The organism is Aeromonas sp. sif0611 (assembly GCF_019218845.1).
In the GTDB taxonomy this organism is placed as follows: Bacteria; Pseudomonadota; Gammaproteobacteria; order Enterobacterales; family Aeromonadaceae; genus Aeromonas; species Aeromonas media.
Genome location: NZ_JAHUWU010000003.1, coordinates 285,079 through 342,749, shown reverse-complemented (window position 1 = coordinate 342,749; position 57,671 = coordinate 285,079). Strand labels below are relative to the sequence as shown.

Below are 57,671 nucleotides of genomic sequence, written 5' to 3'. Positions count from 1 at the left end.
CGGCAAGGTGCGCCTCTTCCAGCTCGAGCTGCTGCTGGGCCGCGGCAAGCCGCTCGGCCTCCTCGGCCTGCTCCTTGTCCAGCCGGACCAACTCTTCCCCAAGCTGGCCGAGGCGCAGCAGCCGCTCCTGACGCTGACCCTGCTGCAGGCTCCAGGCTTCTCGCAGTTGTTGCCATCGCAGCTCCTGCTCGCGCAGGGTGCGCTGGTTCGCCTCAAGGGCGCTGTGCAAATGGGCGCGGTCGGCATCTGCGGCCTTCAACTGGGCATCCAGCTGAACCAGGGCCTGCTCCCCAGCGGCCAGTTCGGTGTGTAACCGCTCACGTTCACCGAGCAGCGCCAGGGTGCCGAGGGCGCCGCCCTGGCCGAGATCGGCCCAGTTCGGGCCAAACCAGTCCCCCGCCGGGGTCAGCACAGACTCACCGGCCAGGAGGGATGACTGGCGGGCCAGGGCCGCCTCCCTGTCATCGGCCAGCCAGATGACGTTGAGGAAGGCGGGGATGTGATCCCCCTCGATCCGGGCCGCCAGGGTGCCGGGCACCGCTGGGTGAGCCGGGCCTATCCAGAGCCCGCCCTGCTCGAGGTTGCACTGGTCCCCCGGCTCGGCGGTGAGCCAGCGCCCGAGCACCTTGTCCAGCCCCTGGGCCCACTCGGGGGCGACCTGCAGCCGATCCGCCAGGGTCGCGCCCTGCATCTGCTCCCCCAAAATCTGATCAAGGGTTGTGAGGCGGGCGCCGAGCTCACGCAGCAGGCCGCCCTGCCGATCCCGCCGTTCTTTGAGGGCCTCGTGGCTGGCCACCCCGGCCTGCCACGCCTGTTCCAATGCCTCGTGGCGGGCGCGAGAGAGTGCCAGCTCATCCGACAGGGCATCCAGCACGGGCTGCAGGCTCTCACCTTCCCCGCCAAGGGGGCCTGCCTGTTCATCCTCCAGCTTGAGTCGCGCCAGCCGGGTCTTGGCCTGCAGCTCCTGCAGGCCGCTTCGCTGGGCACGGGTCTGGTTGAGCCTGCCCTGTGCCTGACCGAGCTGCTGCTGCCACTGCTGCTGGTGTTGGCGGGCCAGCTCCAGCCGCTCGCCGGCCGCGAGGCGAACGGCCTGCTGATCGGCAAGTAACTGCTCACACTGCTCGAGGCGAGCCGACTCCACCTCCCCCTGGAGGACGCCCTCTGTCAGCTGCTCCTGCTGGCTCCCCAGCTCTCCCCTGATGGCCTCGATGCGCTCGCCGAGGGCCTGACGCCGTGCCTGCCAGTCGCGACCGAGCTCGGTCTGGTGAAGCTGCTGCTGTTCGAGGCGGGCGATGGCCTGGCCGCCAAGGAAGATCTGCTGCTGACGACTCGCCTGCTCGGCCTGGGCCTCCTGGCGGGCCACCGACAGGGTGACGTGGCGCCCTTCGCCCGCGGTGCGCTTGGCATCGAGCGCCGCCAGCGCCTGCTCTGCCTGGGCCAGCTCGCTCTTGGCTTCGCCGAGGCGGGTCTCCAGCGCCCACAGCTCGGAGCCGATGAGCTCGGCCCTTGCGGCGCGACTGCGGCTCTTGAGCTGCTTGTAACGCTCGGCGGTTTCGGCCTGGGATTTGAGATGCTCAAGGCGGGAACCCAGCTCGCCACGAATGTCGCCGAGGCGCTCCAGATTCTCCTGAGTGTGACGGATGCGCTGCTCTGTCTCCCGGCGCCGCTCCTTGTAGCGGGAGACCCCGGCGGCCTCTTCCATGAAGAGCTTGAGGTCCGCCGGGCGCGACTCCACCAGCCGGCTGACGGTGCCCTGCTCTATGATGGCGTAGCTGCGCGGGCCCAGGCCGGTGCCGAGGAAGAGATCGGTCACGTCCTTGCGACGGCACTTCTGGCCGTTGATCTGGTAGTGGTTGGAGCCGTCACGCAGCACCTCGCGGCGCACCGAGATCTCGTTATAACGGCCAAATTCACCGGGCACCCGGTTGTGAGGATTGTCGAACACCAGCTCCACCGAGGCACGGCCGTGGGGGCTGCGGTTGATGGAGCCGTTGAAGATGACATCCGTCATGTTCTCGCCGCGCAGGTGGCGGGCCGAGCTCTCCCCCAGCACCCAGCGCACGGCGTCGATGACGTTGGATTTACCACAGCCGTTGGGGCCCACCACGGCGGTCATGTCGGCCGACAGTTCGATGCGGGTCGGCTCGACGAACGACTTGAAGCCGGCGAGTTTGATCAGTTTCAGACGCATGGCGACCCGTGTCAGTGGCGAAATGAAGAGGCGGCGGGCGGGCTGTCAGCCCACAAATATCATCCGACGTCCGGCCTGACCGGACGGGATATCGGGAATAGTTCGCGACTTTACCAGATCCGGACCCGGCCTTGTTGGTCGTGCGCAGGCAGTCAGCCCACGAATATCATCCAGCATCCAGCCTGACCTGGCGGGATATCGGGAATAGTTCGCGACTTTACCAAATTGGAGGCTTGTTTGTAATATGCTGGCACCCTACCCATTCATTGATGGATCTCAGATGAGCCAATCCCCTCACATGGTCAAAGATTCGGTCAGCGGTGCAGACTACTTCCTGCGCGGCTTCTCCCTCATTCGCCAGCCGGGCATCCGCACCTTCGTGCTGATCCCCCTGCTGGTCAACTTCGTGCTGTTCGCCGGCGCCTTCTATGCCCTGCTGCTGCAACTGGACGGCCTGTTCGCCTGGCTGCATCAGCAGATCCCGAGCTGGCTCTCCTGGCTCGACTACCTGCTGTGGCCCATCGCCCTCATCACCATACTGGTGGTGTTCTCCTTCATCTTCAGCTCGGTGATCAACTGGATAGCGGCCCCCTTCAACGGCCTGCTGGCGGAGAAGGTGGAGCAGATCCTCACCGGCGAGGCGGTGAGCGACACCGGCATGCTGGATGTGGTCAAGGACGTGCCGCGCACCTTCAGCCGCGAGTGGACCAAGCTGAAGTACTACCTGCCCAAGGCCATCGGCTGCCTGATCCTGTTCCTCATTCCGGTAGTGGGCCAGACCCTGGCACCTGTGCTCTGGTTCCTGTTCAGCGCCTGGATGATGGCGATCCAGTATGTGGACTACCCGTTCGACAACCACAAGATCGACTTCATCACCATGCGCGATGCCTTGAAGCAGCGCCGCGGCAAGTGCCTGAGCTTCGGTGCCCTGGTCACCCTCTTCTCCGCCATTCCCGTGGTCAATCTGTTCGTGATGCCGGTCGCCATCTGTGGCGCCACCGCCATGTGGGTGGATCAGTATCGCAACGAGCAGCTTCGCCGCTGAGCCGCGCAGACATAACCAAAAACGGGGGCATGGGCCCCCTTTTCATTACTTAATCTAATGCAAACGTGAGAGTACTTGTCGTGCCAGACCAGGCTTGTTAGGATGCGGGCCTTTCTCGCACCCTGGGATAACTCATGTTACATGCACTCTTCTTGCTCGGCCTGGTGGCCGAAGGGATGACTGGCGCGCTGGCGGCGGGCCGGCGGCGGATGGATCTGTTTGGTGTCGTCATCATCGCCTCGGCGACGGCCATAGGGGGAGGTACCATCCGGGATGTGCTGCTGGGGCACTACCCCCTGCTCTGGGTGGAGCACCCCGAATATGTGCTGCTGGTGGCGGGGGCAGCCATGGCAGGCGTCATCTCGGCCCCGCTGATGCGTTATCTCGGCAAGCTGTTCCTGGCGCTCGATGCCCTGGGGCTGGTGGTCTTCTCCATCTTTGGCGCCGCCCGGGCGCTCGAGATGGGACACGGGGCCGGCATCGCCTGCATCATGGCGGTGGTGACCGGCGTCTTTGGCGGCGTGCTACGGGATCTCCTGTGCCAGCGCATCCCGCTGGTGTTCAAGCGCGAGCTCTACGCCGCTGTCTCCCTGGTGACGGCCGCTCTCTACTGCTTCGCGCTGGATCAAGGCCTGCCCAATGACTGGGCCGCCTTCGGGGCCATCGGCATCGGCTTCGTGCTGCGGCTGCTGGCGGTGCGCTTCAAGTGGGGACTCCCCACCTTCAATTACCAGTACGCCACCCACTGAGCGCGCCAGTTTCTGGCCAGATTGGCTGGATTGCACACAACAAAAAAGCGCCGGATGGCGCTTTTTTGTTGCTGATGGCAGTGAAAAAACTGACTCAGTTGATCCCTTCCGAACTGAAGAAGGTGGCCTTGTCGGCGATGAAACGGATCTTGATGTTCTTGCCGTCCCCGCCCCAGACGCAGCTGGTGGTGCCGAGCGCATCGTCGCAGCGCTCCGCCTTGCCAAGGATGGCGCTCGCCTCGGCATAGGTGATCCCCATCTTCAGCTTGTCGTAGTTTTCCCGGTTCAGCTTGCTGCACCCGGTCAGCAGCAGGGCGATCAGGCCCCCGATCAGAATCTGCTTCATCTGTCTCTCCTCTGGATAGTGCCCAGAGCCTAGCAGCTCGGAGCCCTCCTGTGCCAACCCGTTACCAGCTGCGCACCGGGCCGGTGTCGAGGTGGACGAAGTTGTCGGAGGGGTAGTAACCCACGCCGCCGACCTTGAGGTTCAGAGCCGCCTTACGCAAGTGCGCCAGCTGCACGCCGGGGATGCGCACATCCACCGCCTGCCCCAGGGTGTGGTAGCTGTGTTTGGCGACGCCACGGCTGCGCTGGCGCTTCTGGCGATTGGTGGCCGGGGAGCGATACCCCGAGATGAGCTGGATCTCCCCCTTGCGGCCCAGCTTGTGCTGCAGCAGGAAGAGCTGATCGAACAGCTTCCTGTCGATGTTGAACACCTCGTTGCGGCGATAGTCGCGGAAGATATGGTTGAGCTCCGCCAGACCATCGTTCAGATAACGGCCATTCTCCCAATAGCTGGCGTTGACCCGCTCGCCGGTATTGAGGTTGAAGAAGCTGAGTTCACGCCCTGTGGTACTGCGGCTCGCCACGGCCGGGAACGACAGCAGGCTGGCCCCCATCAGGCAACCGGCCCCCAGCAGCAGACGGCGTCGGCTTATCTCTTGTTCCAGCATCCGTTGTCCGTCCATTCCAGAGTGAAGTAACAGTGGTGAATGAATATGATACAGAGGCCGAAACTACCCGCCCGTAAAAGTCATGTCAAACCGCAAAGGCCCATGAAAAAGCCCGGCACTGGCCGGGCTCTTCACTCTGTGGCGGGGATCACAGCAAGCGGCTCTGAAAGCTCACTCGATCGAATCCGTAAATATCATTGCGCAGTTGCTGGCGCCCCTCTTCATCGATCCAGCTGCTCCAGTAGACGGTGAACACCGGGATAGGGGTAGTCAACGGCAACCACTTGGTCTGGGTCTCTTTCAGGATGCTGGCGACCTTGTCCGGCTGATAGCGGGAGTCCGCGAGCAGCAGCTCGGCCAGATCGTCCGCATGCTCGACCCGGATGCAACCGGAGCTGAAGGCACGTGCCCCCTGCTCGAACAGAGCCCTGCGCGGCGTCGAATGCAGGTAGATGGCATCGTTGTTCGGCAGGTAGAACTTGTAGCGCCCCAGGGCATTGTGATCCCCCGGCTTTTGCCGCAACCGGTAAGGGAAGCCCGACGCCAGCGCATGGTGCCAGCCATCTTCGCTGAACTGCACCGGATTGCCCTCGCCGTCGATCACCTCGAACTGTTCGCGATCCAGATAGGCGGGATCCCGTCCCAGCTTGGGCAGAATGTCCTTGCTCAGAATGGAACGCGGCACATGCCAGGCGGGATTGAGCACGATGGAGCGGATCTCGCTGGCAAGGATGGGGGTGGCCCGCTGCTCCTTGCCGACGATGACCCGACTGGTAAAGACCTCGCTGCCTGACTCCACCACGCTCAGGCGGTAATCCGGGATGTTGACCAGCACGTAGCGGCCGGCGAGGTGATCCACCAGATCCCGACGCCACAGGTTGCGCAGCAGCAGGCTGGCACGCACTTGCGGCCCGGTATTGAGCCAGGAGCGGGTCTGACGGCCGATGATGCCGTCGGCGGTCAGGCCATGGCGGCGCTGGAACTGCTTGATGGCCTGCTCTGTCTCGGCGTCATAGGTGGCATCCTGGTGGTTCGGGGCACCGTCCCCCAGCTCGTTGAGGATGGAGCGGATCTGGCCAAGCTCGGTAGCGCTCTCCCCGGCTCGCAGGGTCGGCATGTCCAGGGTCGGCCAATGCTTGGCCATGGGCATGGCCAGCAGCTTGCGCACTTCATCGCGTACGGCCTCATATTCGGCGACTTGGGGCCTGAGCTGTTTGACCTGATCCAGCAGGTTGTCACCCAGGGGCTCATGGGCCAGGGGCTTGGTCAGGTCCAGCTTAAGGGTCTGCATCTGCTCGCGGGCGACCAGGTCCATGGCGCGCCAGGTTTGCTGGAAACGCGCCAGCTTGCCGAAGGCTTCGTCGTAGAGGGCGCCGCGCCGATCGGCCGGGGTCTTCTGCAACTGCTGCCAGAGCCGATAGAAATCCGGGTGCAACTGGGCAAGCACCGCCTCCTGCAGTTGCAGCTCCAGCTCATGGCGTGCCTGTTCTGCGGTACTGTTCTGATACCAGTCATGCTGGATGCTGGGACTGGCCACCACCATCTGTTCTGTGCTGGCATGGACCATGCCAGCCGGCCAGCAGCCCAGCCAGATAAGGTTTGCCAATGCCAACCAATACTTCTTACCCATGCTTCTTACCACGCTTGCCTCAAATCGGTTCACTTCGGCCTGTCAGGCGCAACGGTCAGGTGCCCATGATGCGGGAATGGCGGCGACTTTGCTAGCGGGCGGAGGTGTAGCGTCGCCAGATGAGCGCATGCTCCCCGCTCTTGCCAACGGCCATGATCGCCTGATTGAATCGCTGCACGAATTCGCTCGATATCGTCTTTTTGCTCAACATGAAAGAGGTCGGCGTCTCGTAGATCCCCATCACATGGGGGACCACCTCCTCCGACAGCCCCTCTTTCTTCAGACCCCAGGGAGTGGCCAAACTATCCCCGAGAAATCCGTCTATCCGACCCAGCACCAGTTTGCGGTAATTCTGCACGTCATTGACTGCGCTCACCTGATCAGGGTAACGGCGCAGCAGTTCGGAGATCTCGGCGCCATAGTAGTAGTCCCGGGTGATCCCCAGCCGGTGGCCCTGAGCCAGCCAGCTCCCCAGATCCGTTTCATCGTCGGTGCCGGCCTTGCGCACCCAGAGCGCCGTCCTCCCCGGATTGTAGGCGGTGGAGAACCAGGCATAGCGCGCCCTGTCCTCAGTGAAGTAGGCCTCCATGGCGATGTCCTGGCGCCCCAGTTCCAGCTCGTGCAGCCCCCGCTTCCAGGGACGCTCTACGTAGATGAGACGGCATCCCAACCGGGCCGAGACGGCGTTGAGATAGTCGACCGCGAAGCCGCGCAGCCGCCGTTTGTCGCCATCCTGCTGGTAATAGTGGTAAGGGGGCCAGTCATCGAAACCGACGCGCAGCGGGGAAGGACAAAGCGGTTGAGCCAACAGCGAGTGAAGGGGCAAACAGCAGAGCACACACAGGCAGAGCAGTCTCATGGGTCATCCTTGACAGCGGGACGGGTCATCTTAATTCTGTCAAACGAAAATGGCGACAGATCCTGCCACAGCGATGCACTATATCAGCCATTTGCCTGATAAGGCCATGGGCAGGACAGGGCCCAGGTCGCACTGGATGCCCGCCACAAAAGCAGGATGCGCACGACACCAAAGCCCCTTGGTACGCAGGGGGATTGGGGGTTAATATGTGAGCAAATTTATTTTTGTGATCCACTATGCTTTTTTTGCAATTGGATTAGCATATGCGCGAATCCAGCCTACCTATCCGTCGGGCATCGAGTGAGTAATATGACCTACAAAAAGTTCGGTTTTCTGGCTGCCATCCTGGCATTGAGCGGTTTTTACCTTTACACCCTCTACCTGGCCGCTCACCCCAACGTGAGCCTGGCTTACAAACTCTATTACCTGGAAGGCAAGACCCGCTTCTGGGAACACAACTCCAGCATGACTTACCAGCCGGGCAACGAACTCAACCTGACCAAACCGAGCCGCTTCCTCTCGAGCGAAGGCTGGGCCAAGAAGCCGAGCGAGCAAGGCACCGAGCTGAGCGGTCAGGGTGGACTCTATTTCGTGCTGCCCAAACAGCAGGATCAACCTGAGCAGCTCACCATCCAGGCCAGGATCAACAGTCCGCAAGCCGGCACCCTGCTCAAGGTGGCGCTCGGCCATGATTTCACCACCACGGTCAAGCTGGCCAAGGCGGGCATCAACGAAATCAGGCTCAACCTGCCGGGCGACTCCCTGACAGCCGATCCCAAGCATCCCAACTTCCTTGCGCTCTCCGCTCCGACACCGCTCAACGTCCAGTCGGTACGCCTGACCGTCGCGCAGTGAAGCTGAAGATCCCAGCATCAGTAGTCTTATAAAATAATTCTTTCAATAAGGAAGTTCCCATGTCGCATGCCGATTTTCGACTCTCTCTGGTCGTGCCCGTTTACAACGAGGAAGAGAGCATAGACGCCTTCATCAGCGCGATAGATGCCGAACTGGCTCCCCTCAAAGACCGGCTTGAAATCGTGTTCGTCAATGACGGCAGCCGCGACCGCACCCGTGAAGTGGTCGAACAGGCCATTGCCCGCGATCCCCGCGTGACCCTGGTCAACCTGGCCCGCAACTTCGGCAAGGAAGCGGCCATGACCGCAGGCCTGCATCAGGCCAAGGGCGATGCCATGGTCCCCATGGATGTGGATCTGCAAGATCCCCCCGCCCTCATCCTGGAATTCGTCAAGCTGTGGCAGACCGGCGACTACGACACCGTCTACGGTATCCGGGTGGATCGCAGCGCCGACACCCCGATGAAACGCCTCACCGCCGGCGGCTTCTACCGCTTCTTCAACGCCCTCTCCACCAGCACCAAGCTGCCGGAGAACGCCGGTGACTTCCGACTCATCGATCGCAAGGTGGTCGAGGCTCTCAAGCAACTGCCCGAGCGCAACCGCTTCATGAAGGGGCTGTTCGCCTGGGCCGGTTTCCGCGCCGTCGGCGTGCCCTACGAGCGTCCCGCCCGCCACGCCGGCGAGACCAAGTTCAACTACTGGAAGCTGTGGAACTTCGCCCTCGACGGCCTGATGAGCTTCTCCAGCTGGCCGCTGCGGGTGTGGAGCTACGTCGGGGTCGGCGTCTCCTTCATCGCCTTCCTCTATATCCTCAAGATCATCACCCAGGTGCTGTTCTTCGGCATCGACGTGCCGGGTTACGCCTCCCTGATGTCGGTGATGTTGTTCCTCGGCGGCATTCAGCTGCTGTCGCTCGGCATCATAGGCGAGTACATAGGCCGCATGTTCGTGGAAGTGAAGCAGCGCCCCGTCTACCTCATCGAGGGAGTCTACGGCCAATATGCCCGGCAGGATGCGGGCAAGCAGCCGGATGCGGCGGCAACCCAGAGTGAAAAGGCGCAGGATGCGGACAAGCAGGAGCCGGCGTCCCAATGATCTCCCGCGAGGAATTCTGGCGGCTGGTTCGCTTCGGTTTTGTCGGCGGGGGGGCGACCCTCGTCGATCTGGGCACCTCCATCGCCCTGTTCCATACCTGGCCCGCCATCTCTGAGCATCTGGTCACGACCCTGGCCTTTGCCATCGCGTTCTGGTTCTCGTTTTTCGGCCATCGCTACATCACCTTCCAGAAGCAGGGTGCCGCCAGCAAGTTTCTGCTGGTGGCCCTCTTCTCCCTGGCGGTGCGTAACCTGATCCTGAGCGGCCTGCTGTTTGCGGGCCTCTCCGGACTGCTGCCGGTGGTGATTGCCACCCTGACCGTTACCGTACTCACCTACATACTCTCTCGCGTCTGGGTTTTTGCCTGATGAATGACATGACCAATACTCCTCCCCTCGCCGGGGATGCCCTCCCCTATCGCCCGTCACTGCGCATCAGCAGCCGCGACTGGCTGATGATCATCGCCGCCTTCGTGCTGAGCCGGGTGGCCCTGTACGGCATGGGCTATTTCGGCGTCCAGCTCTACGGCGCCCCCGACATAGGCCCGTTGCAAGCCTATTGCCAGTTCGACTGCGTCTGGTTCCAGCGCATCATCGAGAACGGCTACGACCTCTACCCACGCTGGCTGAGCAAGGGCAACGCGGCGAACTGGGCCTTCATGCCGCTCTATCCCATGCTTGCTGGCGGGCTCTCCAGCCTGCTCAACATCGAGAGCCTAATCGGCCTGATGCTGGTGGCCAACATCGCCTTCTTCATCAGCCTGCCGCTGATGCTGCTGGTGCTGCGCCAGCTCAAGCTGGGGGATGAGACCGCCCGTTTCGGGGTCTGGCTGCTGGCCTTCTCCCCCTTCTCCGCCTACTTCGTCTCCGGTTATACCGAGTCCATGTTCATGGCGCTGATGCTGGGGATGTTCCTGTTCGCCTACCGCGAGCAGTGGCTGATGGTGGCCTTCCTCGGCATCTTCATCTCCGGCACCCGCAACCTGGGGGTCATGATGGTGTTCCCCGTGCTGATCCTGGCGCTGCAGGCCTATGGCTGGCGCGAATTCTTCCGCTTCACCGAGCGGGCCTTCAAGGTGGTGTTCACCCTCTGGCTCATCCCCCTCGGCCTCTTCTCCTACATGGTCTACCTCTATCACCTGACCGGGGATGCGCTCGCCTTCAAGCACATCCAGGTCGCCTGGGGTCGCTACATGGACAGCCCCCTGGACTGGTGGCTGAGCGGCTTCGAGCTGGGCGGTCGCAAGGCCTACCTCTCCATCATGGTGATCTTCGGCTGGTGCCTGAACGGCTACCTGTTCAGCCAGAAGCGCTGGGCCGAGGCGACCCTGATGTTCATCTGCTGCACCATACCGCTGATGACCGGGCTCAACGCCATGCCGCGCTACATGTTCGGCCTCTACCCGACCCTGCTGGCCATCATCTTGCTGGCCCATCGCTGGCCGTCCATCCGCCCTGCGGTGCTCTGCATCAGCGGCATGGTCGCCTCCTTCATCGCGGTGGCCTTCGTCAACTTCAAGTTCTTTACCGTCTGACGAACGATCCCCCGCAGGCGAACAGCCCCACCTGAACATGCCGGTCCATCGACCGGCATTTTTTATGGCGCCGCGCTCCGGGCAGCAGGGCGGCCATCACACTTTGCCGGGCTTGAAAACGTAACCATTTGAACTGACCTCACAAATCGGCATTTTGCCGGTCCAAGCCCACCCGCAGGGCCCCTAGAATGAGTGCCTCAACGGAACCCGATCTCCTCACTCAGCTCAAGGAATGGCCTATGCGTCCCTCGCCTCGTTTCGATCTCCGCCCATCCTCCCTGTGGCTCGCCCTGCTGGCCACGCCACTGTTCGTCGGTCAGGCGCTGGCCGCCCCCGAGGTGCATCTCCACGTGGATGGCAAACCGGTGGCCGAGGCGCTGACGCTGGACAAGGGAATCGTCACCCTGACCCACAGGCTGGACAAGGGGAGCCACCAGATCCGCATCGCCGATGCGGGCAACAGCTGCGGCACCAGCTTCGGGCCGACCGAGGCCAGGCCGCTCCCCTTCGGCACAGCCCAGCCCATGGACAAGTGCAGCAAGGGGGCGAGCTTCACCCTGAGGGTGATGCTGGCCGGTGACTACGAATTCACCTTCAACCCGGATACCCCCAGCCTCAAGGTGCTGCGAGCAACCAAGAAGAGCGAGTTCAAGCGCCAACCCCCCACAGAGCCCTGTATCACCTGGGACGGCGGCCCGGTCACGGCATCACTCAAGGGAGTCTGGCCCGACGGCACCCGGTTGCGGGATGCTTACTCCAGGCAGGAGGCCGTGGTCAAGGGCGGCAAGCTGACCCTGACACCGAGCAAGGAGAGCGGCGGCCTGCTGCTGCTCGAGCCGGTCAAGGCGGCCAAGCCAGCACCGTTCAGCTGGGAGCAGGCGAGCGTCTATTTCCTGCTGACCGACCGCTTCCACAACGGCGATCCCGCCAATGACCACAGCTTCGGCCGCCAGAAAGATGGTCAGGACGAGGTCGCCACCTGGCATGGCGGCGACTTCAAGGGGTTGACCGAGAAGCTCGACTACATCAAGTCCCTCGGCATGAACGCTATCTGGATCACCCCCATGGTGGAGCAGGTGCACGGCTTCATCGGCGGTGGCGAACAGGGTAACTTCCCCTTCTACGCCTACCACGGCTACTGGGCGCTGGACTTCACCAAGATTGACCCCAACTACGGCGACGAGGAGAGCCTGAAGACCCTGGTGGACGAGGCCCACAAGCGCGGCATGCGGATCATCTTGGACGTGGTGATGAACCACGCCGGCTACGCCACCCTGGCGGATCTGCAGGATCTGGGGCTCACCGATCTCACCCAGAACACCGGCAAATTGCCGACCCGCTGGAACGAGTGGCGCCCGAACGGTGGCCTCAACTGGCATGGCTACAACCAGTTTATCGACTATCAATCGAGCGATTGGAGCAGCAAATGGTGGGGCCCTGACTGGGTGCGCGCCGGCCTGCCCGGCTACCCGCAGCCCGGCACCGACGATGTCACCGGCTCGGTGGCGGGGCTGCCGGACTTCCTGACCGAGTCCACCAAGCCGGTGGGCCTGCCGCCGCTGCTGGCGGCGAAAAAAGACACCCGGGCCAAGGCCCTGCCCAACGCCACCGTGAGCGACTACCTCATCGCCTGGCACACCGACTGGGTGCGCCGCTTTGGCATCGACGGCTTCCGGGCCGACACCGTCAAGCATCTGGAGCCCGCGGTCTGGGCCAAGCTCAAGCAGGCGGGCACCACCGCGCTCAAAGAGTGGAAGGCCGCCAACCCGGACAAGGCGCTCGACGATCTGCCCTTCTACATGGTGGGTGAGGTGTGGGATCACGGAGTCGCCAAGGATTTCTGGTATCAGAACGGCTTCGATTCCCTGATCAACTTCGACTATCAGCGGGAGTTCGCCCTGCCACAGGCCCAATGCATGGCAGGCGCCGAGCCCACCTATGCCAGCTACGCCAGCCGCATCAACCAGGATGCCGAGTTCAACGTGCTGAGCTACATCAGCTCCCACGACACCAAGCTGTTCTTCGGCGACTATCAGGACGTGCCGCTACAACGACGGGTCGCGAGCAGCTTCATGATGCTGCCGGGGGGCATCCAGCTCTACTACGGGGACGAGTCCGGCCGCGGGCTCGCCAAGGATGGCGGCGTGTTCGATCAGAGCGTGCGATCCGACATGAACTGGCAGGAGCTGGGGAGCGGCGAGAAGGCCGATCTGGTCAAGCACTGGCAGCAACTCGGCCAGTTCCGCGCTGCCCACCCGGCGGTGGCGGCAGGCAGCCACAAGAAGCTGTCCGATGCGCCCTACAGCTTCGTGCGGGAGAAGGGGGAGGACAAGGTGGTGGTGGTGTTCGCCGGCCGGCAGCCATAACCGGGCCCGTATCGGACAAACGAAGAGGGGAGCCAGTGGCTCCCCTCTCTCATTGCACAGGCACACTTCATGCAGACTGCCGGGCGATGGCCGGCCACTGCAGCCGTGCCTTGACCAGAGTCTCCTGCCACAGGGGCCAGGCCAGCAAGACTTGCTGATAGGCGCCCGCCTGACCGGGCAGCGAAATGCCGTAGCTCGCCAACCGATAGGCCATCACCGCATAGAAGGCATCCAGGATCCCCGCCTCCCCAAAGTAGAAGCGCCCTCTCGCCTGGGACCAGATGGTCTGCAAGCGAGCCAGCTCGCCGATGGTCTCTACCGGCGGCTCGCTCTGGGTCGGCGCTCCCAAAAAGAAGGGCAGACGACTACGGATCTGGCCAAAGCCCGCGTGCAGCTCGGCGCACAGACTCCTGGCCTTAGCCCGCTCGGCCCGGTCCGTCGGATAGAGGTGACGCGCCGGGCACAGCTCGTCGAGATACTCGGCGATGGCGAGGGAGTCGTGGATGCGCAGCTCGCCGTCATCCAGCCAGGGCACAAGCCCGGCCGGCGCCGTGCGCTTGAGCCGTTGCAACGCCTTGGCATCCTCCAGATCGAACACCTGCTCCTGCCACTCCAGCCCGCTCATGGCGAGCACCAGCGACGCCCGCATTGCCCAGGTGGAACCTGTGCCTACCGTCAATACCAAGGATCCCATCAATTGCCTCCTGCGTTGGGGTTGTTCATGAGCATCCCGTCGGCCCTGTTGGCACGACATCTCATGGTCGCCTCACATTTGCACACCAGCGAGTTTGACCCCCTTGGGGAGCAGTGCTAGTTTGATTTTTCAAAACAATCAGTTAGCAAAAATGTGAGCAATGGACAGCCAATTTACCATCGTCATCGCAGATGACCACCCCCTGTTTCGGGGCGCCCTCTATCAAGCGGTGCACATGGCCATCGACGAGGCCAGGCTGCTGGAGGCCGACTCCATCGACAGCCTGACCCACCTGCTCGCGGAGCACCCCGAAGTCGATCTGCTGCTGCTCGATCTCAAGATGCCGGGGGCCAATGGCTTCGAGGGGCTGGCCTATCTGCGCGGCCAGTACCCGGACCTGCCCATCGTCGTGGTCTCTGCCTCGGAAGATGCCGCCATCATCCAGCAGGTGCTGCGCCTCGGGGCCCTGGGCTTCATTCCCAAGTCGGTTCCCATGAAGGAGCTGGTCAGCGCCCTCAATACGGTGATCGGGGGGGATAACTGGGTGCCGGAAGGGATCTCCCTCCACCCCGAGTCCGAGGATGGCCCCGACTTTGCCAGCAAGCTGGCCAGCCTCACCCCCCAGCAGTACAAGGTACTGATCATGCTGCGGGACGGCAGCCTCAACAAGCAGATCGCCTGGGAGCTCAACGTCTCCGAGGCCACCATCAAGGCACACATCACCGCCATCTTCCGCAAGCTCGGGGTCAAGAACCGCACCCAGGCGGTCATCGCCCTGCAGCAGATGGACATCAAGGACAGCTGAGTCAGCAGCTTGTCTCCACCACTATGGCGGTTTGTGGCTCGACAATTAGCACGATCGTACTTTATGCTGCAGAACCCAGAGAGGAGAGTGCGATGAGCAAGGGCCGTCTGACCCGCGACAACATTTTGCAGACCGCCTTCGAGCAGGCGAGCCAGCAAGGGCTCGAGAGCCTGACCATAGGCTCGCTGGCCAGTGCATGCGAGATGTCCAAGAGCGGCCTGTTTGCCCATTTCCAGTCTCGCGACAACCTGCAGATCGCCGTGCTCGCCTACTCCGCCGAGGTGTTCCGGGAGCGGGTGATCCAGCCGGTGCGCCAGCAACGGCACGGCACCCAGCAGGAGAAACTGCTGGCCCTGCTGCAGGCCTGGCTGGCGTGGAACCAGAGCTTTGCCGGACGCTGCATGTTCCTCGACGCCTGGACTTCGGCCCAGGAGGGGGAGGTGCAGCAGGCGGCCCGCCAGCTGGTGCGTTTCTGGCTCGACTATCTGGCTCGCCAGGTGGTGCAGGGCCAGGAGAAGGGAGAGTGGCGCAGGGATCTGGATCCCTGGCGCGCCGTCTACCGGCTATATGGCCTCTATCTGGGAGATCAGGTGTTCAATGCGCTGGACTTGTGTCAGGATCCGGCCCGCCACTTCTGGCCCGAGGTGGAAGATCTGCTGACCAGCTGGCGCTGAGGTTCTGGCTCCTCTTTTTAAAAACAGACAAAAAAGCACGAACGTTCGCACATAAAAACCACAGGATGACCATGAGCAGCAAGATCTATTTCAACACCCGCCGCGTCAGCCCGAGCAAGTTGCTGCTGGGGCTTGGCACCCGGTTGCACCACGCACTGGCACCGGCCCACGCCAAACGCACCGCCAGCAAGTTGCTGCTCACCCCCCAGCGCCCAACCCGGGAGGTCGCCGCCCCCGCCGGGCTGGTGCAGCAGGCCATCCACACCGGTGAGGGTACCCTGATGAGCTACCGGCTTGGCCAGGGCCCGGTGTGGCTGCTGATGCACGGCTGGTCCGGCAGTGCCAGCCAGTTCTACCCGCTGATGAACCATATCGCCGCCCAGGGCTTCACCGCGCTGGCCTATGATCACCCCGCCCACGGCCAGAGCGAGGGCAGCACGGGGCACCTGCCCCGCTTCGTGCGCGCCTTCGACGAAATCCTAGCGCGCGTCGGCCCAGTTCAGGGGGTCATCACCCACAGCATGGGGGGCGCCGTCACCCTCAGCAGCCGCCACCCCGCCCTCGACACGCTGCCGCTGCTGCTCATCTCGCCCGTGCTCGACTATGTGCCCCAGCTCTATGGCATGGTGGCCCGCTCCGGCTACTCCATCCGGCTGTTCGATGCGGTGGTCAAGGAGATCGAGCACGAATACCAGCATCCCTTGAGCACTGTCGATCCCCTGGGTCGTCTCGCCCGCCGCCAGGGGGCGGCCCTCATCGTTCACGACGAGGAGGACAGGTTCGCCCCCCATAAAGACTCGTTGCGGGCGGTAGAGGATGGCCGCACCCGACTGGTCAGCACCCGTGGGCTAGGCCATGGTCGCATCCTGGCAAGCCCCCCCGTGTTCGCCGCCTTCGATCAGCTGACCCAGCCCAGAAGCGAGGCCTGATCCCGCCGTACCGGTCGCCTCAAAAAATGATGAGGCGGCCCATTTTTATCCGGGATACAACGTCTTATAGTTAAATTGCGCGGTGGCACCCCGCCCTTGCAATCACAATAAGGCGCAGCATCATGGCAGACCTCCTTTTATCAGCCGTGGCGCTATCACAATAAGGGACAGCAGCATGGCCAGACCCAATACAGCTCTCCTGTTGACCGGTGGTGGTGCTCGCGCCGCCTATCAGGTCGGCGTCCTCAAGGCAGTGGCCGAGCTCTATCCCCGCAACCTCGGCATCCCCTTCCCCATACTGTGCGGCACCTCGGCGGGAGCCCTCAACATCACGGCGCTGGCGTGCTACGCCTCCTGTTTTCACCTGGGGGTGCGCAAGTTGGAATGGGTCTGGCGCCGTTTCGAGACCCATCACATCTTCGACTTTCATCCCTGCCAGCTGCTGTGGCGCACCCTGTATCAGGGCTCGGCCGGTCTCATCAGCCCCCAGAGCAACCACGCCTTCCACCTGTTCGACAATGCCCCCCTGCGCCGCCTGCTCGATCAGCTCATCGACTATCACCGTATCGATGACAACATCCTCTACGGCAGCCTGGAGGCCATCGCCATCACCGCCTCCGACTATGACGACGGCCTCTCCACCACCTTCTTCCAGGGGCGGGCCGAGCATCAGCCCTGGGAGCGGGCCAGGCGGCGCGGCCTGCGCACCCTGCTCACCTCGGATCACCTGCTGGCCTCGGCAGCACTGCCCTTCGTCTTTCCCGCCACCCCCATAGGCGATCGTTTCTACGGTGACGGCTCCATCCACCAGCTGAGCCCCTTGAGCCCCGCCATTCACCTGGGGGCAGAGCGGATCCTGCTGGTGACGCTGGATTCACCCCATCAGGGGGGCGCGTCCCCGCACCAGAGCCGCCTGACCAGCTCCAACATCGCCAGCCACCTGCTCAACACCGTCTTCTCCGACACCCTGAATTCGGATCTGGAGCGACTGGGACGCATCAACCAGACCCTGTCCCTCATCCCGCCGCGGGAGCGCAACCGACTGAAGCTGCGCCAGGTGGAGACCTGTGTCATCAGGCCAAGCCAGGATCTCGACCTCATCGCCCTCGATTATCTGCCCAAGCTGCCGACCCAGTTGCGCCGCCTGCTGCGGGTACTGGGGGTGAACGGCCAGGAGAGCAGCAGTCTGGCCAGCTTCCTGATGTTTCACCCGGGTTACTGTCAGCAGTTGATAAGGTTGGGGTATCAGGATGCAATGGCGCAACGTCAGCACATCGAGTCTTTCCTGGACATCGAAGAGCGGATCCGCGAGGAGGCTTGAACAGGCAGTCGTCGCCCGGACCGGGGGCCTAATGCCCCTCCAGCAGGCGCTGCTCCGCCTGCTCCATGGCCACGGCCGTACCAAACAGCACCAGCCGATCTCCCGCGAGCAGCCTCAGATCGGCCCTCGGCTCCAGGCTCCGCTCTCCGCGATGGACCGCCTTGATGCGCACCTCCCCCAGGGGCAATTCCCGCACCCGACGCCCAACCGCCCAGGCCTGATCGTGCAGCAACACGGGGTGCAGCCGCTCCAGCAACTGATCCGTCTCCAGGTTGCCCGCACTCTGATCTCCCCAGTAGAAGCCATGCAGGAAGCGGTACTGGCTGCTGCGCTCGTGCTCCATGCGCCGGATCACCCGGCCTAGGGGGACGTCGCAGTTGACCAGCAGGTGGGACACCAGCATCAGGGCCCCCTCCTGGGACTCCGGGATCACCTCGAAGGCCCCGGCCTGCTTGTAGTGCTCGAGGAAGCTGTCGTCCCGGGTTCGTACCAGCACCTTGAGATCCCCCGCCAACGCCCGGATCTGCGTCAGCATGGCATCGACCCGCTTGCGATCGTCGAAGGTGATGATCACCAGGCGAGCCCGCATCAGACCGGCCGCCAGCAGGATGTCGCGCCGGCTGGCATCGCCAAACGCCACCTGCTCCCCCGCTAGCTTGGCCTCGCTCACCCGCTCGGGATCGAGATCCAGCGCGAGAAAGGGGATCTCCTCGAGCTTGAGAAAGCGGGCACAGGTCTGCCCGGTACGCCCGAAGCCGGCGATGATGACATGCTGATGCTTGCTGAGCCCCGACTGGGCGACCCCGGCGCGCGAGAGCAGGGCCCCGTCGGTGAGGGAGTGGGCGAGCCCCAGCGCCCGCTGCACCAACCAGGGGGTGAGAGAAAGGGTGATGACGCCGACGCCGATGAGCAAGGAGACCATCTCGTGACCGAGCAGGCCATGGTGGCTCGCCAGCGCCAGCAGCACGAAGCCGAACTCGCCGACCTGACTCAGCATGATGCCGGCCGCCATGGCATCGCGCTTGCGCTCCCCCATCAGCCGGCCCGCCAGCAGCACCAGCAGCGACTTGCACAGGATGAGCCCGAACACGCAGAGCAGCACCTGCCACCAGGCATTCGCCACCAACGTCCACTCCATGGTCATGCCGATGGTGATGAAGAAGAGCCCCAGCAAGACGTCCCGAAACGGCTTGATATCCACCTCAAGCTGATGACGGTAGTGGGACTCCCCCAGCATCATGCCCGCCAGGAAGGCCCCGAGCGCCATGGAGAGCCCCATCCACTGGGTCAGAGAGGCCGCCAGCAGAGCTACCAGCAGGGTACTGAGCACGAACAGCTCATCGGATCGCGCCCGCGCCACCTCGTGAAACACCATGGGCAGCAGCCATTTTCCCACCGCGAGCAAGACTGACAGGGCAAACAGCCCCTTGAGGGAGGCCCAGGCGACTTCCGCCAGCAAGGCGCTGCCCTGCACCTCGGGCCTGGCCAGGATGGGGATCATCACCAGCAGCGGCACCACCGCCAGATCCTGAAACAGCAGGACGCTCACCCCGAGCTGGGCCCGCCGGGTATGGAGTTGCTGCAACTCCCCGAGCTGCTTGATCACCACGGCGGTGGAGGAGAGGGCCAGGGTGCCCGACACCACCAGCGCCTGGGGCAGGCTCAGACCCCACCACCAGCCGAGCCAGAAGAACAGCAATGAGGTGAGCAACACCTGCAGGCCGCCGACCCCCAGCACCAGCTTGCGCATGGCGAGCAGGCGCGGCAGCGAGAATTCGAGCCCGAGGGAGAACATCAGGAAGACGATGCCGAGTTCCCCTATGGTCTGCATCATGGCCTGCCCGGTGACGATGGCCGCGCCATGGGGGCCGAGCAGCATGCCGACGAACAGGTAGGCGAGGATCACCGGCTGACCGAGGCGTCGGAAGATGGCCACCAGCAGGACGGCGGAGAGCAGCAGGATCAACACATCGGCATACACACATCCCTCTCTTTTATCTGTCCCCATGGCACGATGAGACTGTGCATCGGGCTCCTCGCACCGTCCGGTCATCTTCAGGGCTACGGGACAGGATCCCGCCCCTTCCGGGAGCTCGCGACAAGCGGCACACTGGGGTTATTTACCCTCCCATTTCATCTCGTTAAGCCTAGCCAGCGCCTTTGTTTTCCATCGAACATATTTTGGGCACGAGGATTGCAGTAACCCGCCTAATGAGTGGAGAGGTGCAAGGCTGCAACGTGGAAAACACATCGTCATTGAACGGCTTCGGACACGGCATAGAGCAGTGGGTACAGCAGATGGAGCGGCTCACGCCGCTGACCGGGCAGGATCCTTATCAGCAACTTCAGGAGTTGCTGAGGCAACGGGATCTTGACGCCCTGCTGGCAATCTTTGCCGAGCGGGTGGCAAAGATTGTCCGGATCCACACGCTCCACCTCGACTGCGGCCAGCCTCACAGCCTCATCGCTCACCCACCCCAGGCCAGACAGGTGCTGCATGGCTATCGCTTCGAGTTGCGCGGCCAGCATGAACAGTTGCTCGGCCAGTTGCAGTACGAGCTGGATCAGCCCATGAGCGACGGCCAGCGACGGCTGCTGGAGCAATATCACCAACTGTTCTGCCTGCCTCTGCCGCTCTATCTTCGGTTGAGCCGGCTGGAACAGCAGGTGCGGCTCGATCATCTGACCGGGCTTGGCAACCGCGCCTATTTCGATGAGGCCATCGGCCGGGCGGTGGAGCAACACTGCCGGGAACCCCACGGTCTGGTGCTGGTGCTGCTGGATCTCGATCGTTTCAAACAGGTCAACGATACCTGGGGTCATCCGGTGGGGGATCTGGTGCTGAGCCGCTTCGCCCAACTGCTGCAAGGCTGCATTCGCGGCACGGATCAGGCGTTTCGCCTCGGCGGGGATGAGTTTGCCCTCTTGCTGCAACCCGCGGACCCCGAGGCCTGGCGCCCGGTCTGGCTGCGGCTGCAACATGTACTGCACAGCCACAAGGAGCTCAGCGCCTTCTCGGTGGGGTGCAGCCTGGGAGCCGCCAGCTGGCACTCTGGCATGGACGTGGAGCGGCTCTATGCCACGGCGGATGCCCACCTCTACGCCCGCAAGAAGGCCGGCGAAGCGGGCATCCTCGAATAGGGCGCCGTTTATCCCGTGCCGTCAGCCAGTGCCCAGGGTGACGGCACGCCGCCACTCCCAGGCCATGCCACCCTCGGGCGCCAGAAATCCGTCGCAGACGAAGAGCCCGGCCACCAGCGCCACCTGCTCCCCGTAGTAGAGGATGGGGATGCGTCCCCGTTGCCAGGAAGGCACCCCGTACTCTTGCAACAACTTCTTCAGGCGTCGGCTGCCAACCCGCCCCACCGGCTTGAGCATGACGCCTGGCGCCACCTGAAAACGTACCGATAGGGGCTCGTCCTCCCGTGGCGGGCGCAGCCCTTCTCCCCCATCCGATGACAGCAGCCTGAAGGTCCCCAGTCCGTCCGGCAGGCGGAGCGTCTCCCCCGCCCGGGTGGGCAACACCTCCTCACGGGGGGCAAGGCCGGGCGGCACCAGATGGAGTCTCCCCTGAAAGCGGCGGCACTCCAGCCCCTGCAGACTCAGCCTGGGGTTCGCGTCTTCGCGCGCCAGCGCCACCTCCTGCCACAGCAGCCCCAGCAGCTCCCGGGAGGGCATCTCCCCCCCCAGGCGGCGGATCCAGTGGCGCAGCAGGTTGTTGCGCCGCACCGGGGAGAGCGGCTGCAGCGCCTCGATGCACAGCGCATCGCCCTCACCTGCCACCTGCCAGTCCGCCTCCGCCAGCTCGTTGATCAGCGCCTCCTGCTCGGCGCACAGCGCCATGCTGCGCGCCGCCGTCTGGGCCATGGCAGGCCAGCGGGCCTTGAGCTGGGGGATGAGCTGCTGGCGCAGGAAGTTGCGGTCATAGCTCACATCCTCGTTGCTCTCATCCTCCACCCAGCCATAAGGAAGTGACTGCGCGGCTTCCGCCAGCTCGGCCCGACTCACCTCGAGCAAGGGGCGCAGCAGCAGCCCACCCGCAAAGGGTTGGCTCGGCACCATGCCCGCCAGCCCACGCAGGCCGGCGCCACGCTTGAGCGCCAGCAGCAGGGTCTCCAGCTGATCGTCCTGATGGTGGGCGGTGAGCAGCCACTCCCCCTCCTCCAGCTGAGCGGCAAGGGCCTGATACCGTACCTCCCGCGCCTGGGCCTCCAGGCTATCACCGCAGCCCCGCTGCAGTTTCACCCGCCGGGTGATGAGCGGCACCGCCAGTTGCTGACACACCGTTTCGCAGTGGGTCACCCAGTCGTCGGCGTGAAGGCTCAGGCCGTGATGGACGTGCAGGGCGCGCAGGGTGAGGCCGTGGGCGTGAGCAAAGCGGGCCGCCAGCACCAGCAGCACGGTGGAATCGAGCCCGCCACTGAAGGCCACCAACAGGCCCCGGGAACCTTCCGGTGCGGGCAGAGTCTGACAAAAACGAGAATAAATACGAGAAATCATAGGCTTCCCCAATACGACCAGGCCGATCTTAGCAGAGTCGGGCTTATCAAGCGCTAACCCGACTGCTAGAGTGAGTTTCCTCCCGACCTGGGCAGGGACGCTGAGTAACCCGAATTGGAATCAGAAAAATGAACAATAAGAAAAGCATACTGGCCGGCCTCATCGGGCTGGCCCTGCTGGCCGGCTGCAGTCAGGGACCGGACCAGACAGACAAGCACTCCGGCCTCGCGCTGGCCAACATGGACACCCGGGTCAAACCCGGTGACGACTTCTTCCGCTACGTGAACGGCCACTGGCTCGGTACCGCCAAGATCCCGGACGACAGGCCCGCCGACGGCGCCTTCTACATGCTGCGGGACAAGTCCCTGGCGGACGTGCGGGTGCTGGTGGAAGGGCTGGACGGCAAGGCCGCCGCCGGCACCCAGGCCCAGCAGATCCGGGATCTTTACCAGAGCTATCTGGATCAGAAGACCCGCAACGCCAAGGGCACTGCGCCGCTGTTGCCCATGCTGAGCGAGATAGAGCAGATCCGAACCCCTCAGGACCTCGCCCGCGCCTTCGCCCAGAGCGGCCGCATCGGTGGCAACGCCCCGTTCGGCTTCTGGATAGACGCGGACGCCAAGGCACCGGACAGCTATGCGGTCTACCTCTATCAATCCGGACTCAGCCTGCCGGACAGGGATTACTATCTCAAGACGGATGCCGCCAGCCAGGCGCTGCTGCAAAAATACGAGCAGCACATCGCCGCCATGCTGAGCCGCTTCGGCGAGGCGGATACGGGGGCCAAGGCCAAACGCATCCTGGCTCTCGAGACCCGGCTCGCCCAGATCCAGTGGGACAACGTGGCCCTGCGGGACAGGGAGAAGAACTACAACAAGGGGCAGGTGAGCGAGCTCAAGCGCCTCGCCCCCGCCATCGACTGGGACGCCTATCTCGGTCAGGCCGGCCTTGTGGGGCAGCAGAGCCTGGTCATCGGCCAGCCGAGCTACCTCGCGGCCCTGAACGAGGTGATGCAGCAGACCCCGGTCAATGACTGGCAGGCCTACCTCAAGTGGCAGCTCATCACGGACTTCGCCCCTTACCTCGACAGCCAGACCGATGCCCAGAACTTCGCCTTCTTCGGCACTACCCTGAGCGGCACGCCCAAGCAGCGCGCCCCCTGGGAGCGAGCGCTCGGGGTGCTGGACAACAACCTTGGCGAGGCGGTGGGCAAGCTCTACGTGGAGCGCTACTTCCCGCCAGAGGCCAAGGCCCGCATGGAGCAGCTGGTGGAGAACCTGCGCACCGCCTACGGCCAGAGCATCCAGGAGCTGGACTGGATGTCGCCAGCCACCAAGACCCAGGCCCTGGCCAAGCTCGCCAAGTTCAGACCCAAGATCGGCTACCCGGACAAGTGGAAAGATTACAGTGCCATCGCGATCCGTGCCGATGATCTGGTGGGCAACCTGCAGCGGGCCCGCGCCTTCGAATACGCCGACAACCTGGCACGCCTCGGCAAGCCGGTAGACAGAGACGAGTGGCACATGTCGCCGCAGACGGTGAACGCCTACTACAACCCGAGCAACAACGAGATCGTCTTCCCGGCAGCCATCCTGCAGCCCCCCTTCTTCGACATGCAGGCGGATGATGCGGTCAACTACGGCGCCATCGGCGGGGTGATCGGCCACGAGATGGGTCACGGTTTTGATGATCAGGGCGCCAAATCCGACGGTGACGGCGTGATGCGCGACTGGTGGACGCCCCAGGATCTCAAGGAGTTTCGCTTCCGCACCAGCCGGCTGGTGGCTCAGTACAACCGCTTCGAGCCCATCAAGGGGCAGTACGTCAACGGCCAGTTCACCCTGGGGGAGAACATCGGCGATCTCGGCGGCCTTACCATCGCCCACAAGGCCTACCTGCTGTCGCTGGATGGCAAGGAGGCCCCGGTGCTGGACGGCTTCACCGGGGAGCAGCGCTTCTTCCTCGGCTGGGCCCAGGTATGGAAGGGCATGTATCGCCCCGAGCTGATGCAGATGCTGCTCGCCTCGGATCCCCACTCGCCGCCGGAATACCGGGTCAACGGCGTGGTGCCGAACATCCCCGCCTTCTACGAGGCGTTCAACATCCAGCCGGGTGACAAGCTCTATCTTGATCCGGCCAAACGGGTCAAGATCTGGTAAACACAGGGTTGACAGGGGCTGGCCGACAACCGGCCCCGGGTCGACCACAGACAGGGCGTGGGCCAGGCCCCTGCCCACTGACACCGCAAGACAAGCAGCAACAAGGGTCACATCCATGAAAGCCTTATTCCTTACTCTCGGCCTGCTCACCCTGCCCCTCGCCAGCCAGGCGGCGGACGGGTTCTTCAAACAGCTGACGCTCCCTTCAGGCCAGGTAGTAACCGTCAGCGAAGGGCGTGGCGAGCCGGCCTCCACCGGCAGCTACGACGTGCGCCTCTACTCCGGCGCCAACCCCCAGTTCCCGCTGGATCAGTTCATCGACGGCAAGGTGCTGCCGCGCGATGGCAGCATCAAGGAGCTCAAGTTGCAGGATCTCAACGGCGACAAGCAGCCTGAGCTCATCGTCGTGGTCGAGAGTGCCGGCAGCGGCAGCTACCTGAGCGCCGACGCCTTCACCCTCACCCCGCAGGAGGGGCTGGACAGCTTCAACCATGTGGAGGGACTGGCCCCCAATGAAGATGTGATCCAGGCGCTCAAGACCCCCCGCGACTGACACACCCATCACCACGCCCCGCCCAGCGGGGCGTTTTTTTGCCCCGCATCTGATGATGTTCCTTCCGGCCCCACCCGCAGATCGCCGCCGTGAATAGACGGTTATTTTTTCTGCGCTTATAATCGCCCCACCGTGCCATCACGAAAAACAAGGAGGTAAAACATGGTTATCCAAGCGTGCCCGATCATTTCGGCCCGCCTGTTCGGCACATTTGCCTGCTCTTGCCTGCATACCATCGCGCTGCGATAGCGGGTTCGAGCAAAGCCGACTCCTTCCACACCGAGACCTTTCTCGACCGTTGTCGCCAGCGCTCCTGATGACAGGGATTTCTGATCCCGCCATTTAAGAGAGCAAGAGCATGACAACCCTGATGAGTACCCATTCCCTGCAGATGACTGCGGGACACCTCCCCTTGTTTGACCACATCAATCTCGGCATCCAGAGCGGCGATCGCCTGGGCCTGATTGGCGCCAATGGCTGCGGCAAGAGCACCCTGCTCGCCCTGCTGGCCGGTGAGTTGCAACCCCATGACGGACGGGTGCAGCAGGCCGCCCCCTGCCGCTGCGAGTTCGTGGCCCAGCAACTGCCGGCCAGGTTTTCAACCCTCAGCACCCGCGCCGTGCTGCTGGATGCCCTGGGGGGTGACCCCGCCGCCGACTGGCAGGTGGACAAGATGCTGACCGAGCTGCAACTCGAAGAGCAGGCCGAATTACCCACCAGCGCCCTGAGCGGCGGCCAGCACACCCGGTTGCAGATAGGCCGCGCCCTGCTGCGCCAGCCCAACCTGCTGCTGCTCGATGAACCCAGCAACCACCTGGACTTGCCCGCCCTGCTCTGGCTGGAGCAGTTTCTGCTGGGCTGGCGGGGCGCCCTGGTGCTGGTCTCCCACGATGGCCGCCTGCTCGATCGGGTGACCCGCGAGACCCTGATCCTGCGGGACGGACGACTTCATCGCTTCGCCCTGCCCTGCAGTCAGGCCAGGGTGGCGCTGGCCGAAGAGGACGAGCAGGCCCGCCTGCGCCGGGCCGACGAACAAAAGGAGATAGACCGCCTGAGTGCCAGCAGCAAGCGCCTCGCCATCTGGGGGCGCGAATATGACAACGAGAAGCTGGTGCGCCAGGCCAAGTCCATGGAAAAACGCATCACCCGCCTGCAGGAGGAGCAGAGCCAGGTCGCTGCGCCGGCCCCCTGGCGCCTCGAGCTGCACGGGCAGGCACTGCCCGCCGATGCACTGATGCGACTGGAAGCCCTCGAGGTGCGCCCCGCCCCCGGCTTGCCGCCCCTGCTGCGGGCTGAGGATCTCTGGTTGCGGGCTGGCGACAGGGTCGCCCTGCTCGGCGCCAATGGCACCGGCAAGTCCTCTCTGCTGCGCCAATGCTGGCGTGAGCTGGCTTCGCAGGTGGCGGGGGAAGGCTGGTACTGCCACCCCGGCGCCAGCATCGCCTATTACGATCAGTCCCTGCAGCAGCTGGACGACAACGCCACCCTGAGCGACGCCCTCTATCCCCTGGCGCCCTTGCCGGAGGTGACACGGCGCCAGGCGCTGATCCGCGCAGGCTTCCCCTACTCCCGCCATGGCCAACGGGTGCACGCCTTGAGCGGGGGCGAGCGGGCCAGGCTGCTGTTTCTTGCCCTATCGCTCGGCAGCCACCATCTGCTCTGGCTCGATGAACCCACCAACCACCTGGATCTGGCGGGCAAGGAGGAGTTGGCCGAGGCCTTGAACGCCTTCCCCGGGGGCGTCTTGCTGGTCTCCCACGACCGGGATCTGATCGAGCGCAGTTGCAACCGCTTCTGGCTGATCAGAGACGGACGCATCCAGGAGGCCCACAGTGCCGAGCGGGCCTATGCCGAGCTGATCGACCAGCAGCAGAGGCCACTAGCTGGCGGGCCATCCGGGCACGACGCCCGCCAGGCCACTGCCCGTGCGGAGGATGACGAAGAGGCCCTGCTGGCCCGCTGGTATGAGCTCGATGCCCTGCTCGCCGCCGATCTCGCCCGCAAGCCCAGGCACCAGACCCCGCGGCTACAGCAAGAGTGGCGCCATGAGCTGGCAAGGCTGGCCAGCATGCTCGGGTTGGTCGAATCATGAGCGCAGCCATCAACCACCTTGGCCATCCCCCCCCTGTTTGACTCAGCACAAGCGGCCAGCCACGGCTGGCCGCAAGGAGCCACCATGACTTCAACTACACCGCCAGAGATCAGGCTGGATCCCGTCACCGAGGCCGACCTGCCCCATATCTATCGCGGCCTCTCCGATCCGCGAGTCATCGCCTACTACGGCGTCAGCTACGACAGCCTGACGGCATGCCAGGCCCAGATGGATTGGTACGTCGAGCTGACCCGCACGGGTCGCGGCGCCTGGCACCTCGTTCGTGACCGGCACACGGACGAGCCGCTGGGGGCCATCGGCTACAACGACGCCGACCCTGAGCACCGGCGAGCCGAGCTGGGCTACTGGCTCTATCCCGAGCATTGGGGCAAGGGGGTGATGAGCGCGGCGCTGCGGCTGTGGCTCCCGCTGACTTACCGCACCACAGCGCTGCATCGGCTGCTGGCGGTGGTGGAAGAGCCCAACCTCCCCTCCGCCCGCCTGCTGGAGCGGGCCGGCTTTCATTACGAAGGTACGGCGCGGGAGTGCGAGTGGAAGGGGGATCGGCCTGTCTCCCTGCGCCACTACGCCCTCTTGCGCAGTGACCTGCCAGACCTTTAAGCACCACCACATCTGATCGCCAGCAAAAAGCCCCGCACTGCGGGGCTTTTCTCATCCAGAGGAGGGCTCACTTGATGGCGCAGACGTCACCTGGCGCCGTGCGACGGCGCCTGCGCCTGCGCCGCCACAGGGAGAAACAGCCGTAACCCGCACTCAGCAACAGGGCGTAGAGTACCTGGGAGGCGAGCGCCACCAGCACGGCTGCGCAGAGCAAGACACTCACCCCCGCCAGCCCCTTGCCCGTGCCGCCAAGCAGGCGCCAGCCCGCCGCCATGCAGAGCAGATAGACCAGCACAAAGTTGCCGTTGGCGTAGCGGATGAGTTCATCGAGCGGCAGCCTGAGCCAGAGGATCAATGTGATGGAGACGAGGCAGATGGCGAGCACCCAGCACAGGGCGTTGAGGGGCGCCCCCCGGGCGGACAACCTGGATAGGGAGACGGGCAGCTTGCCCTCTCGCGCCATGCTCCAGATTAGGCGCGCAAAGCCTTGCAGGTAGATGTTGATGCTGGCGAAGCAGGAGAGGTAACCCAGTATGGCCACCAGCCACTTGGCGGTGGGGCCGAACAGCAGGGAGAGCAGGGCCGGGATGGCGGTGGCATTGGTCGCCTCGTCCCCATAGAGACCGTATTTGAGCACCACCAGGGAGTGGACCCAGTAGATGAGACCCGCCAGCAAGACGCCGCCGAGCAGGGCGAGGGGATAGTCCCGCTCTGGTCGTTTGAACTCCTCCCCCATGTGGGCGAAGGCTTCCAGCCCCACGAAGCACCAGAACATCACCGCCAGCGCCGTGCCCATGGCGGGCCACTCGGCGGCCATCGGCAGCGGCTGGGCCCCGTCGCGCCAGCTCAGATCCCCCTTGAACCAGATGAGCAGGGTCAGCCCTAATATGGCCAGGGCAATCAGCAGTTGCAGGTTGCCGGAGGAGCGCGCCCCCCTCAGCCCCAGCAGGAAGACCCCGAGCAGGGTCAGCAGCTGGATGGCCCACAGGGTCCACTCCCCCATGTCGAACAAGGCGTGCCAGAAACCGGCGGCTATGGTGAGGGCGGCAGGCAGCCCCACCGGCAGCACCGCCAGAAACAGGAAGGCGGAGAAGCGCTCGGCGCCGTTGCCAAAGGCGAGCCCGATGAGGTGCGGCGCCCCGCCCGCATGGGGATAGCGGCGCCCGAGGCGGGCGAAGGTGAAGGCGATGGGCAGCACCAGTACGATGAGCAGCACCCAGGCCCAGAGCGACGCCCCTCCCGCCAGCGACGCCGCGGTCGCCGGTACCACGAAGATCCCGGTGCCGAGCAATGAGGTGGCGAGCAACCCCATCCCCTGCCAGAGCCCGAGATCCTTTTTCAACCCAGACATATCCTTTTGTCCCGTCTAGAAAAACATCCTGCCATGTTAGGCCGCCACCACGGCTTTGTTAAGCACTCTGCGCCGCAAACAAGAAAGCCGCCTCTTGGGAGGCGGCTTCTTCATTCAACAGCGTAACCGGAATTATCAGGCAATCAGCTTGTAGATGATGCCGGACATGGCGATCAGGCCAATCAGGGTCACGAAGCCGTTGCTGAGGTTGCCGGCGTATTTGCGCATGGCCGGGATCTTGGCGACGGCGTACATCGGCATCAGGAACAGCAGCATGGCGATGATGGGGCCACCCAGGTCTTCGATCATGCCGAGGATGCTCGGGTTGATGGTGGCGATGGCCCAGGTGGTCAGGATCATGAAGACAGCGGTCACCTTGTTCAGCTGCTTGATCTCGACCTTCTTGCCCTTCTCGCGCAGCGCCTTGGCCATCAGGCCGTTCATGCCTTCTTGCGCACCCAGGTAGTGACCCAGGAAGGATTTGCTGATGGCAACCAGAGCGATCAGCGGTGCCACTGTGGCGATCACCGGGTTGTCGAAGTGGTTGGCCAGGTAGGAGAGGATGGAGATGTTCTGTTCCTTGGCCGCCGCCAGGTCAGCCGGGGAGAGGCTCAGTACGCAGCTGAATACGAAGAACATCACTGTCATCACCATCATGACGTGGGCACCCAGCAGGATGTTGCTGCACTTCTTCTCCGCCTTCTCACCGTAGCGGCCTTTGTTGTCCACCGCGAAGGAGGAGATGATCGGGGAGTGGTTGAAGGAGAACACCATGACAGGGATGGCCAGCCACAGGGTCTTGATGAAGTCACCGTTGAAGGCCTCGGACAGCGCAGGCGCTTCGGTCACAATGGCACCGTTCCAGTGCGGGATCAGGTAGAGCGCCAGGCCCATCAGGGTGATCACGAAGGGGAATACCAGCACGCTCATCGCCTTGACGATCACCTGGCCGCCGAGGCGAACGATCGCCATCAGACCCAGGATCAGCACCAGCGACAGGATGGCACGGGGAGGCGCCGTCATGCCCAGCTGGTGAACCATCAGGCTCTCGACGGTGTTGGTGATGGCCACCGAGTACATCAGCAGGATGGGGTAGATGGCAAAGAAGTAGAGCAGGGTGATGAACTTGCCTGCAGTCTTGCCGAAATGCTCTTCCACTACTTCGGTGATGTCACCATCACGGGTGGAGCCGGACAGCACGAAGCGGGTCAGGCCACGGTGGGCGAAGAAGGTCAGCGGCAGGGCCAGCACCAGCATGGCCACCAGTGGCCAGAGGCCACCGACGCCGGCATTGATCGGCAGGAAGAGGACACCGGCACCGATGGCGGTACCGTACAGACCCAGCATCCAGACCAGATCGGCCTTGTTGATGCCACGGGAGGAGGCTTTGCTCAAGCTGCCTTCAACTGCAATATTCATGTCAGACATAGGGATGTTCCTGTCATCAAGGAAAGTGGATTCTTACTAGTCGGTGGGCATGGGCCCGGTTCCCTCTCCCTGGAACACCTGCTGTTCGTCCTTTTTTTATTCTCAGGCCCCGGCCATTTGGCCATCACTCCATGTGACAACTAAATCGCAACAAACGAAGGCATGAGATCGTGATGCTGAGGGTGTTGCTCGCGCCATTTAACAAATTGGCAACGGCCACCTCATCCGATGAGCTGACTCTAGTTAAAAGGCCCTATTAATCACAGCGTTTTTTTGAATTAATCAACCAAAGTTTGATTCCAGTCGCCTTTCAAACGAGCAAGATCACATTACATACGCCATGTTGCGAAATTTTTTTAACAAATAAAAAATAGATAGTGATTTAAAACGCCCCTGAAAAGAGCAACAAAGCAGTTACAACCCCCGCGACAGCGTGCCGATTGTCTCCCGCCCTCCCTTGGCGTACCCTTGGTTTTCCCTCTCTGCCGCTTGCTGAACATGACCATCACCCGCACCGATCTTGCCGAACTGGCGGTATTTGCCGCCGTCGCCCGCCACCGCAGTTTCAGCAGGGCCGCCCTCGAACTCGGGGTCTCTGCCTCGGCCCTGAGCCATTCCCTCAAGGGCTTGGAGAGTCGTCTGGGGATCAGGTTGCTCAATCGCAGCACCCGGGCCGTGGTGCCGACCGATGCGGGGGAACGCTTGCTGACGCAGTTGCTGCCGACCCTGGGTCAGCTTGAGGAGGCGCTGGAGGAGTTGACGCGCCATGGCGATGAGCCGGTCGGCAGGTTGAAGATCTGTGCGCCCAGGGCCGCCATTCAGGAGGTGCTGGCCCCTGTGCTTATCGACTATCTGGTGCGCTATCCGCGCATGCAGGTGGAGGTAGTGGAGCTGGAGCTGATGCCCCGTCTCATCGAGGATGGCTATGACGCCGCCCTCTTCTACGGCGATCTGCTGCCCCAGGAGATGATCGCCGTGCCCCTGGGTCCGTTGCAGCGCTATCTGGTGGTGGGCTCCCCCGACTACCTGGCAAGGCGCGGCATCCCTCGCCACCCCTCGGATCTTCGTCAGCACGACTGCATCGGTTATCGCCTCACCCCCCATCACCACTATCGCTGGGCCTTTGCCGCCGATGGCGAGCTGCTGGAGATCGAGGTGAACGGACCGCTGACCACCAGCACCCCCGCCCTCTACCTGGGGGCGGCCGAGGCGGGCCTGGGGCTGGCCTACTGCTATGAGGAGGAGGTGAGCGATGCCCTGGCGGCGGGGCGACTGGTGACGGTGTTGGCCGACTGGAGCCCCACCTTTGCCGGCTTCCATCTCTACTATCCCAGCCGCCACCAGCTGGGCCAAGGCCTGCGGGCCCTGATAGACATGTTGAAGGCCCATCATAGCCCGCAAGACTGATGAGTAAAATTCATCAATCCATCAAATAAAGACCGGATTATCAATAGAAAGATAAGAATCTACACTGTGCTTTCTATCCCCCAACCCGCAGAAGCACAGCTATGTCAGCCTATTTCATTCGCCGCCAGCGGGCCATGACCCGTCGTTTCTGGGGCTATGCCCTCCCCTCCATCATGGCCATGCTGGTCTCCGGTGCCTATTACCTGGTGGATGGTATCTTCGTCGGCCACTATGTGGGCGCCGCCGGTCTCGCCGGTATCAACCTGGTCTATCCGGTCATCATGGTGCTGATCGGCCTCGCCGCCATGATCGCCATGGGGGCGGCGACCGCCATCTCCCTCCAGCAGGGTGCCAGAAACTTCGCCCTGGCCCGCCAGGCCCTGGTCAATGCGCTTTGGCTGCTGCTGATCCTGGGCACGGTAGCACCACTACTGCTGCACCACTGGCACATCGACATCCTGCTGACCCTGGGCATTGACCAGGATAGCGGCGCCTGGCAGCAGGCCAGTGACTACCTCACCTGGATCGGTGGCGGCACCCTGCTGCTGGCCAGCAACCTGGCGGTGCCCTATCTGCTGCGCAACGACGGCCGACCTCGCCTCGCCATGGTGCTGGTGAGCGGCGGTGCCCTGCTCAACATACTGCTCAACTACATCATGGTCGGCCGCCTGGGGCTGGGACTGGTGGGCACGGCCCAGGCCACCCTCATCTCAGAAGGGGTGGTCAGCCTGCTTGGCCTCGGCTATTTCTTTACCTCCCGCGCCAGGTTGCGGCTGGAATGGCGCCAACTGGTGCCCAGCGTCCCGGCCATGCCCAACCTGCTGTTCACCGGGCTGCCGAGCCTGATCGCCCAGTTCAACCTGGGGCTGTTGCTGCTGCTGCACAACAGCCAGCTGATGGTGTACGGCTCGGTCAAGGATCTGGCGGGCTTCACGGTGGCGGGTTACACCGAGGCGGTGTTCATCGTGATCCTGCAGGGGCTGGCCTTCGGCATCCAGCCGCTGATCAGCCAGGCCACCGGGGCCGGACGCCAGCGGGATCTCAGATTCCTGATGGTCATGGGGCTCAATATCACTCTCATCTACGGTCTGGCGGTCTGGCTGCTGATCCAGCTGCTGCCCCGTCAGGTCGCCATGCTCTACACCGGGGATCAGGATGCCGAGCTGCTGGCCGCCGCCGTCAGCAGCCTGACTCTCAACCTCGCCGCCATTCCACTGGAGGGGATCATCATGTTCGGCATAGTGCTGCTGCAATCCATGGCTCGCACCCGCCAGGCCCTGGTCATCTCGGCCGCCAAGACGGCGCTGCTGCTGCCCCTCATCTTCCTGCTGCCGCTCTGGTGGGGCCGAGACGGTGTGCTGCTGGCCCAGCCCGCGACCGTACTGCTGCTGACTCCGCCCCTGTGCTGGCTGCTGTGGCGGGAGTGGCGTCGCCTCACGCAGGCCAGGGCCCCCCGCCACCCGCGCCGCCCCCTGGTACAGGTGAGGAAAGAGGTGATGACGAGATGAGACCTCCGGTTTTCTGTCGCCCATAAAAAAGTCCCCGCAATGCGGGGACTTTTCACAACAGATGCGGAGAGGTGTTAGCAGTAGCCGTAACCCAGCAGACGCTGGTAGCGCTGCTCCAGCAACTGGTCGCTGTCCAGCGGGCGCAAGGCCGCGAGATCTTGCTTGATGCGATCCTTCAGGCGCTGGGCCATCAGCTCCACGTTGCGGTGGGCGCCGCCGAGGGGCTCTTCGACGATGCTGTCGATGAGCTTCAGCTCCTTCAGGCGCTGGGCGGTGATGCCCATGGCATCGGCGGCCACCGGCGCCTTGTCGGCGCTCTTCCACAGGATGGAGGCACACCCTTCCGGCGAGATGACGGAGTAGGTGGAGTACTGCAGCATGTTGACGCGATCGCCAACCCCGATGGCGAGCGCGCCGCCGGAGCCGCCTTCACCGATCACGGTGCAGACCACGGGCACGGTCAGGCCTGCCATGACTTTCAGGTTGCGGGCGATGGCCTCGGACTGGCCACGCTCCTCGGCACCCACGCCGGGATAGGCACCCGGGGTGTCGATGAAGGTGATGATCGGCATCTTGAAGCGCTCGGCCATCTCCATCAGGCGCAGGGCCTTGCGGTACCCTTCCGGGCGTGGCATGCCGAAGTTGCGACGGATCTTCTCCTTGGTCTCGCGACCCTTCTGCTGACCAATCACCATAACGGGCTCACCGTCCAGGCGGGCGATGCCGCCGACGATGGCCTTGTCATCGGCGTAGGCGCGATCACCGGCCAGCTCGTCGAAGTCGGTGAAGATCTGCTCGATGTAGTCGAGGGTGTAGGGGCGCTGGGGATGACGCGCCATCTGGGACACCTGCCAGGCACCCAGATCGCCGAAGATCTTCTTGGTCAGCTCTTCGTTTTTCTTCTCCAGCCGACGGATATCTTCGCTGAGATCCACGGCACTGTTGTGCTCACTCACATGGCGAAGTTCATCGATCTGTGCCTGCAATTCGGCGATCGGCTGTTCAAAATCCAGAAAAAGACTCATAGGGACAATAGATCCTCTAATCAAAAACCAATTCAACCCGCTCTCGTCCAAGCAGGACTCGCAAGTCATCTATCAGTTGATCGGTGGGCGTCACCCGCCACTCGGTACCGAGCGTCAATCGCGCCCGGGAGCCGGGCCGACGATAGTTTACCTGAACCGGACAGACTCCGGCACGGGCGGGCTCCAAAATCTCGCACAAACGCGGGAAAAAGCGTTCGTCAATGCGTTGTTCATCGAGGGAAATGCGGATCGCCCTGGCGAAACGCTCCCTCGCATCGTTGATATCCAGCAATTCGCGGGCCGACATTTTAAGGCCACCGGAGAAGTCATCAAAGCTGACCTGTCCAGAAACCACTAAAATACGGTCTTTTTGCATCAATTCTTCGTATTTTTCCAGCGCTTCACTGAAGAGGGTCACATCCAGACGGCCGGATCTGTCGTCCAGGGTGAAGATCCCCATCTTGTTGCCCCGCTTGGTCACCATGCTGCGGGCCGCGATCACCAGTCCCGCCGCCGTGGTCACAGTGTCCCGGGAGGTGGGATGCAGATCACACAGCCGGCCCGAGGTGTAACGACGCAGCTCGCTGCTGTACTGGTTGATGGGGTGGCCGGTCAGGTAGAGCCCGAGGGTCTCGCGCTCCCCTTCCAGCCACACCTTGTCGGGCCAGTGCGGCACGTTGGCGAACGCCTTCTTGACGTCGTCTATCTCCTCGGTGAGCACCCCGAACATGTCAACCTGCCCCACCGCCTGGGCCTTGGCATGCTGTTCGGCGGCGCGCATGGCCTCCTCCAGCGTCGCCATGAGGGCGGCGCGGTGCGGGCCGAGCCGGTCCATGGCACCGGAGAGGATGAGTTTTTCCATCACCCGCTTGTTGAGCTTCTTGATGTCGACCCGGTTGCAGAAATCGAACAGGTCGCGGAAGGGCCCGTCCTGATCCCGCGCGCTGAGAATGGCATCGATGGGGCCCTCGCCGACCCCTTTCACCGCACCGATACCGTAGACGATATGGCCATCTTCGTTGACCGAGAAGCGATAGCGGCCGGTGTTCACGTCAGGGGGTATGACGGTGAGCCCCATGCGCTGACACTCGTCCACCAGCGTCACTATCTTGTCGGTGTTGTCCATGTCGGCGGTCATGACCGCCGCCATGAACTCGGCCGGGAAGTGGGTCTTGAGCCAAAGCGTCTGGTAGGAGACCAGCGCGTAGGCGGCGGAGTGCGACTTGTTGAAGCCGTAACCCGCAAACTTCTCCACCAGATCGAAGATCTTGATCGCCAGTTCGCCGTCGACGCCGTTCTTGACCGCCCCTTCCTCGAAGCCGGAACGCTGCTTGGCCATCTCGGCGGGATTCTTCTTGCCCATGGCCCGGCGTAGCATGTCCGCGCCGCCCAAGGTATAACCCGCCAGCACCTGGGCTATCTGCATCACCTGCTCCTGGTAGAGGATGATGCCGTAGGTGGGCTCCAGTATGGGTTTGAGGCTCTCGTGCTGCCACTTCTCGTCCGGGTAGGAGATGGCCTCCTTACCGTGCTTGCGCTCGATGAAGTTGTCCACCATGCCGGACTGCAGCGGGCCGGGTCGGAACAGGGCCACCAGGGCGATCATGTCTTCGAAGCAGTCGGGCTGCAGCCGCTTGATGAGATCCTTCATGCCGCGAGATTCAAGCTGGAATACCGCCGTGGTCTCGAAGCGCTGCAAGAGGGCGAACGACTTCTTGTCATCGATGGGGATGGCGGCGATGTCAACCGGCGGCTTGCCCTCCTTGGCGAGGCGCGGGTTGATCATGCCGAGCGCCCAGTCGATGATGGTGAGGGTCCGCAGCCCCAGGAAGTCGAACTTCACCAGGCCGGCGTATTCCACGTCGTTCTTGTCGAACTGGGTCACCGGGTGGTGGCCGGAATCGTCGCAGTAGAGCGGCGCAAAGTCGGTGATCTTGGTGGGGGCTATCACCACGCCACCGGCGTGTTTGCCGGCATTGCGCACCACACCTTCCAGCCGGCGCGCCATGTCGATGAGGTCCTTGACCTCCTCGTCCTGCTCGTAGAGCTCCGGCAGCTTGGGCTCGGCCTCGAACGCCTTGGCGAGCGTCATGCCCGGATCCGGCGGGATCAGCTTGGAGATGCGATCCACGAACCCATAGGGATGGCCCAGCACACGGCCCACATCCCGCACCACAGCCTTTGCCGCCATGCTGCCGAAGGTGATGATCTGGGACACCGCCTCCCGGCCATACATCTCGGAGACGTGCTCGATCACCTCGTCCCGTCTGTCCATGCAGAAGTCGACGTCGAAGTCGGGCATGGAAACCCGCTCGGGGTTCAAGAAACGTTCGAACAGCAGATCAAACTCGAGGGGATCCAGATCGGTGATCTTGAGGGCATAGGCCACGAGCGACCCTGCCCCCGATCCCCGACCCGGGCCAACGGGGATGCCGTTGTCCTTGGACCACTGGATAAACTCCATCACGATGAGGAAGTAACCCGGGAAGCCCATCTGGTTGATCACCTTGAGCTCGATGTCGAGGCGCTCGTCGTATTCGCCACGCTTGGCGGCGCGTACCTCGGGATCCGGGAACAGGAAGGCCAGGCGGTCTTCCAACCCTTCCTTGGACTTCATCACCAGGAAGTCTTCGGTGGTCATGTCGCCGGTCGGGAAGTTCGGCAGGAAATACTCCCCCAGACGCACCGTCACGTTGCAGCGCTTGGCGATCTCCACCGTGTTTTCCAGCGCCTCCGGGATGTCGGCAAACAACTCGCACATTTCTTCCTGACTGCGCAGGTACTGCTGCGGGCTGTAGCGGCGCGGACGGCGCTTGTCCATCAGGGTGTAGCCGTCGTGGATGGCGACCCGGATCTCGTGGGCATCGAAGTCGTCGGCCCCGAGGAATACCACCTCGTTGGTGGCCACCACGGGCAGATCGAACTCGGCGGCGATGGCCACCGCCATGTGCAGGTAGACCTCTTCGTCGGGTCGGCCGGTGCGCAGCAGCTCGAGGTAGTAGGCATCCGGGAAGTGAGTCCGGTAGAAGGCGAGACTCTGCTCCACCATCTGGCGGTTGCCCTTGAGCAGGAACTTGCCGAGATCCCCCTCGCGCCCGCCACAGAGCACGATCACCCCCTTGGCGTGTTCGACCAGCCAGCCCTTGTCGATGACGGGTCGCCCCTGCACGTGACCGCGCTGGTAGCCGCGGGAGATGAGCAGGGTGATGTTCTGGTAGCCGTCGTTGTCCATGGCAAGCAGAGTGAGGCGGAACTGCTCGTCGCCGAGCTCATCGCTCTGCACCCAGAAATCCGCCCCGACGATGGGCTTGATCCCCTTGCCATGGGCGGAGCCATAGAAGCGCACCAGGCCGCACATGTTCATCTGGTCGGTCAGGGCCAGCGCCGGCATGTTGTTGGCCGCGGCCGCCGAGACGATGGGACCAATCTTTTGCAGGCCATCGACCATGGAGAAGTCGGAGTGGACCCGCAGGTGGACGAAGCGAGGATCGGCCATGGTTATTCGATCCCCAGCGCCCGGCGCACCGGTTTGAAGCTCTGCCGATATTCGGGCAGGGGGCCGCGCTCGGCCAATATGGCGAGGTGTTCGGCAGTGGGATAACCCTTGTGGCGGGCGAAGCCGTACTCGGGATGGCGGCTATCCAGCTCGGTCATCTCGGCATCCCGGGTCACCTTGGCAAGGATGGAGGCGGCGCTGATGGCGGCCACCAGGCTGTCGCCCTTGACCACGGCGCGCGCCTCCATCGGCAGAGCCGGGCAGCGGTTGCCGTCGATAAAGACCAGTTCTGGTGTCATGGAGAGGCCCGCCACGGCGCGCTGCATGGCCAGCATGGTAGCGTGCAGGATATTGAGCTCGTCGATCTCCTGCGGGGTGGCGCGGCCTATGGACCAGGCCAGGGCCTTTGCCTTGATCTCGCCGTACAGGGCGAGGCGCTTCTTCTCGGAGAGCTTCTTGGAGTCGGCGAGGCCTTCAACGGGATTGGCGGGGTCCAGGATCACCGCGGCGGTGACCACGTCACCCACCAGAGGGCCGCGACCCACCTCGTCAACCCCGGCAACCAGCTTGTCTTGTGGAATATCGATCGTCATATCACAGGCCTTGAATCAAAACCGGCCCCGCAGGGCCAGTATCAGCACAACATAACGCCAAAAGCGCGCCGCCAGCCATCCTATCTGTCGAGTAGCTCGGCCACCGCCTCGGCGGCCTGCACATCGGCGTTGCAGCGGATCTTCTGGTGCAACTTGGTGAAGGTGGCGATGAGCTCGCTGTTGTCGTGCTCCAGCAACTTGCTGACCTCTTCCACCAGGTTGGCGGGAGTGCACTCATGCTGGATGAGCTCGGGCACCAGCATCCTGTCTGCCAGCAGATTCGGCAGGGAGACATACTCCGTCTTCACCAGCCACTGGGCCAGCCAGTAACTGAGCGGCTTGAGCTTGTAACCCACCACCATGGGCCGCTTCACCAGCATGGCTTCCAGCGCGGCTGTGCCGGACGCCAGCATCACCACGTCGGCGGCGATCATGGCCTCACGGCCCTGACCGTCCAGCAGCACCATGTCGAGATCCGGCGCCACCTCGGCCTTGATGGCGAGGAACTGCTCGCGCCGCGTTTCGTTCACCAGCGGCACGATGAAGCCGAGATCCGGGCAGTGCACCGTCAGGTGCTTGCACGCCTCGAGGAAGACCGGCGCCATGAAGGCTACTTCCGCATGCCGGCTGCCAGGCAGCACCGCCAGCCAGCGGCGGGCGGGATCGATGCCGAGCTCCTTGCGCACGGCGGCCTGATCCGGTACCAGGGGGATGTCGTCCGCCATGGTGTGCCCCACGAAGCGGCAGGGAGCATCGAAACGGTCGTAGAAGGCTTTCTCGAACGGCAGGAAGGCGAGCACCATGTCGGTGGCGGCCTTGATCTTGTGAATGCGGCCCTGACGCCAGGCCCAGACCGAAGGGCTGACATAGTGGACCGTCTTGATACCGGCGCGGCGCAGTTTCAGCTCCACCCCGATATTGAAATCCGGTGCATCCACCCCGACGAAGATGTCAGGGGGGTTTGCAATGAAGTGGCGCAGCAGCTCGCGGCGCACCTGGAGGATCCGGGGCAGACGTCCCAGCACCTCGCTGATGCCCATGACGGAGAGCTCGTCCATCTCGAACAGGGCCTTGACGCCCAGGGCCTGCATGCGCGGCCCGGCGATCCCTTCGAACTGGGCATCGGGATAACGAACCAGCAGCTCGCGCACCAGACCGGCAGCCAGGATGTCGCCGGAGGTCTCTCCGGCGACGATGCCGATGCGGATGGGCTTAGGCACGGATGATCCCGCGCTCGTTGTCCTTGAGGAAATCCACATAGAGCTGGACGGCCGGCTCGGTGGCCGCCATCTCGCTCAGCACCGGCAGCACCTCTTCGATAGTCTTGCCGGAGCGGAAGATCTCCTTGTAGGCACGCTTGACGGCCGAGATGGCCTCAGGCGTAAAGCCGCGACGACGCAGCCCCTCGGAGTTGACCCCGAACGGCTTGGCGTAGTTGCCGGCAGCCATCACGTAGGGCGGCACGTCCTTGTTCAGGGCGGCGCAGCCACCGACGAAGGCGTGGGAGCCGACGCGGCCGAACTGGTGAATGGCAGACAGACCGCCGAAAATCACGAAGTCACCGATGTGAACGTGGCCCGCCAGGGTCGCGTTGTTGGCGAAGATGCAGTTGTCACCGATCATGCAGTCATGGGCCACGTGCACGTTGACCATGAACAAGTTACCGCTGCCGACCCGAGTCAGGCTCTGATCCTGGGTGGTGCCGCGGTGCACTGTGCAGTTCTCACGAAACACGTTGTTGTCGCCGATCTCGAGGAAGGTGCGCTCACCGGCGTACTTCTTGTCCTGGCAATCCTCACCGATGGAGGTGTGCTGGAAGATCTTGTTGCCACGACCTATCTTGGTCGGGCCCTTGATCACCACGTGGGAACCCACCCAGGTGTCGTCACCGATCTCCACCTCGGCACCGATCACGGTAAAGGGGCCGATTTCCACCCCTTTGCCAATCACGGCAGACTCATGGACGATGGCGGTATCGTGGATGATGGCAGTCTGGTCAATCACGGTTACACCTCGCGTTTGGCGCACATCAGTTCTGCGGTACAGACAATTTCACCATCGACGGTGGCAACGCCGGTAAACTTGGCGATGCCGCGACGTTCCTTCAGGAACTCCACGTCCAGCACCAGCTGATCACCAGGGCCGACCGGACGCTTGAAGCGGGCGTTGTCGATGGAAGCGAAGTAATAGAGCTCGTTGGGGGACGGTTTGCCCACCATGGTAAAGGCCAGGATACCGGTTGCCTGGGCCATGGCCTCCAGGATCAGCACGCCGGGGAACACCGGCTTCGCCGGGAAGTGCCCCTGGAAGATCGGCTCGTTGAACGAGACGTTCTTGATGGCACGCAGAGTCTTGCGCTCATCGCTGATCTCGTAATTTTCCACCTTGTCCACCATCAGGAACGGATAACGGTGGGGCAGCAGGTCCATGATTTCCTGGATCCCCAGGCTTTTCTTTTCAGTAGTCAAAACAGTACCCTATACCAATCGTGATTATTCTTGATCCAGCTTTTTCTCAAGTCGGCTCAACCGCTTGTGCATCTCTTCGATACGCATCACCCGGGCGGCGGTCTTGCGCCACTCTTTATTGGTTTGCAGGGGGATGCCGGAAGAGTAGATACCGGGCTCGGTAATGGGTCGCATCACCATGGCCATACCGGTGACGGTGGCCTGGTCGCAGATCTCCATGTGCCCGTTAAAGACGGAAGCGCCGCCAATGATACAGTATTTGCCGACCTTGAGACTACCGGCCATCACGGTCGAGCCCGCCACGGCGGTGCCGTAGCCAATCTCGACGTTGTGGGCGATCTGGCACTGGTTGTCGATGATGACGTTGTCCGCGATGCGGGTGTCTTCCAGGGCACCGCGGTCTATGGTGGTGCAGGCACCGATTTCCACCCGGTTGCCGATGGTCACGCCGCCAAGCTGGGGGATCTTGATCCACTCGCCACGCTCGTTGGCATAACCGAAACCGTCGGCCCCGATCACGGTGCCGGCTTGCACCAGACAATCCGTGCCCAGGGTCACGTTGTGATACAGGGTGACGTTGGCCCACAACCGGGAGCGCGCTCCCAGTCGGGTGTTTTGGCCAACGAAACAGCCCGGGCCGATGCGCACATCATCACCCAGCACGACGCCGGATTCGATCACCGCATTGGCGCCGATGGCCACTCTCTCGCCCAGTTGCACATCCGCCGCGATGACGGCGCTCGGATGGATATCCGTGGCCGGCTGCGGTGTGGTGTCCAGCAGTTGCGCTACCCGGGCAAAGCCAACATAGGGGTCTTTGAGCACCAGGGCATTGGTGGGGCAAAACGGCAGGTCCGCCTCAGTGATGAGCACGGCAGTCGCCTTGCTCTGCTCCAGGAAATGCCGGTACTTCTTGTTGGACAGGAAGGCAATCTCCCCCTCCCCGGCTTTTTCCAGTGTCGCTACCTTGCGGATTTCCCGGGTCCCATCCCCATGGACCTCGGCCCCCAGTTGCTGGGCCAGCTGTGCGAGAGTGAATACCATCAATTAGTTGCTCTTGCTTACCTGAGAGATAACCTGGCTGGAGATATCCAGCTTGCTGGCGGCATAGGGCGCAGCATTGCGCTCCAGCACCAGATCATAACCATTGCTCTTGGCGATGGAATCGATGGCAGCTTGCACCTTGGTCAGGATCTTGTTGCGCTCTTCGGACTGACGACGGCCGTTGTCCTGCTCGAACGCCTGACGCTTCTGGTTGAACTCCATCTGCAGCTTGGCCAGCTTCTCCTGGTTCTGCTTCTTCTGTTCGGCGCTCATGAAGGCTTCGTCCTTCTTGAACTTCTCGACCAGAGCCTGACCGTCGGATTCCAGTTTCTGCAGCTCGCGCATACGCGGCTCGAACTCACCCTTCAGCTTCTTGGCCACGGCTTCACGCTGGGGCAGCTTTTGGAAGACTTCGCCCATGTCGACCACGGCGATCTTGGTCTCAGCCCAGGCGGAACCCATACCGGCAGCCATCAGTGCAAAACTCAAACCAGCTACTTTCAACGCTTTATTCACACTTACTCCTTGGTCCCTCGGTCGAGGGCTACCTGATTTACCTGATTGTGCAAGCGATCTCTGGGACCGGCTTGTTACCTGGTGAGGCACGCACGCTGCGCGTCCCATCATTGAATACCCCCTGGTGGGGGCGGGCCCGCCTTTAGAAGGTACGGCCGATGTTGAAGGAGAAGACTTCGGTATCGTCCCCTTCGTATTTCTTGAGCGGCTGCGCCAGCACGAACACCAGGGGCCCCATGGGAGAGAGCCACTGCAGTGACAGACCGGCCGACATCCGGATATTGCTGGGGTCGGAGTAGTCCATCAGATAGTTGCAACCACTGAAGCAACGGTTCTGGTACTGGCCATATTCGAAGGTGGTGTCCCACACGGTACCGGCATCGATGAAGAAGCTGGTCCGCAACTGCGGCTGATAGCTTTCAGACGCGAACGGCGTCGGCACTATCATCTCGAGGGAGGCCACCGCCAGGGCATTGCCCCCCACAGAGCTGTCGGTACCCTGGATCACGTCGTTACCGCCCAGGTTGTAGTAGTAGAGCGCCTTCGGACCGACTGTGTTGCTCTTGAAGCCACGCAGGGTGTCGAAGCCACCGGCGTAGTAGTTCTCGAAGAAGGGCAGCACATGGTCGTAGTCACCGTTGCTGCCGTAGCCATTGCCGTAAGAGGCACGGGCCTTGGCCAGCATGACCCACTGGTGGTCGGCATCAAACGGGAAGTAATGGGAGTCTTCGGCGTTGAGCTTGAAGTACTGCAGATCCATGCCAGGCACAGTCACCTTGGCGTTCACCCGCTGACGGTCACCGGCGGTCGGGAACTGGCCCTTGTTGAGAGTGGAGCGGGTCCAGCCAGCGGTGACGTCTACTGTGTTGAACACCATGCGGTTGTCGCCATCCAGGTTGGCCTGGTACACCTTCCAGAACTCATCCACCTGCACATAGGGGTTGGGCTGGGACAGCTTGTTGTTCTCGTAGCCCAGGCTGAAGTCGAGACGGTTGTTCTCGTTGACCGGGAAACCGCTGGAGAGGCGGAAACCGATGGTGGTGTTCTCGTAGTCAACGATGTTGGCATCGGCCGCACTGAACTTGTTGTAGTAGAGGCGGCCACCCAGGCTGACGCCATCGACGGTGAAGTAGGGATCGTTGTAGCTGAGATCGATGTTCTTCGAGTAGTCGTTGGTGCTGGCGTTGATGCCGATCTTCTTGCCGGTCCCCATGAAGTTGTCTTGCTGCAGGCCCGCCTGCAGGCTCAGACCAGACTCGGTACCGTAGCCGATACCGGCGTTGATGGAACCTGCCGGCTGCTCCTTGACCTTGAAGTCCAGATCGACCTGGTCGTCGCTGCCCGCCACCCGCTTGGTGTCCACTTCCGCGGTCTCGAAGAAGCCGAGACGGTTGAGACGGGTCTTGGACTGCTCGACGTTGTCGGAGGAAAGCCAGGTGCCTTCCATCTGACGCATCTCGCGACGCAGCACTTCGTCCTTGGTGGTGATGTTGCCGCTGAAGTTGATGTTGCGCACATAGACCCGGGGACCCGGCTCGATGTTGACGATCAGCTCCACTTCCTTGGTCTTGTCATTCACCTGGGGGAAGGTGACCACTTTGGGGTAGGCGTAGCCATAACGGCCGAGGAACTTGGAGAGTACCTCTTCGGTGTGGGTCACCTGGCTGGCGGAGTAGACGCTGCCTGCCTCGATGGGGATGAGCCCCTTCATATCGCCGCCACGGTCGATGAGATCGCCCTTGAGCTGCACGCCGGAGACCTTGTACTGATCCCCTTCCTTGATGTTCAGGGTGACGTAGACACCCTTCTTGTCAGGGGTCATGGAGACCTGGGTGGACTCCTGAGCGAAACGGATGTAGCCGCGGTCCATGTAGTAGGAGCGCAGCACTTCGATGTCACCGGCCAGCTTCTGCTTCTGATAGCGCTGATCGCCGGTGAAGTTCCACCAGGGCACATCGTCCTTCAAGGAGAGCTGGGCCAGCAGTTTCTCTTCCGGGAACACCTGGTTGCCGACGATGTTGATCTGCTGGATCTTGGCCGCTTCCCCTTCCACGAAGGTGAACTTGAGGTCGACCCGGTTGCGGGGCAGCGGGGTGACGATGGCCTTGACCTTGGCGGAGTACTTGCCCACGCCGTAGTAGAAATCTTCCAGTCCCTTCTCGAGGGAGCTCAGCACGGTGCGATCCAGGGGATCACCGACGCGGATGCCGGAGGACTCCAGGCTCTGGGTCAGCTGCTCCTCCTTGATGTCCTTGTTACCGGAAAACTCGATGCTGGAGATGGTCGGGCGTTCCTTCACCACGACTTGCAGCACCTGGCCGTCACGATAGACCTTGACGTCCTCGAAGTTGCCGGAGGCATAGAGCTTCTTGATGGCGTTGGCCAGGGCCACCGAGTCCACTGAGTCACCGACCCGGACCGGCAGATTCAACAGGGCGGCGCCCAGGGTCACCCGCTGCAGACCCTCGACCTGAATGTCTTGCACCACAAAAGAGGCAGGGGCCGCCTGAGCCAGGAAGCTGGCTCCCAGCAGGCAACTCAACACCAATGCTTTTTTAACAGCCATTTTGTTCTTATGTGTCCTTGTTGATGCTCTAGCCTCAGAGGCGAGCGAAATCATTAAACAGCGCAATGCCCATCAGTAACATCAGAATGGCGGCGCCTATCCTGAACCCAATTTCCTGAATTTTTTCTGGTACCGGCTTGCCGGTGACTGCCTCGATGAGGAAGTAGACCAAATGGCCTCCATCCAGCACCGGCAGGGGAAACAGATTGATGATCCCCAGGTTGACACTGATGAGCGCCAGAAAACCGAGGAAATAGACCAACCCGTAATCTGCGCTGCTGCCGGCACCCTTGGCGATGGAGATGGGGCCGCTCAGGTTGTCCAGGGAGACGATGCCACCGATCAGCTTGCCGATCATGTCAAAGGTCAGCGTGATCAGGCTCCAGGTCTTCTGGACCCCATGCCACAAGGCTTGCAAAGGCCCATACTGTAACAGAACTCGATACTCATCCGGTAATGGAACCAGTTGCGGCGACAAGCCGACGAAACCGACAAGCTGGCCCCGTACTTTTTTCACATCCGGGGTCAGGGTCAGGGTCAGATCGCTGCCACCGCGTTCCACCGTCACCTGCAGTGGCTGCTCCGGTGATTGCTGCACCCGCAGGACAAACTCAGCCCATTCGGTGATCGCCTGATCCCCCACGCCCTTGATGCGATCGCCCACCTGCAAGCCCGCCTTCTCGCTGGCGCTCGAGGGCACTATGGCCTGCACCACCGGCAGCACCTTGCCGCCGAGGGGCACTATCCCCAGGCTGCCGATGGGAGATTCCTTGTCCGGATCGAAGCTCCAATCCCCCAGCATGAGCGTCTTGTCCACCGCGTAGCTGGCGCCTTGCGCCTTCAGCCTGAGCTGGACCGAATCATCACCCAGATGGCTGATGAGGGCATAGGTCACACTCTCCCAGTCCCCGGTCTGGTCGTCGCCGACGCCGACGATCTCCATGCCGGGTTCGATGCCGGCCTGGGCCACGATGGAGGCCGGGCGCACCTCGCCGACCACCGGCTTGACGCTGGGCACGCCTATCATGAACATCAGCCAGAAGGCGAACAGGGCGAACACGAAGTTCGCCATGGGGCCGGCCGCGACGATGGCCATTCGCGCCCAGACGCTCTTGTGGTTGAAGGCCTGTGCCTCCTCCCCCGGCTTGAGCTCGTCGACCCGGCCGTCCAGCATCTTGACGTAACCACCCAGCGGGATCAGGGCCAGCACATACTCGGTGCCGTCCTTGCCGACGCGGCGCCAGATAGCCTTGCCAAAGCCGATGGAGAAACGCTCAACCTTGACACCACAGCGGCGGGCTACCCAGAAGTGACCAAATTCATGTACCGCCACCAGCAGCCCGAGGGCAACGATGAAAGCGCCTATGTTCCACAACACGCCGCCCATCAGAGCTTCACCTCGACATCATTCCCGAAGGCGTAGAGAGAGGCCGCTGGCCACCACAGTCCGTTCATCGAGCAAGTTCCTCTATCAGTTGCTGGGCACGGGCACGGGCCCTGCCATCCAGCGCAATCAGATCCTCCAGCGAACCGGCGGCACTGGTGCCCAGTGTCGTCATGATGGATTCGTTGACTCTGGCAATATCCATAAATCCAATGCGCTCTGCAAGAAAAGCCGCGACGGCCTCCTCGTTGGCGGCATTGAGAGAGGTGGTCGCCGCCTGCCCTTGCTGGCAGGCCGCCATGGCAAGAGCCAGGTTGGGATAACGGGCGTAGTCGGGACGAATAAAGCTGAACTCTCCGACACTGAAGAAATCCAAAGGTTCCACACCAGACTCAATCCTGGCCGGGTAGGCCAGGGCGTGGGCGATGGGGGTACACATGTCCGGGTTGCCGAGCTGGGCCAGCACTGAGCCGTCCTTGTACTGCACCATGGAGTGGATCACCGACTGGGGGTGGATCACCACCTGGATCTGCTCCGGGAGGGCGTTGAACAGCCAGCGCGCCTCTATGTATTCCAGCCCCTTGTTGATCATGGTGGCGGAGTCCACCGAGATCTTGGCTCCCATGGACCAATTGGGGTGCGCCACCGCCTGGGCCGGCGTGGCCCTGGCCAGCTCGTCGATGTCGGTATAGCGGAAGGGGCCGCCTGAGCCGGTCAGCAGTATCTTGCTGATGCCCGCCCCTGCCAGATCGCAGAAACCAGGCTCGCGCTGGATCGCCTCGGGCAGGCACTGGAAAATCGCATTGTGTTCGCTGTCGATGGGCAGCAGCTCGGCGCCATGGTGGCGCACCGCCTCCATGAAGAAGGCGCCGGACATCACCAGGGCCTCCTTGTTGGCCAGCAGGATCCGCTTGCCTGCACGCACGGCGGCCATGGTGGGTGCCAGACCCGCCGCACCGACGATGGCCGCCATCACGCTGTGGGCATCAGGGTGAGCGGCCACTTCGCACAAGGCAGCCTGACCACAGAGCACCTGAGTGGCACAGCCGTGGGTCTTGAGTCGACCGGCCAGATCGCTGGCGGCCTTCTCATCCACCATGACGGCGAAACGGGGAGAGAATTCGAGACAATCCCGCACCATGGCGTCCACGCTGCGAGCCGCGGTCAGCGCCAGCACCTGCCAGCGTCCCGGATTCTGCCGCAGCACCTTGAGGGTGCTCTGACCGATGGAGCCTGAGGCCCCCAGAATGACCAGATTGCGCATCAGAACTCCTGACCGAGTAGCAGATAGCTGAGCAGGAAGACGGGCAGGGCCGCCGTCAGGCTGTCGATGCGATCGAGGATGCCGCCGTGGCCCGGCAGCAGGGTACCGGAATCCTTGATGCCGGCCTCCCGCTTGAACATGCTTTCGGTCAAATCACCGAGTACGGACGCCAGCACCGCCAGCAGGGAGCAGAGCAGCACGACCCCCATCTTGGCCGGCACGAAGCCCATGAACCAGGTCACGCCTATGGCCAGCACGCTGGCGGTAAAGAGGCCGCCCAGCATGCCCTCTATGGTTTTACCCGGGCTGACGGCCGGGGCCAGCTTGTGCTTGCCGAACGCCTTGCCGAAAAAATACGCGCCAGAATCTGCCGCCCAGACCAGGCCCATCACGAACAGCAGGATCCAGGCCCCCATCATGGGGTCGTGATAGAAGTTGTACCCACGGATGGCCACCAGTGACCAGAAGAAGGGCACCAGGGTCACCAGACCGAACAGAGACTTGAGCCAGACGGACTCTTTCCACAACCTGGCGCTTCTGGGGTAACGCAGCACCAGCAGCAGTCCGAGCAGCCACCAGCTGATGGCGGTCCAGAGCACGCCCATCACCAGCGGATGCAGCTGAGGGATCCAGAGTTGCTCTACCGGCACCCAGAACAGGCTGGCACCGAGCAACAGGCAGAACACCAGCGGCAACCATTGTTGCGGCTGGGCTGAGACGAAGGCGCTCCACTCACGGCTGGCCAGCAGAAAGACCAAGGCAGCGAGCAGGGCAAAGAATTTCAATGGCAGGAAAAACAGTGCCCCCAATACCAGGGGTACTAACAGTAATGCGGTAATAATTCGTTGTTTTAGCAAAAGAAACCTCTCTCTTGGGAGCGGGGTTTAGCCGGTCTGTTGCGCGGCAATCAATTCCCGTATCTGTTCACCCGTACACCCGAAGCGACGCTCGCGGGCAACGAAGGAGGCAACTGCCCCGCTGAACTCGGCCTCGTCAAAGTCGGGCCACAAGACCGGGGTAAAATAGAGCTCGGCATAAGCAAGCTGCCATAACACAAAATTGCTGATGCGATGATCGCCACCAGTGCGGATCAGCAGATCCACCGGAGGCAGGTCGGCCATACAGACCTGACGTGCCAGTGCCTCCTCATCGACCGCCTCTGCATCCAGCTCGCCCGCGGCCACAGCGCGAGCCAGCTTGCGGGCCGCCTGGGCGATGTCCCACTGACCGCCATAGTTGGCGGCGATGTTGAGGGTCAGTCCCTGGTTGCCAGCAGTCAGGGCCTCGGCCTTGGCGATCTTGGCCTGCAGCCGTTCACTGAAACGGGCGGTATCGCCTATCACCTTGAGCCGGATGCCATTGCTGTGCAACTTGTTCACCTCGCGGCCAAGCACCGTCATGAACAGCTCCATCAGGGCATTGACCTCCCCTTCCGGGCGGCGCCAGTTCTCGCTGGAGAACGCGAACAGGGTCAGCGCCTCCATCTTGGCACGGGCGGCAAAGGCCACGGCCTCACGCACGGATTTCACGCCCGCCTTGTGGCCAGAGACCCGCATCTTGCCACGGTTCTGAGCCCAGCGACCATTGCCATCCATGATGATGGCGACGTGACGAGGCAAGGACGAGCTGGCGCTATCGCCTAGCGCTGCCAAAAGCGACATTCATTTCTCCCACAAAGACAAAAACGCCGTGCAGGGGCACTACACGGCGCTCGTAATATACCTGTCGGAGGCTTAGATTTCCATTAGCTCCTTTTCCTTCGCGGCCAGGGCTTCATCCACCAGCTTGACGAAGGCATCGGTCAGTTTCTGGATCTCTTCCTGGGCACGACGGTCGTCGTCCTCGGAGATCTCCTTGTCCTTCAGCAGTGCCTTCAGGTCTGCGTTGGCATCGCGACGGATGTTGCGCACGGCAACCCGGGCACCTTCGGCCTCGGCACGGACGATCTTGGTCAGATCACGGCGACGCTCTTCGGTCAGCGGGGGCAGCGGCACACGCAGGGTCTGGCCATTGCTGGACGGGTTCAGGCCCAGATCGGAGGTCAGGATGGCTTTTTCCACCGCCTGGATCATGGAGCGATCGAAGATGGAGATGGACAGGGTGCGGGCATCTTCTGCCACTACGTTAGCCAACTGTTTCAGAGGAGTGGCGGCACCGTAATACTCCACCTGGATACCGTCGAGCAGGCTCGGGTGAGCACGGCCGGTACGGATCTTGGACATCTGGGTCTTGAGCGAGTCTACGCTCTTGGCCATGCGGTCCTTGGCGTCGTTTTTAATCTCGTTGATCACAGTGTTTTCCTTTTGGCGAACGAGCCGACATGCGGCCCGTATCTATCTTGTTTACTGGCGTAATGGACAAGCGCGCCAGGCGGCTCAGGCTTGTCTCACTTGCTGACGTGGTGGATCAGGGTACCTTCCGGCTCACCCATGATGACCCGACGCAAGGCGCCTGGTTTGTTCATGTTGAACACCCGGATCGGCAGATCGTGGTCGCGGGCCAGGGTAAAAGCAGCAAGATCCATCACTTTGAGTTCTTTTTCAAGGACTTCATCATAACTCAGTTCTTGATAGAGCACTGCATCCGGGTTCTTGACCGGATCATCGGTGAACACACCATCGACCTTGGTCGCCTTGAGCACCACGTCGGCTTCGATCTCGATGCCGCGCAGGCAGGCTGCGGAGTCGGTTGTGAAGAAGGGGTTGCCGGTACCGGCGGAGAAGATCACTACCTTGCCGGCACGCAGCTGGCTGATGGCCTCGGCCCAGCTGTAAGAATCGCAGACACCCTGCAGAGAGATGGCAGACATCAGACGGGCATTCACATAAGCACGATGCAGGGCATCACGCATGGCCAGGCCGTTCATGACGGTCGCCAGCATGCCCATGTGGTCACCCACCACGCGGTTCATGCCCGCCTTGGCAAGACCGGCGCCACGGAACAGATTGCCGCCGCCGATGACCAGACCGACCTGAACACCCAGCTCAACCAGCTCTTTGATCTCTTGGGCCATCCGCTCCAGCACCGCCGGATCAATGCCAAAACCCTCGGATCCTTGCAGGGCTTCACCACTCAACTTCAGAAGAACACGTCTGTATGCAGGCTTGGGATTGGTACTCATGTCACTGATTCCTGGTCATATAAAGACCGCGACATAAGTCGCGGTCTGGGGAAACGGAAAAACCGGTTCGATTAGGCCTTCTGAGCGGCCGCGATCTGGGCTGCAACTTCAGCCGCGAAATCGGTCTCTTGCTTCTCGATGCCTTCGCCCACTTCGAAACGGGTGAAGGAGACAACGTCAGCGCCTTCTTTCTTCAGCAGCTCGGCAACGGTCATGGAAGGATCTTTCACGAAGGGTTGACCAGTCAGGGAAACCTCACCGGTGAACTTCTTCATGCGGCCTTCAACCATCTTCTCGGCGATGTCTTTCGGCTTGCCGGAGTTGATGGCGATGTCGATCTGGATTTCGCGCTCTTTGGCAACGACTTCAGCAGACACGTCTTCAGGCTTGACGAACTGCGGGCTGTTGGCAGCAACGTGCATGGCCAGATCTTTGGCCAGGTCGGCAGTACCGCCGGTCAGCTTGGTGATAACACCGATACGGGAACCGTGTACGTAGGTACCCAGGTTGTCACCTTCAACCAGCATCACGCGACGCAGGTTCATGTTCTCACCGATCTTGGCGATCAGGTTGGTGATGGTCAGCTCAACGGACTCACCGTTACCGAAATCGGCGGCCTTCAGGGCGTCGATGTCAGCAATTTTCTGGGTCGCGGCGATGTCAGCGATCTTCTGGCCCATGGCCATGAAGCTGGCATCTTTGGCGACGAAGTCGGTTTCGCTGTTCAGCTCGATCATGGCGGCAATGTTGCCTTCGGTACGGGCGAAGATCACGCCTTCAGCGGCGATACGGCCCGCTTTCTTGGCGGCCTTGGCCTGACCGGATTTGCGCATGTTCTCGATTGCCAGCTCGATGTCACCAGCGGCTTCTTCCAGTGCTTTTTTGCAATCCATCATGCCAGCGGCGGTGCGCTCGCGCAGTTCTTTTACCAGGGCGGCAGTAACGTTAGCCATGTCCAGTATCCTCGGTCTTGAATTGACAAGAAACAGGGGCCACAAGGGCCCCTGCTAACCAATTACATCAGCTTGGTTAATAAGGGCTTTACAGTCCTTATCAATTACTCAGCTTCAACGAAGCCATCTTGTTCGGCTTGAACAACGATGTCCTGAGCGCGAGCTTCCAGTACGGTGTCAGCAGCAGCATTCAGGTACAGCTGTACGGCACGGATAGCATCGTCGTTACCCGGGATGACATAGTCAACGCCGTCCGGGTTGGAGTTGGTATCAACGATGGAAACTACCGGGATACCCAGGTTATTGGCTTCTTTGATAGCGATGTGCTCGTGGTCGGCATCGACAACGAACAGAACGTCAGGCAGGCCGCCCATGTTCTTGATACCACCCAGGCTCTTCTCCAGCTTGTCCATTTCGCGAGTACGCATCAGCGCCTCTTTCTTGGTCAGCTTGTCGAAGGTACCGTCCTGGCTCTGGGTTTCCAGATCTTTCAGGCGCTTGATGGACTGACGAACGGTTTTCCAGTTGGTCAGCATGCCGCCCAGCCAGCGGTGGTTAACATAGAACTGGTCGCAACGCTCAGCGGCTTCTTTTACGGCTTCAGACGCGGCACGCTTGGTACCTACAAACAGGACCTTGCCCTTCTTGGCAGCTACGGAGCTGATGAAGTTCATGGCATCGTCAAACATCGGAACGGTTTTTTCCAGGTTGATGATGTGAACCTTGCTGCGGGCGCCGAAGATGTAGGACTTCATTTTCGGGTTCCAGTAACGAGTCTGGTGACCGAAGTGAACGCCGGCTTGCAGCATGTCGCGCATAGAAACTTTAGCCATTTTATACCTCTGTATTGGGGTTAGGCCTCCACACATCCCATGTAACCGACCCCAAAGGGGCACCCCGGTACAGGTGTCGATGTGTGTGTGTTATTGAGTAAGGGTGATGGAAAGGGACACAAGTTCCCCATTCCGGCGCGCTTTATACCATAACTTTGGTCAGGACACCACTGGATGGACCGCTAAAAATGGATCCCGGTAGGTGCTGCGACCGCTGGATGACGTTGCGATGACGATCACACTGGAAGTAAACGGGGGTTGGGGATAAAATTTTGCCCTGATTGCAAACGCATCTATTTTTCATTACCTGATTGTTGGGCATCGGCAGGATGCGCAGTCGGGCCCCAAGAGAGATCCCATGTCCATTAAAATCAAGACACCGGAAGAGATTGAAAAGATGCGCATCGCCGGCCAGCTGGCCGCCGATGTGCTGGTCATGATTGCCCCCCACGTCAAGGCTGGCGTCACCACAGACGAGCTGAACACCCTGTGCCACAACCATATCGTCGAGGTGCAGCAGGCCATTCCTGCCCCGCTCAACTATCACGGCTTCCCCAAGTCCATCTGCACCTCGGTCAATGATGTGATCTGCCACGGTATCCCCAATCACAAGAAGCTGAGGGAAGGGGACATCATCAACCTGGACATCACCGTCATCAAGGATGGCTACCACGGCGACACCTCCGCCATGTTCATCGTGGGCCAGACCACCCCGCTGCGTCGCCAGCTGTGCAAGGTGGCCCAGGAGAGCCTGTACGCCGCCATCCAGCGCGTGCGTCCCGGCATGTGCATCACCGAAATTGGCGCCGTGATCCAGCCCATCGTCGAGCAGGCCGGTTTCTCCGTGGTACGTGACTACTGCGGACACGGCATCGGGGCCGAGTTCCACGAAGAGCCGCAGATCCTGCACTACCGCAACGGCGGCAAGCTGGAGCTGAAACCGGGCATGTGCTTCACCATCGAGCCCATGGTCAACAGCAAAAAGTATCACTGCAAGGTCAATCCCAAGGATGGCTGGACTGTCACCACCAAGGATGGCGGCGACTCCGCCCAGTGGGAACACACCCTGCTGGTCACCGAGGATGGCTGCGAGGTACTCACCCTGCGCCCCGATGACACTATCGACCGCGTCATCAAACACAGCTAACATCGAACCCCGGCCCTGACCTCAAAAGCGCCGGGGTTTTTACTCCCCGTTCCAGCCGTTTGCCTGCTACTTGTGTGTGAGATGCCATGGATGCCAGTCTGCTTTCCCCCCACCTGTTACCCGACGACCAGCTCACCCGTGACAACTGCAAGGAGTATCTGAGCCGCTTCCTTGTCTGGCTGCACGAGCGCTTCGATGCCGGTGACAACATCATCGAACTGGTGGCCACCCGCTCAGAGTACATGGACGCGCTGCTGACGAGGCTCTGGCACAAGTTCGGCTTCGACAAGACCAGCCTGACCCTGATCGCGGTGGGCGGCTATGGCCGCGGCGAACTGCACCCCCACTCCGACATCGACCTGCTGATCCTCTACGAAGGGGACGAGCTGGACGAAGTATTGGGGCTGCGCATCGGCGAGTTCATCACCTTGCTGTGGGATCTCAAGCTGGAGGTCGGGCAATCGGTGCGCAACGTGAGCGAGTGCATCGAGCAAGGGCGCGGCGATATCACGGTGGCCACCAACCTTATCGAGGCGCGCTACATCACTGGGCGCCTGGCGGGTTTCGAGCAGTTGCAGGCCACCACCCAGCCCCAGCACTTCTGGCCGAGCGAGGCCTTCTTTCGCGCCAAGCGCGAGGAGCAGAGCCTGCGCCACCAGCAGTTTCTCGGCACCGCCTACAAGTTGGAGCCGGATCTCAAGAACAATCCCGGCGGCCTTCGCGACATCCAGACCCTGGCCTGGGTCGCCCGCCGTCACTTCGGGGCCACCACCCTGTTCGAGATGACCAGCCACGGTTTCCTCAACCGGGCCGAGTATCGCGAACTGCTCGACTGCCAGAACTTCCTGTGGAAGGTACGCTTCGCCCTGCACATGGCCATCAACAAGGGGGACAACCGCCTCTTGTTCGATCGCCAGCGCACCGTGGCCCAGATGCTGGGCTTTGAGGGGGAAGGCAACGGCCCGGTCGAGCAGATGATGAAACGCTTCTATCAGACGGTCAGACGGGTGGCCGAGCTCAACGAGATGCTGCTGCAGTTGTTTGACGAGGCGATCCTTGGCAACACCGCCATGGATGTGCGCCGCATCAGCGACGAGTTCCAGCTCCGTGGTCGCCTCATCGATGCGGTGGACTCCGAGCTGTTTGGCCGCGACCCCGCCGCCATACTGCGGCTCTTCTACCAGATAGCCCAGCACCCGGACATCGCCGGCATCCACTCCGCCACCCTGCGCCAGCTGCGGGAGGCCAGACGCACCCTGAGTTGCTGGCTGCAGGACCTGCCGGAGTGCCGTCGCCTGTTCATGGCGCTGCTGCGCCACCCCAACGGCATCGGCCAGCCCCTCACCCTGATGCACAAGTACGGGATCCTCGCGGCCTATCTGCCCCAGTGGAATCTCATCGTCGGCCAGATGCAGTTCGACATGTTTCACGCCTACACGGTGGACGAGCACACCCATCGCCTGCTCCAGAACATCCATCGTTTCCCCAATACAGCCAGCCGCCAGACCCACCCGCTCTGCCACGAGGTGTTCACCCAACTGCGCAAGCCCGAGCTGCTCAGCATCGCCGCCCTGTTCCACGACATCGCCAAGGGACGGCGGGGGGATCACTCGGAGCTCGGCGCCGTCGATGCGCTGGAGTTCTGCCAGTTGCACGGGCTGGATCGCTACGAGAGCCGCCTGGTGGCATGGCTGGTGCGCCACCATCTGCTGATGTCGGTCACCGCCCAGCGCCGCGACATCTACGATCCCGAGGTTGTCACCGACTTCGCTCACAAGGTACGCGACGAACTGCACCTGGATCTGCTCTATTGCCTGACTGTGGCCGATATCTGCGCCACCAACGACACCCTGTGGAACGACTGGAAGGGCACCCTGCTGCGGGAGCTCTACTTCGCCACCCAGAAGGCGCTGCGCCAGGGGCTGGAAAACCCGCCGGACATGCGCCTCAAGATCCGCGAGAACCAGCGTCAGGCCAGGCAGATCCTGGCCCAGCGCGAGGTGCCGGAGGAGGCCGTCAACGCCCTCTGGAACGACTTCAAGGCCGACTATTTCCTGCGCCACAGCCCGGAGCAGATCGCCTGGCACTGCCGCAAGATCATCGCGCACGGTGATAATCCGGCCCCCCTGGTGCTGATCGGCAAGCACCCCATCCGGGGTGGCAGCGAGGTGTTCATCTATTGCCGCGACACCCCGAATCTGTTCGCCACCGTGGCCTCGGCGCTGGATCAAAAGAACCTCAACATCCACGACGCCCAGATCATGAATTCGCGCAGCGACTACGTGCTGGATACCTTCATCGTGCTCGAACCCAATGGCGAACCCATCAGCCCCAACCGCACCGCCACCATCAAGAAGGCGCTGGAGAAGGCGCTGCAGGAGCCGGGCAAGCTGGTGCTGCGCAACAAGCCCCTGTCACGGCGCCACCGCCAGTTCAGCGTGCCAACCCGAGTGGTCTTCTTGCCCCACAAGGGGGAGGGTCGCCACACACTGCTGGAGCTGACAGCCTTGGATACCCCGGGTCTGCTGGCCCGCATTGGTGCCGTCTTCCAGCAGTGCGGCATCGAATTGCATGCCGCCAAGATCACCACCATAGGCGAGCGGGTGGAAGACTTCTTCAGCCTCACCACCCTGGCGGGCGAGCCGCTGAATCAGGCCGAGCAGCAGGCGCTGGAGGAGCGGCTGGTCAATCAGCTCAACCCGCAGGAGCAGGGGGACGAGGAGGGACGATAAGACTCTGGAAAGGCTTCACAAGACGCCGTTTATCGTTCTGATTTATCAATCAGAACAAGTGGTTGGGCCACTTAAGTATAATAAATCGCCTTTCTTTTGAAGAAATCGGCCAGAGCCCTTAAAAACGATTGGAAAAGTGTGATACAACAAACAGAATTTTTTAAAGGAAACCTGTCATGACCCAGTTGCAACAGACCATCGAAGCGGCCTTCGAGCGCCGTGATTCCATCACCCCCGGCTCCGTCGATGCCGCCACCAAGGCCGCCATCCTGGAGGCCATCGATCTGCTGGACTCCGGCAAGGCGCGGGTCGCCGAGAAGATTGCCGGTGAGTGGGTCGTCCACCAGTGGCTGAAGAAGGCCGTGCTGCTCTACTTCCGCATCAATGACAACGGCATCATCAAGGGCGACGACGCCCAGTACTACGACAAGGTTCCCCTCAAGTTCTCCGACTACAGCGCCGAGCAGTTCAAGGCGGCGGGCGTACGTGTGGTGCCGCCGGCCACCGCTCGCAAAGGCTCCTTCATCGCCCCCAATACCGTGCTGATGCCCTCCTATGTCAACATCGGTGCCTTCGTCGATGAAGGCACCATGGTCGATACCTGGGCCACCGTGGGCTCCTGCGCCCAGATCGGCAAGAACGTGCACCTCTCCGGCGGCGTCGGCATAGGTGGCGTACTGGAGCCGCTGCAGGCCAACCCGACCATCATCGAGGACAACTGCTTTATCGGTGCCCGTTCAGAAGTGGTTGAAGGGGTGATCGTCGAGGAAGGTTCGGTCATCTCCATGGGCGTCTTCATCGGCCAGTCCACTCGCATCTATGACCGCGAAACCGGCGAAATCCACTATGGTCGCGTACCGGCCGGTTCAGTGGTGGTCTCCGGCTCCCTGCCCTCCAAGTGCGGCAAGTACAGTCTGTATGCCGCCGTCATTGTCAAAAAGGTGGATGCCAAGACCCGTGCCAAGGTCGGCATCAACGCCCTGCTGCGTTCCATCGACGAGTGATCGACCAGCCATCATGGTAAAAGGGGCCTTTTGGGCCCCTTTTGATTTTGGCGCACCTGTCACAGGCAAGCCATGGTGACTCGGTTAAGATAGATGGGTCAGGATCGTTTCAAACCGAGGAAGCCCGATGTACGAGAATCTGAAGAGCCTGGGGATCCAGGAACCCACCTCAGTGGACAGCTATACCCTGCGCCAGGAAGCCAA

Annotated in this window: 49 protein-coding genes (2 of these 49 only partly in view); 22 read left to right on the top strand and 27 right to left on the bottom strand. The window is 62.3% G+C overall.

The window, feature by feature from the left end:
- Nucleotides 1-2,191 carry the 5' portion of an AAA family ATPase gene (locus KW824_RS10780; RefSeq protein WP_218409765.1) on the bottom strand. Its footprint begins 1,184 nt before the window's first position, so 2,191 of the gene's 3,375 nt are visible here — the first part of the coding sequence; its start codon is at nucleotides 2,189-2,191; its stop codon lies off the left edge, out of view.
- A 280-nt stretch (nucleotides 2,192-2,471) separates the two neighbouring features.
- On the opposite strand from KW824_RS10780, the gene cysZ reads away from it, so the two are divergent.
- Together cysZ and KW824_RS10770 are read left to right on the top strand one after the other, a co-directional pair.
- The gene (cysZ, locus tag KW824_RS10775; protein WP_043131025.1) at nucleotides 2,472-3,236 is read left to right on the top strand and encodes a sulfate transporter CysZ; all 765 of its coding nucleotides are present in this window, start codon (nucleotides 2,472-2,474) and stop codon (nucleotides 3,234-3,236) included.
- A gap of 134 nt (nucleotides 3,237-3,370) precedes the next feature.
- Nucleotides 3,371-3,985 carry a trimeric intracellular cation channel family protein gene (locus tag KW824_RS10770; RefSeq protein WP_042649503.1) on the top strand — a complete coding sequence of 205 codons (615 nt, stop codon included), beginning with the start codon at nucleotides 3,371-3,373 and terminating at the stop codon, nucleotides 3,983-3,985.
- 94 nt (nucleotides 3,986-4,079) lie between these two features.
- Here the strand turns inward: KW824_RS10770 and KW824_RS10765 are convergent, their stop codons facing one another.
- The 4 genes from KW824_RS10765 to KW824_RS10750 all read right to left on the bottom strand — a co-directional run bounded on the left by KW824_RS10765 (nucleotide 4,080) and on the right by KW824_RS10750 (nucleotide 7,427).
- Complete coding sequence (locus KW824_RS10765; RefSeq protein ID WP_042649504.1) at nucleotides 4,080-4,331, bottom strand: hypothetical protein; 252 nt, start codon at nucleotides 4,329-4,331, stop codon at nucleotides 4,080-4,082.
- Between the two features lie 61 nt (nucleotides 4,332-4,392).
- Nucleotides 4,393-4,938: a YcbK family protein gene (locus KW824_RS10760; RefSeq protein ID WP_041206241.1), complete on the bottom strand. Its 546-nt coding sequence runs from the start codon at nucleotides 4,936-4,938 to the stop codon at nucleotides 4,393-4,395.
- Nucleotides 4,939-5,086: 148 nt separating this feature from the next.
- Nucleotides 5,087-6,568 (bottom strand): murein L,D-transpeptidase, encoded by a 1,482-nt coding sequence (locus KW824_RS10755; RefSeq protein WP_042649505.1) that lies wholly within the window; start codon nucleotides 6,566-6,568, stop codon nucleotides 5,087-5,089.
- 91 nt (nucleotides 6,569-6,659) lie between these two features.
- A complete protein-coding gene (locus KW824_RS10750; protein WP_218409764.1) occupies nucleotides 6,660-7,427 on the bottom strand; it encodes an ABC transporter substrate-binding protein in 768 nt (255 codons plus the stop codon).
- 309 nt (nucleotides 7,428-7,736) lie between these two features.
- Here KW824_RS10750 and KW824_RS10745 point away from each other — a divergent pair, with 309 nt between their 5' ends.
- The 5 genes from KW824_RS10745 to KW824_RS10725 all read left to right on the top strand — a co-directional run bounded on the left by KW824_RS10745 (nucleotide 7,737) and on the right by KW824_RS10725 (nucleotide 13,279).
- Nucleotides 7,737-8,282 carry a hypothetical protein gene (locus KW824_RS10745; protein ID WP_182786059.1) on the top strand — a complete coding sequence of 182 codons (546 nt, stop codon included), beginning with the start codon at nucleotides 7,737-7,739 and terminating at the stop codon, nucleotides 8,280-8,282.
- Between the two features lie 59 nt (nucleotides 8,283-8,341).
- A complete protein-coding gene (locus tag KW824_RS10740) occupies nucleotides 8,342-9,379 on the top strand; it encodes a glycosyltransferase family 2 protein (protein ID WP_005324509.1) in 1,038 nt (345 codons plus the stop codon).
- Nucleotides 9,376-9,747 (top strand): GtrA family protein, encoded by a 372-nt coding sequence (locus KW824_RS10735; RefSeq protein WP_005324511.1) that lies wholly within the window; start codon nucleotides 9,376-9,378, stop codon nucleotides 9,745-9,747. Before KW824_RS10740 ends, KW824_RS10735 begins: the two co-directional genes overlap by 4 nt.
- Nucleotides 9,747-10,913 (top strand): hypothetical protein, encoded by a 1,167-nt coding sequence (locus tag KW824_RS10730; RefSeq protein ID WP_182786061.1) that lies wholly within the window; start codon nucleotides 9,747-9,749, stop codon nucleotides 10,911-10,913. Before KW824_RS10735 ends, KW824_RS10730 begins: the two co-directional genes overlap by 1 nt.
- A gap of 239 nt (nucleotides 10,914-11,152) precedes the next feature.
- A complete protein-coding gene (locus KW824_RS10725) occupies nucleotides 11,153-13,279 on the top strand; it encodes an alpha-amylase (protein WP_218409763.1) in 2,127 nt (708 codons plus the stop codon).
- A gap of 67 nt (nucleotides 13,280-13,346) precedes the next feature.
- On the opposite strand, the gene KW824_RS10720 is transcribed toward KW824_RS10725, so the two are convergent.
- Complete coding sequence (locus KW824_RS10720; protein WP_218409762.1) at nucleotides 13,347-13,973, bottom strand: glutathione S-transferase N-terminal domain-containing protein; 627 nt, start codon at nucleotides 13,971-13,973, stop codon at nucleotides 13,347-13,349.
- A 160-nt stretch (nucleotides 13,974-14,133) separates the two neighbouring features.
- Here KW824_RS10720 and KW824_RS10715 point away from each other — a divergent pair, with 160 nt between their 5' ends.
- From KW824_RS10715 to KW824_RS10700, 4 genes are all read left to right on the top strand, one after another.
- Nucleotides 14,134-14,778 carry a response regulator transcription factor gene (locus KW824_RS10715; RefSeq protein WP_005324525.1) on the top strand — a complete coding sequence of 215 codons (645 nt, stop codon included), beginning with the start codon at nucleotides 14,134-14,136 and terminating at the stop codon, nucleotides 14,776-14,778.
- Nucleotides 14,779-14,870: 92 nt separating this feature from the next.
- Nucleotides 14,871-15,452, top strand: coding sequence for a TetR/AcrR family transcriptional regulator (locus KW824_RS10710; RefSeq protein ID WP_218409761.1), 582 nt, complete (start codon nucleotides 14,871-14,873; stop codon nucleotides 15,450-15,452).
- Between the two features lie 71 nt (nucleotides 15,453-15,523).
- Nucleotides 15,524-16,381, top strand: coding sequence for an alpha/beta hydrolase (locus KW824_RS10705; RefSeq protein WP_218409760.1), 858 nt, complete (start codon nucleotides 15,524-15,526; stop codon nucleotides 16,379-16,381).
- Nucleotides 16,382-16,556: 175 nt separating this feature from the next.
- Nucleotides 16,557-17,702, top strand: coding sequence for a patatin-like phospholipase family protein (locus KW824_RS10700; RefSeq protein WP_171272386.1), 1,146 nt, complete (start codon nucleotides 16,557-16,559; stop codon nucleotides 17,700-17,702).
- A 28-nt stretch (nucleotides 17,703-17,730) separates the two neighbouring features.
- Here KW824_RS10700 and KW824_RS10695 read toward each other — a convergent pair whose 3' ends face one another.
- The gene (locus KW824_RS10695; protein WP_218409759.1) at nucleotides 17,731-19,683 is read right to left on the bottom strand and encodes a monovalent cation:proton antiporter family protein; all 1,953 of its coding nucleotides are present in this window, start codon (nucleotides 19,681-19,683) and stop codon (nucleotides 17,731-17,733) included.
- Between the two features lie 230 nt (nucleotides 19,684-19,913).
- On the opposite strand from KW824_RS10695, the gene KW824_RS10690 reads away from it, so the two are divergent.
- Entirely contained in the window at nucleotides 19,914-20,843 is a 930-nt protein-coding gene (locus KW824_RS10690) for a GGDEF domain-containing protein (protein WP_041206247.1), read from the top strand.
- 21 nt (nucleotides 20,844-20,864) lie between these two features.
- Here KW824_RS10690 and tilS read toward each other — a convergent pair whose 3' ends face one another.
- Nucleotides 20,865-22,202: a tRNA lysidine(34) synthetase TilS gene (gene tilS, locus KW824_RS10685; protein WP_218409758.1), complete on the bottom strand. Its 1,338-nt coding sequence runs from the start codon at nucleotides 22,200-22,202 to the stop codon at nucleotides 20,865-20,867.
- Between the two features lie 128 nt (nucleotides 22,203-22,330).
- Between tilS and KW824_RS10680 the strand changes: the two genes are divergently transcribed.
- The 4 genes from KW824_RS10680 to KW824_RS10665 all read left to right on the top strand — a co-directional run bounded on the left by KW824_RS10680 (nucleotide 22,331) and on the right by KW824_RS10665 (nucleotide 27,627).
- Nucleotides 22,331-24,361, top strand: a complete 2,031-nt coding sequence (locus KW824_RS10680; RefSeq protein WP_218409757.1) for a M13 family metallopeptidase — start codon at nucleotides 22,331-22,333, stop codon at nucleotides 24,359-24,361.
- 115 nt (nucleotides 24,362-24,476) lie between these two features.
- The gene (locus KW824_RS10675) at nucleotides 24,477-24,914 is read left to right on the top strand and encodes a PliI family lysozyme inhibitor of I-type lysozyme (protein ID WP_218409756.1); all 438 of its coding nucleotides are present in this window, start codon (nucleotides 24,477-24,479) and stop codon (nucleotides 24,912-24,914) included.
- 358 nt (nucleotides 24,915-25,272) lie between these two features.
- Nucleotides 25,273-27,006 carry an ABC-F family ATP-binding cassette domain-containing protein gene (locus KW824_RS10670; protein ID WP_218409755.1) on the top strand — a complete coding sequence of 578 codons (1,734 nt, stop codon included), beginning with the start codon at nucleotides 25,273-25,275 and terminating at the stop codon, nucleotides 27,004-27,006.
- An 84-nt stretch (nucleotides 27,007-27,090) separates the two neighbouring features.
- Complete coding sequence (locus KW824_RS10665) at nucleotides 27,091-27,627, top strand: GNAT family N-acetyltransferase (protein WP_218409754.1); 537 nt, start codon at nucleotides 27,091-27,093, stop codon at nucleotides 27,625-27,627.
- Between the two features lie 67 nt (nucleotides 27,628-27,694).
- Here KW824_RS10665 and yjeH read toward each other — a convergent pair whose 3' ends face one another.
- Together yjeH and KW824_RS10655 are read right to left on the bottom strand one after the other, a co-directional pair.
- Nucleotides 27,695-28,978, bottom strand: coding sequence for an L-methionine/branched-chain amino acid transporter (yjeH, locus tag KW824_RS10660; RefSeq protein WP_218409753.1), 1,284 nt, complete (start codon nucleotides 28,976-28,978; stop codon nucleotides 27,695-27,697).
- A gap of 135 nt (nucleotides 28,979-29,113) precedes the next feature.
- Nucleotides 29,114-30,406, bottom strand: coding sequence for an HAAAP family serine/threonine permease (locus KW824_RS10655; RefSeq protein WP_041206253.1), 1,293 nt, complete (start codon nucleotides 30,404-30,406; stop codon nucleotides 29,114-29,116).
- Between the two features lie 498 nt (nucleotides 30,407-30,904).
- On the opposite strand from KW824_RS10655, the gene KW824_RS10650 reads away from it, so the two are divergent.
- Both KW824_RS10650 and KW824_RS10645 read left to right on the top strand, forming a co-directional pair.
- Nucleotides 30,905-31,813 (top strand): LysR family transcriptional regulator, encoded by a 909-nt coding sequence (locus KW824_RS10650; RefSeq protein WP_043130984.1) that lies wholly within the window; start codon nucleotides 30,905-30,907, stop codon nucleotides 31,811-31,813.
- Between the two features lie 101 nt (nucleotides 31,814-31,914).
- Nucleotides 31,915-33,321 (top strand): MATE family efflux transporter, encoded by a 1,407-nt coding sequence (locus KW824_RS10645; protein WP_043130982.1) that lies wholly within the window; start codon nucleotides 31,915-31,917, stop codon nucleotides 33,319-33,321.
- Between the two features lie 74 nt (nucleotides 33,322-33,395).
- Here KW824_RS10645 and accA read toward each other — a convergent pair whose 3' ends face one another.
- From accA to rpsB, 17 genes are all read right to left on the bottom strand, one after another.
- Nucleotides 33,396-34,346 carry an acetyl-CoA carboxylase carboxyl transferase subunit alpha gene (gene accA, locus KW824_RS10640; protein ID WP_005330832.1) on the bottom strand — a complete coding sequence of 317 codons (951 nt, stop codon included), beginning with the start codon at nucleotides 34,344-34,346 and terminating at the stop codon, nucleotides 33,396-33,398.
- Between the two features lie 16 nt (nucleotides 34,347-34,362).
- Nucleotides 34,363-37,842, bottom strand: a complete 3,480-nt coding sequence (dnaE, locus tag KW824_RS10635; protein ID WP_218409752.1) for a DNA polymerase III subunit alpha — start codon at nucleotides 37,840-37,842, stop codon at nucleotides 34,363-34,365.
- 2 nt (nucleotides 37,843-37,844) lie between these two features.
- A complete protein-coding gene (gene rnhB / locus KW824_RS10630; RefSeq protein ID WP_042649522.1) occupies nucleotides 37,845-38,435 on the bottom strand; it encodes a ribonuclease HII in 591 nt (196 codons plus the stop codon).
- Between the two features lie 80 nt (nucleotides 38,436-38,515).
- Nucleotides 38,516-39,655, bottom strand: coding sequence for a lipid-A-disaccharide synthase (gene lpxB, locus KW824_RS10625; protein ID WP_218409751.1), 1,140 nt, complete (start codon nucleotides 39,653-39,655; stop codon nucleotides 38,516-38,518).
- Nucleotides 39,648-40,439, bottom strand: a complete 792-nt coding sequence (gene lpxA / locus KW824_RS10620) for an acyl-ACP--UDP-N-acetylglucosamine O-acyltransferase (protein ID WP_161507452.1) — start codon at nucleotides 40,437-40,439, stop codon at nucleotides 39,648-39,650. Before lpxA ends, lpxB begins: the two co-directional genes overlap by 8 nt.
- A gap of 2 nt (nucleotides 40,440-40,441) precedes the next feature.
- On the bottom strand, nucleotides 40,442-40,903 hold the full coding sequence (gene fabZ / locus KW824_RS10615; RefSeq protein WP_041206255.1) for a 3-hydroxyacyl-ACP dehydratase FabZ: 462 nt from the start codon (nucleotides 40,901-40,903) through the stop codon (nucleotides 40,442-40,444).
- Between the two features lie 24 nt (nucleotides 40,904-40,927).
- On the bottom strand, nucleotides 40,928-41,947 hold the full coding sequence (gene lpxD, locus KW824_RS10610) for a UDP-3-O-(3-hydroxymyristoyl)glucosamine N-acyltransferase (protein WP_216366611.1): 1,020 nt from the start codon (nucleotides 41,945-41,947) through the stop codon (nucleotides 40,928-40,930).
- 3 nt (nucleotides 41,948-41,950) lie between these two features.
- Nucleotides 41,951-42,463 (bottom strand): OmpH family outer membrane protein, encoded by a 513-nt coding sequence (locus KW824_RS10605; protein ID WP_171276666.1) that lies wholly within the window; start codon nucleotides 42,461-42,463, stop codon nucleotides 41,951-41,953.
- Between the two features lie 142 nt (nucleotides 42,464-42,605).
- A complete protein-coding gene (gene bamA, locus KW824_RS10600) occupies nucleotides 42,606-45,029 on the bottom strand; it encodes an outer membrane protein assembly factor BamA (RefSeq protein ID WP_218409750.1) in 2,424 nt (807 codons plus the stop codon).
- A gap of 34 nt (nucleotides 45,030-45,063) precedes the next feature.
- Entirely contained in the window at nucleotides 45,064-46,416 is a 1,353-nt protein-coding gene (gene rseP / locus KW824_RS10595) for a sigma E protease regulator RseP (RefSeq protein WP_218409749.1), read from the bottom strand.
- A gap of 64 nt (nucleotides 46,417-46,480) precedes the next feature.
- A complete protein-coding gene (ispC, locus tag KW824_RS10590) occupies nucleotides 46,481-47,677 on the bottom strand; it encodes a 1-deoxy-D-xylulose-5-phosphate reductoisomerase (protein ID WP_218409748.1) in 1,197 nt (398 codons plus the stop codon).
- Entirely contained in the window at nucleotides 47,677-48,534 is an 858-nt protein-coding gene (locus tag KW824_RS10585) for a phosphatidate cytidylyltransferase (protein ID WP_041206258.1), read from the bottom strand. The genes ispC and KW824_RS10585 overlap by 1 nt, the downstream gene beginning before the upstream one ends.
- Before the next feature lie 27 nt (nucleotides 48,535-48,561).
- Complete coding sequence (gene uppS / locus KW824_RS10580; protein ID WP_139436553.1) at nucleotides 48,562-49,338, bottom strand: polyprenyl diphosphate synthase; 777 nt, start codon at nucleotides 49,336-49,338, stop codon at nucleotides 48,562-48,564.
- A 72-nt stretch (nucleotides 49,339-49,410) separates the two neighbouring features.
- On the bottom strand, nucleotides 49,411-49,968 hold the full coding sequence (frr, locus tag KW824_RS10575) for a ribosome recycling factor (protein ID WP_005330806.1): 558 nt from the start codon (nucleotides 49,966-49,968) through the stop codon (nucleotides 49,411-49,413).
- A 95-nt stretch (nucleotides 49,969-50,063) separates the two neighbouring features.
- A complete protein-coding gene (gene pyrH, locus KW824_RS10570) occupies nucleotides 50,064-50,798 on the bottom strand; it encodes a UMP kinase (RefSeq protein WP_025327915.1) in 735 nt (244 codons plus the stop codon).
- Nucleotides 50,799-50,869: 71 nt separating this feature from the next.
- Nucleotides 50,870-51,751 (bottom strand): translation elongation factor Ts, encoded by an 882-nt coding sequence (gene tsf / locus KW824_RS10565; RefSeq protein WP_005330802.1) that lies wholly within the window; start codon nucleotides 51,749-51,751, stop codon nucleotides 50,870-50,872.
- 104 nt (nucleotides 51,752-51,855) lie between these two features.
- Nucleotides 51,856-52,584 carry a 30S ribosomal protein S2 gene (rpsB, locus tag KW824_RS10560; RefSeq protein WP_025327917.1) on the bottom strand — a complete coding sequence of 243 codons (729 nt, stop codon included), beginning with the start codon at nucleotides 52,582-52,584 and terminating at the stop codon, nucleotides 51,856-51,858.
- A gap of 358 nt (nucleotides 52,585-52,942) precedes the next feature.
- Here rpsB and map point away from each other — a divergent pair, with 358 nt between their 5' ends.
- From map to KW824_RS10540, 4 genes are all read left to right on the top strand, one after another.
- Entirely contained in the window at nucleotides 52,943-53,731 is a 789-nt protein-coding gene (gene map / locus KW824_RS10555; RefSeq protein WP_005330799.1) for a type I methionyl aminopeptidase, read from the top strand.
- Nucleotides 53,732-53,817: 86 nt separating this feature from the next.
- Complete coding sequence (gene glnD, locus KW824_RS10550; RefSeq protein WP_218409747.1) at nucleotides 53,818-56,463, top strand: bifunctional uridylyltransferase/uridylyl-removing protein GlnD; 2,646 nt, start codon at nucleotides 53,818-53,820, stop codon at nucleotides 56,461-56,463.
- A gap of 176 nt (nucleotides 56,464-56,639) precedes the next feature.
- Nucleotides 56,640-57,467, top strand: coding sequence for a 2,3,4,5-tetrahydropyridine-2,6-dicarboxylate N-succinyltransferase (dapD, locus tag KW824_RS10545; RefSeq protein ID WP_025327920.1), 828 nt, complete (start codon nucleotides 56,640-56,642; stop codon nucleotides 57,465-57,467).
- Between the two features lie 127 nt (nucleotides 57,468-57,594).
- A protein-coding gene (locus KW824_RS10540; protein ID WP_005330793.1) for a DUF3461 family protein crosses the window boundary here: on the top strand, nucleotides 57,595-57,671 show its 5' end (the start). Its footprint extends 307 nt past the window's final position; 77 of the gene's 384 nt are visible here — the first part of the coding sequence; the start codon lies at nucleotides 57,595-57,597; its stop codon lies beyond the right edge, outside the window.

Coding starts and splice junctions, on each gene's coding strand:
- KW824_RS10650 (WP_043130984.1), top strand. CDS start 30,905: ATGACCATCACCCGCACCGATCTTGCCGAACTGGCGGTATTTGCCGCC.
- KW824_RS10700 (WP_171272386.1), top strand. CDS start 16,557: ATGGCCAGACCCAATACAGCTCTCCTGTTGACCGGTGGTGGTGCTCGC.
- dapD (WP_025327920.1), top strand. CDS start 56,640: ATGACCCAGTTGCAACAGACCATCGAAGCGGCCTTCGAGCGCCGTGAT.
- KW824_RS10730 (WP_182786061.1), top strand. CDS start 9,747: ATGAATGACATGACCAATACTCCTCCCCTCGCCGGGGATGCCCTCCCC.
- KW824_RS10645 (WP_043130982.1), top strand. CDS start 31,915: ATGTCAGCCTATTTCATTCGCCGCCAGCGGGCCATGACCCGTCGTTTC.
- dnaE (WP_218409752.1), bottom strand. CDS start 37,842: ATGGCCGATCCTCGCTTCGTCCACCTGCGGGTCCACTCCGACTTCTCC.
- KW824_RS10735 (WP_005324511.1), top strand. CDS start 9,376: ATGATCTCCCGCGAGGAATTCTGGCGGCTGGTTCGCTTCGGTTTTGTC.
- accA (WP_005330832.1), bottom strand. CDS start 34,346: ATGAGTCTTTTTCTGGATTTTGAACAGCCGATCGCCGAATTGCAGGCA.
- KW824_RS10715 (WP_005324525.1), top strand. CDS start 14,134: ATGGACAGCCAATTTACCATCGTCATCGCAGATGACCACCCCCTGTTT.
- glnD (WP_218409747.1), top strand. CDS start 53,818: ATGGATGCCAGTCTGCTTTCCCCCCACCTGTTACCCGACGACCAGCTC.
- KW824_RS10765 (WP_042649504.1), bottom strand. CDS start 4,331: ATGAAGCAGATTCTGATCGGGGGCCTGATCGCCCTGCTGCTGACCGGG.
- lpxD (WP_216366611.1), bottom strand. CDS start 41,947: ATGGTATTCACTCTCGCACAGCTGGCCCAGCAACTGGGGGCCGAGGTC.
- bamA (WP_218409750.1), bottom strand. CDS start 45,029: ATGGCTGTTAAAAAAGCATTGGTGTTGAGTTGCCTGCTGGGAGCCAGC.
- KW824_RS10655 (WP_041206253.1), bottom strand. CDS start 30,406: ATGTCTGACATGAATATTGCAGTTGAAGGCAGCTTGAGCAAAGCCTCC.
- KW824_RS10770 (WP_042649503.1), top strand. CDS start 3,371: ATGTTACATGCACTCTTCTTGCTCGGCCTGGTGGCCGAAGGGATGACT.
- KW824_RS10760 (WP_041206241.1), bottom strand. CDS start 4,938: ATGCTGGAACAAGAGATAAGCCGACGCCGTCTGCTGCTGGGGGCCGGT.
- KW824_RS10725 (WP_218409763.1), top strand. CDS start 11,153: ATGCGTCCCTCGCCTCGTTTCGATCTCCGCCCATCCTCCCTGTGGCTC.
- KW824_RS10720 (WP_218409762.1), bottom strand. CDS start 13,973: ATGGGATCCTTGGTATTGACGGTAGGCACAGGTTCCACCTGGGCAATG.
- uppS (WP_139436553.1), bottom strand. CDS start 49,338: ATGTCGCTTTTGGCAGCGCTAGGCGATAGCGCCAGCTCGTCCTTGCCT.
- KW824_RS10690 (WP_041206247.1), top strand. CDS start 19,914: ATGAGTGGAGAGGTGCAAGGCTGCAACGTGGAAAACACATCGTCATTG.
- tilS (WP_218409758.1), bottom strand. CDS start 22,202: ATGATTTCTCGTATTTATTCTCGTTTTTGTCAGACTCTGCCCGCACCG.
- ispC (WP_218409748.1), bottom strand. CDS start 47,677: ATGCGCAATCTGGTCATTCTGGGGGCCTCAGGCTCCATCGGTCAGAGC.
- rpsB (WP_025327917.1), bottom strand. CDS start 52,584: ATGGCTAAAGTTTCTATGCGCGACATGCTGCAAGCCGGCGTTCACTTC.
- yjeH (WP_218409753.1), bottom strand. CDS start 28,978: ATGTCTGGGTTGAAAAAGGATCTCGGGCTCTGGCAGGGGATGGGGTTG.
- KW824_RS10680 (WP_218409757.1), top strand. CDS start 22,331: ATGAACAATAAGAAAAGCATACTGGCCGGCCTCATCGGGCTGGCCCTG.
- KW824_RS10670 (WP_218409755.1), top strand. CDS start 25,273: ATGACAACCCTGATGAGTACCCATTCCCTGCAGATGACTGCGGGACAC.
- KW824_RS10705 (WP_218409760.1), top strand. CDS start 15,524: ATGAGCAGCAAGATCTATTTCAACACCCGCCGCGTCAGCCCGAGCAAG.
- pyrH (WP_025327915.1), bottom strand. CDS start 50,798: ATGAGTACCAATCCCAAGCCTGCATACAGACGTGTTCTTCTGAAGTTG.
- KW824_RS10740 (WP_005324509.1), top strand. CDS start 8,342: ATGTCGCATGCCGATTTTCGACTCTCTCTGGTCGTGCCCGTTTACAAC.
- KW824_RS10750 (WP_218409764.1), bottom strand. CDS start 7,427: ATGAGACTGCTCTGCCTGTGTGTGCTCTGCTGTTTGCCCCTTCACTCG.
- KW824_RS10665 (WP_218409754.1), top strand. CDS start 27,091: ATGACTTCAACTACACCGCCAGAGATCAGGCTGGATCCCGTCACCGAG.
- rseP (WP_218409749.1), bottom strand. CDS start 46,416: ATGGGCGGCGTGTTGTGGAACATAGGCGCTTTCATCGTTGCCCTCGGG.
- KW824_RS10755 (WP_042649505.1), bottom strand. CDS start 6,568: ATGGGTAAGAAGTATTGGTTGGCATTGGCAAACCTTATCTGGCTGGGC.
- KW824_RS10710 (WP_218409761.1), top strand. CDS start 14,871: ATGAGCAAGGGCCGTCTGACCCGCGACAACATTTTGCAGACCGCCTTC.
- rnhB (WP_042649522.1), bottom strand. CDS start 38,435: ATGACGATCGATATTCCACAAGACAAGCTGGTTGCCGGGGTTGACGAG.
- cysZ (WP_043131025.1), top strand. CDS start 2,472: ATGAGCCAATCCCCTCACATGGTCAAAGATTCGGTCAGCGGTGCAGAC.
- tsf (WP_005330802.1), bottom strand. CDS start 51,751: ATGGCTAACGTTACTGCCGCCCTGGTAAAAGAACTGCGCGAGCGCACC.
- map (WP_005330799.1), top strand. CDS start 52,943: ATGTCCATTAAAATCAAGACACCGGAAGAGATTGAAAAGATGCGCATC.
- KW824_RS10745 (WP_182786059.1), top strand. CDS start 7,737: ATGACCTACAAAAAGTTCGGTTTTCTGGCTGCCATCCTGGCATTGAGC.
- KW824_RS10675 (WP_218409756.1), top strand. CDS start 24,477: ATGAAAGCCTTATTCCTTACTCTCGGCCTGCTCACCCTGCCCCTCGCC.